General features: G+C 61.7%; 35 protein-coding genes and 1 pseudogene. 25 read left to right on the top strand and 11 right to left on the bottom strand.

The features are described from left to right. Positions 1 to 94 precede the first annotated feature (94 nt). Positions 95 to 760 (top strand): peptide-methionine (S)-S-oxide reductase MsrA, encoded by a 666-nt coding sequence (msrA, locus tag NTD85_RS01960; protein WP_003220990.1) that lies wholly within the window; start codon positions 95 to 97, stop codon positions 758 to 760. Positions 761 to 886: 126 nt separating this feature from the next. Here the strand turns inward: msrA and NTD85_RS01955 are convergent, their stop codons facing one another. Further along, positions 887 to 1,726, bottom strand: a complete 840-nt coding sequence (locus NTD85_RS01955) for a 23S rRNA (adenine(2030)-N(6))-methyltransferase RlmJ (protein WP_003220988.1) — start codon at positions 1,724 to 1,726, stop codon at positions 887 to 889. Positions 1,727 to 2,056: 330 nt separating this feature from the next. Between NTD85_RS01955 and NTD85_RS01950 the strand changes: the two genes are divergently transcribed. Continuing rightward, on the top strand, positions 2,057 to 2,470 hold the full coding sequence (locus tag NTD85_RS01950) for a hypothetical protein (RefSeq protein ID WP_003220987.1): 414 nt from the start codon (positions 2,057 to 2,059) through the stop codon (positions 2,468 to 2,470). A 97-nt stretch (positions 2,471 to 2,567) separates the two neighbouring features. On the opposite strand, the gene NTD85_RS01945 is transcribed toward NTD85_RS01950, so the two are convergent. From NTD85_RS01945 to putP, 4 genes are all read right to left on the bottom strand, one after another. Continuing rightward, the gene (locus NTD85_RS01945) at positions 2,568 to 2,888 is read right to left on the bottom strand and encodes a hypothetical protein (protein ID WP_262141294.1); all 321 of its coding nucleotides are present in this window, start codon (positions 2,886 to 2,888) and stop codon (positions 2,568 to 2,570) included. 326 nt (positions 2,889 to 3,214) lie between these two features. Then, on the bottom strand, positions 3,215 to 3,916 hold the full coding sequence (locus NTD85_RS01940; protein WP_262141293.1) for a DUF4123 domain-containing protein: 702 nt from the start codon (positions 3,914 to 3,916) through the stop codon (positions 3,215 to 3,217). Beyond that, positions 3,906 to 5,921 (bottom strand): type VI secretion system tip protein VgrG, encoded by a 2,016-nt coding sequence (locus NTD85_RS01935; RefSeq protein ID WP_262141292.1) that lies wholly within the window; start codon positions 5,919 to 5,921, stop codon positions 3,906 to 3,908. Before NTD85_RS01935 ends, NTD85_RS01940 begins: the two co-directional genes overlap by 11 nt. Positions 5,922 to 6,274: 353 nt before the next feature. Beyond that, a complete protein-coding gene (putP, locus tag NTD85_RS01930; RefSeq protein ID WP_003220979.1) occupies positions 6,275 to 7,759 on the bottom strand; it encodes a sodium/proline symporter PutP in 1,485 nt (494 codons plus the stop codon). Between the two features lie 457 nt (positions 7,760 to 8,216). Between putP and putA the strand changes: the two genes are divergently transcribed. Both putA and NTD85_RS01920 read left to right on the top strand, forming a co-directional pair. Beyond that, positions 8,217 to 12,170, top strand: coding sequence for a trifunctional transcriptional regulator/proline dehydrogenase/L-glutamate gamma-semialdehyde dehydrogenase (putA, locus tag NTD85_RS01925; protein WP_262141291.1), 3,954 nt, complete (start codon positions 8,217 to 8,219; stop codon positions 12,168 to 12,170). Between the two features lie 260 nt (positions 12,171 to 12,430). Then, complete coding sequence (locus NTD85_RS01920; protein ID WP_262141290.1) at positions 12,431 to 14,233, top strand: acyl-CoA dehydrogenase; 1,803 nt, start codon at positions 12,431 to 12,433, stop codon at positions 14,231 to 14,233. Positions 14,234 to 14,374: 141 nt separating this feature from the next. Here NTD85_RS01920 and NTD85_RS01915 read toward each other — a convergent pair whose 3' ends face one another. The 3 genes from NTD85_RS01915 to NTD85_RS01905 all read right to left on the bottom strand — a co-directional run bounded on the left by NTD85_RS01915 (position 14,375) and on the right by NTD85_RS01905 (position 16,941). Next, positions 14,375 to 16,312 carry a methyl-accepting chemotaxis protein gene (locus tag NTD85_RS01915; protein ID WP_262141289.1) on the bottom strand — a complete coding sequence of 646 codons (1,938 nt, stop codon included), beginning with the start codon at positions 16,310 to 16,312 and terminating at the stop codon, positions 14,375 to 14,377. Positions 16,313 to 16,411: 99 nt separating this feature from the next. After that, positions 16,412 to 16,714 (bottom strand): cell division protein ZapA, encoded by a 303-nt coding sequence (locus NTD85_RS01910; RefSeq protein WP_003220971.1) that lies wholly within the window; start codon positions 16,712 to 16,714, stop codon positions 16,412 to 16,414. Beyond that, the gene (locus NTD85_RS01905) at positions 16,711 to 16,941 is read right to left on the bottom strand and encodes a hypothetical protein (protein WP_003220969.1); all 231 of its coding nucleotides are present in this window, start codon (positions 16,939 to 16,941) and stop codon (positions 16,711 to 16,713) included. Before NTD85_RS01905 ends, NTD85_RS01910 begins: the two co-directional genes overlap by 4 nt. A gap of 248 nt (positions 16,942 to 17,189) precedes the next feature. Here NTD85_RS01905 and NTD85_RS27685 point away from each other — a divergent pair. From NTD85_RS27685 to selO, 5 genes and pseudogenes are all read left to right on the top strand, one after another. After that, positions 17,190 to 17,942 (top strand): annotated as a pseudogene (locus tag NTD85_RS27685) (MCP four helix bundle domain-containing protein); the annotation flags it as partial. 30 nt (positions 17,943 to 17,972) lie between these two features. Then, positions 17,973 to 18,845: a methyl-accepting chemotaxis protein gene (locus NTD85_RS27680; protein ID WP_371917813.1), complete on the top strand. Its 873-nt coding sequence runs from the start codon at positions 17,973 to 17,975 to the stop codon at positions 18,843 to 18,845. 322 nt (positions 18,846 to 19,167) lie between these two features. After that, positions 19,168 to 20,910, top strand: coding sequence for a potassium/proton antiporter (locus tag NTD85_RS01895; RefSeq protein WP_003220963.1), 1,743 nt, complete (start codon positions 19,168 to 19,170; stop codon positions 20,908 to 20,910). A 34-nt stretch (positions 20,911 to 20,944) separates the two neighbouring features. After that, positions 20,945 to 24,298 (top strand): mechanosensitive channel MscK, encoded by a 3,354-nt coding sequence (gene mscK, locus NTD85_RS01890; RefSeq protein WP_103485565.1) that lies wholly within the window; start codon positions 20,945 to 20,947, stop codon positions 24,296 to 24,298. A 48-nt stretch (positions 24,299 to 24,346) separates the two neighbouring features. Beyond that, positions 24,347 to 25,810 (top strand): protein adenylyltransferase SelO, encoded by a 1,464-nt coding sequence (selO, locus tag NTD85_RS01885; protein WP_262141287.1) that lies wholly within the window; start codon positions 24,347 to 24,349, stop codon positions 25,808 to 25,810. Positions 25,811 to 25,816: 6 nt separating this feature from the next. Here the strand turns inward: selO and NTD85_RS01880 are convergent, their stop codons facing one another. Then, positions 25,817 to 26,218, bottom strand: coding sequence for a type II toxin-antitoxin system HigA family antitoxin (locus tag NTD85_RS01880; RefSeq protein WP_201135983.1), 402 nt, complete (start codon positions 26,216 to 26,218; stop codon positions 25,817 to 25,819). Continuing rightward, the gene (locus NTD85_RS01875) at positions 26,215 to 26,511 is read right to left on the bottom strand and encodes a type II toxin-antitoxin system HigB family toxin (RefSeq protein WP_201135984.1); all 297 of its coding nucleotides are present in this window, start codon (positions 26,509 to 26,511) and stop codon (positions 26,215 to 26,217) included. Before NTD85_RS01875 ends, NTD85_RS01880 begins: the two co-directional genes overlap by 4 nt. A gap of 193 nt (positions 26,512 to 26,704) precedes the next feature. On the opposite strand from NTD85_RS01875, the gene trxC reads away from it, so the two are divergent. Then, complete coding sequence (gene trxC / locus NTD85_RS01870; protein ID WP_262141286.1) at positions 26,705 to 27,139, top strand: thioredoxin TrxC; 435 nt, start codon at positions 26,705 to 26,707, stop codon at positions 27,137 to 27,139. A gap of 113 nt (positions 27,140 to 27,252) precedes the next feature. Here the strand turns inward: trxC and NTD85_RS01865 are convergent, their stop codons facing one another. Further along, a complete protein-coding gene (locus tag NTD85_RS01865) occupies positions 27,253 to 28,023 on the bottom strand; it encodes a ParA family protein (protein WP_003220955.1) in 771 nt (256 codons plus the stop codon). Positions 28,024 to 28,374: 351 nt separating this feature from the next. On the opposite strand from NTD85_RS01865, the gene NTD85_RS01860 reads away from it, so the two are divergent. The 15 genes from NTD85_RS01860 to NTD85_RS01790 all read left to right on the top strand — a co-directional run bounded on the left by NTD85_RS01860 (position 28,375) and on the right by NTD85_RS01790 (position 42,414). Beyond that, positions 28,375 to 29,103 carry a beta-ketoacyl synthase chain length factor gene (locus NTD85_RS01860; RefSeq protein WP_103521132.1) on the top strand — a complete coding sequence of 243 codons (729 nt, stop codon included), beginning with the start codon at positions 28,375 to 28,377 and terminating at the stop codon, positions 29,101 to 29,103. Then, positions 29,079 to 29,885 (top strand): lysophospholipid acyltransferase family protein, encoded by an 807-nt coding sequence (locus tag NTD85_RS01855; RefSeq protein ID WP_003220951.1) that lies wholly within the window; start codon positions 29,079 to 29,081, stop codon positions 29,883 to 29,885. Before NTD85_RS01860 ends, NTD85_RS01855 begins: the two co-directional genes overlap by 25 nt. Beyond that, positions 29,869 to 30,144: a phosphopantetheine-binding protein gene (locus tag NTD85_RS01850; RefSeq protein WP_003220949.1), complete on the top strand. Its 276-nt coding sequence runs from the start codon at positions 29,869 to 29,871 to the stop codon at positions 30,142 to 30,144. Before NTD85_RS01855 ends, NTD85_RS01850 begins: the two co-directional genes overlap by 17 nt. Positions 30,145 to 30,153: 9 nt before the next feature. After that, positions 30,154 to 30,408: an acyl carrier protein gene (locus tag NTD85_RS01845; RefSeq protein WP_003220947.1), complete on the top strand. Its 255-nt coding sequence runs from the start codon at positions 30,154 to 30,156 to the stop codon at positions 30,406 to 30,408. After that, positions 30,405 to 30,950, top strand: a complete 546-nt coding sequence (locus NTD85_RS01840; RefSeq protein ID WP_007967286.1) for a membrane protein — start codon at positions 30,405 to 30,407, stop codon at positions 30,948 to 30,950. Before NTD85_RS01845 ends, NTD85_RS01840 begins: the two co-directional genes overlap by 4 nt. Beyond that, positions 30,947 to 32,626 (top strand): acyl-CoA synthetase family protein, encoded by a 1,680-nt coding sequence (locus tag NTD85_RS01835; RefSeq protein WP_262141285.1) that lies wholly within the window; start codon positions 30,947 to 30,949, stop codon positions 32,624 to 32,626. Before NTD85_RS01840 ends, NTD85_RS01835 begins: the two co-directional genes overlap by 4 nt. Before the next feature lie 128 nt (positions 32,627 to 32,754). Then, the gene (locus NTD85_RS01830; RefSeq protein ID WP_226499861.1) at positions 32,755 to 33,489 is read left to right on the top strand and encodes a glycosyltransferase family 2 protein; all 735 of its coding nucleotides are present in this window, start codon (positions 32,755 to 32,757) and stop codon (positions 33,487 to 33,489) included. Further along, positions 33,486 to 34,433, top strand: coding sequence for a glycosyl transferase (locus NTD85_RS01825; protein ID WP_262141284.1), 948 nt, complete (start codon positions 33,486 to 33,488; stop codon positions 34,431 to 34,433). The genes NTD85_RS01830 and NTD85_RS01825 overlap by 4 nt, the downstream gene beginning before the upstream one ends. Beyond that, positions 34,414 to 35,958, top strand: a complete 1,545-nt coding sequence (gene hutH / locus NTD85_RS01820) for a histidine ammonia-lyase (RefSeq protein ID WP_262141283.1) — start codon at positions 34,414 to 34,416, stop codon at positions 35,956 to 35,958. Before NTD85_RS01825 ends, hutH begins: the two co-directional genes overlap by 20 nt. Further along, complete coding sequence (locus tag NTD85_RS01815; RefSeq protein ID WP_027611337.1) at positions 35,951 to 36,376, top strand: acyl-CoA thioesterase; 426 nt, start codon at positions 35,951 to 35,953, stop codon at positions 36,374 to 36,376. Before hutH ends, NTD85_RS01815 begins: the two co-directional genes overlap by 8 nt. After that, positions 36,373 to 36,975, top strand: coding sequence for an outer membrane lipoprotein carrier protein LolA (locus NTD85_RS01810; RefSeq protein ID WP_262141282.1), 603 nt, complete (start codon positions 36,373 to 36,375; stop codon positions 36,973 to 36,975). The genes NTD85_RS01815 and NTD85_RS01810 overlap by 4 nt, the downstream gene beginning before the upstream one ends. Then, positions 36,959 to 39,298 (top strand): MMPL family transporter, encoded by a 2,340-nt coding sequence (locus tag NTD85_RS01805; RefSeq protein ID WP_262141281.1) that lies wholly within the window; start codon positions 36,959 to 36,961, stop codon positions 39,296 to 39,298. Before NTD85_RS01810 ends, NTD85_RS01805 begins: the two co-directional genes overlap by 17 nt. Next, the gene (locus NTD85_RS01800; protein ID WP_262141280.1) at positions 39,295 to 40,458 is read left to right on the top strand and encodes a sodium:proton antiporter; all 1,164 of its coding nucleotides are present in this window, start codon (positions 39,295 to 39,297) and stop codon (positions 40,456 to 40,458) included. The genes NTD85_RS01805 and NTD85_RS01800 overlap by 4 nt, the downstream gene beginning before the upstream one ends. After that, complete coding sequence (locus tag NTD85_RS01795; protein ID WP_201135992.1) at positions 40,445 to 41,692, top strand: NAD(P)/FAD-dependent oxidoreductase; 1,248 nt, start codon at positions 40,445 to 40,447, stop codon at positions 41,690 to 41,692. The genes NTD85_RS01800 and NTD85_RS01795 overlap by 14 nt, the downstream gene beginning before the upstream one ends. Beyond that, positions 41,689 to 42,414 (top strand): class I SAM-dependent methyltransferase, encoded by a 726-nt coding sequence (locus tag NTD85_RS01790; RefSeq protein ID WP_262141279.1) that lies wholly within the window; start codon positions 41,689 to 41,691, stop codon positions 42,412 to 42,414. Before NTD85_RS01795 ends, NTD85_RS01790 begins: the two co-directional genes overlap by 4 nt. Positions 42,415 to 42,501 lie beyond the last annotated feature (87 nt).

Raw genomic sequence — 42,501 nt, 5'->3', positions numbered from 1 at the left:
CCCGCTCCCACATTTGAATAGTGCGAAATCCGGCATCATTCGGCACACTGACGGTCTGACTTTTTACATCCCATCCTGACTGAGAGGAACGATCATGGTTCTGCGCTCGGAAATTCTGGTGAACAAAAACGTGCTACCGACCAAAGAACAAGCGCTGCCCGGCCGCGAAACCGCGATGACCCTGCCTGAAAAGCATTTCGTCTTCGAAGAAACCCCCTTGCTCGGCCCATTCTTTCAGGACGTCGACTTTGCGATCTTCGGTCTGGGTTGCTTCTGGGGGGCGGAGCGCCGCTTCTGGCAGCGCGAAGGCGTGGTCAGCACCGTGGTCGGCTACGCCGGCGGCTACACGCCGAACCCGACCTACGAAGAAGTCTGCTCGGGCCTGACCGGCCACGCCGAAGTGGTACTGGTGGTGTATGACAAGGCCAAAGTCAGCTACGAAGAGCTGCTGGCGATGTTCTGGGAACTGCATAACCCGACGCAGGGCATGCGTCAGGGCAACGACATCGGCACCCAGTACCGCTCGGTGATCTACGCGACCTCGCCCGAGCAACTGGACGCGGCGCTGAAGAGCAAAGCGGTGTATCAGGCTGAACTGTCGAAGGCTGGCCTGGGCGAAATCAGCACCGAGATCGAGCAGGCGCCGACCGTGTACTTTGCTGAGGCGTATCACCAGCAGTATCTGGCGAAGAATCCTGAAGGTTATTGCGGGATTGGCGGCACCGGCGTGTGCATGCCACCGAGCCTGGCGGGTAACTAAACCCTTAAAGCGAAAGATCGCAGCCTTCGGCAGCTCCTACAGGTCCGTGATTGTCCGCACATAAGTGGACGACACTGAATCCTGTAGGAGCTGCCGAAGGCTGCGATCTTTTGCTCTTGCCGTTGATCAGCTCTCGGCGATCAACCAATCCATCTGCCACCCGCCCTGGGTCTGCCCAAGCTTCTTCGACAACCACGGCAGCAGCTCACGCAATTCTTCCTCCAGCCCCCACGGCGGATTGGCAATCGCCATCCCCGATCCGTTCAGGCTGTTCGGCGTATCCAGCGGATGCACCAGCAGTTCCACGCGCAGCAACTTCGGCGCGCCGGTACCGGCCAGATCCTGATAGAAACGGCGCAACGCACGCTGATCCTTCACCGGATACCAGATCGCCGCCACGGTTTGGCGCATCCGGCCAATCGCTTCTTTCAGCGACGCCGCACACTTTTGCATCTCGTCGAGTTGCTCGAACGGCGGATCAATCAACATCACCGCGCGTTTCTCCTGCACCGGCAACATCGCCCGCGCCACATGCCAGCCCTCGCCCAGATGCACCTTGACCCGACGGTCGCCGGCCATGTTCTCTTTGAGCTGCACGCCGTCTTCCGGGTGCTTCTCGTTGAGCATCACCCGATCCTGCGGCCGGGTCAGACGCCGCGCCAGCTCCGGCGAACCCGGGTAGTAGCGCAACTGGCCATCCGGGTTCATCTCGTGCAGCACCTTCATGTAGTCGGCGGTCAGCGCCGGCAGATCCGGCTGATCCCACAAACGCGCGATGCCTTCCAGGTACTCGCCGGTACGGTTGGCTTGATCACCCTGCAGGTCATACAGACCGATGCCGGCGTGCGTATCGAGATAGGCAAACGGCTGCTCCTTGCGCGACATCAGCGCGATGAGGCGGGTCAAGGTCAGGTGTTTGAACACATCGGCGTGATTGCCGGCATGGAAGGCGTGACGATAATTCATGGCTGCTCCTGCGAAGGGCGCAAAGTTTACCTTTTACCGGGCGGCAAGTCAGGGGTTGGCGGCCGAGCGGACAAAAGCCGGCCCTCACCCTAACCCTCTCCCGGAGGGAGAGGGGACTGACGGTGGTGATCTTGCGAGTTACATCGACCTGAATGATCAGCGTGATCTCAGGCTTGGCCAACTGACGTTCACCACCGAAGGCGCAGGTCGGCGTACATCACCCAGACAACTCGGTCAGTCCCCTCTCCCTCTGGGAGAGGGCTAGGGTGAGGGGCTTTGCTTTTATGGCGTTAAACTGGCGAACCATGAACGACAGGAAGTCAAAAACTCATGCAATATCTGATCATCTGCTTATTCAGCCTGCTTAGCCCATACCTCGCCCTTGCCGACGAAACTCACATTGAACAGGCACGCCAGTCACTAAAAAACTACGGACTGAGCCACTGCATTCTGAAGCCATTCAACGAACGCTCCGCGCTGGAAAAAGACATCGCACTGTCCGCCAATGCCTATTCGTTCATGGGCAAAGGCATGCATACCATTTTGCAAAATGAAGACACGCTCCAGGTGCTGCACGATCCCTACAAAGAAACCCGAAACTACGTGTTGGCGGCTTACGAGCAGAAACCTTCAAACAGTAAATACTCGAATGAAAAAGTAGTGTTTTTTGGGTGCATGAAGGTCTACAACTCCGAGGCGTTCGACCGCTTTATCAAAACTCAGGATGCGTATATCGCTGATTGAGCCAAAGTCCAAAGATCGCAGCCTTCGGCAGCTCCTACACAGGATTGGCGTCCCCCCCTGTAGGAGCTGCCGAAGGCTGCGATCTTTTGCTCTTTTTTCAGGCCGGCATCGCGCTCAAGCGTTTGCCGATGACATCCAGCACATCGCAACCGTCACGCAGTGGAATGGCGCAGAGCATGGCGAAGTCGCTGAGGATGATCGAGTCGCACTCGACCGAGCCGCGCATGCACATGTTTTCCAGCACTTGAATCACGGCGCGGATGCGGTGGTTGGCCGCGTCCATTAGGATGTCGAGGGGGACTTGGGTATCGACGAACAGGGTGGGCATGTCGCTGCAGTTGCCGGTCAGGGCCATGAAGCGGTTGTCGGGATGGGGGATGATTTTTTCGTAGGGTGGGTCGGGTTTAAGCATCGTCATATTTTCTACCATGGATGTGAAAATGAACTGCCTCGCTCCTTCCTACGGGATCGGGTGGCAGCTGTGCGCGGGAGTAGGAACCGACCCATGGAATTCGGCCACGCCAAAGCGTGCCCCGCACACAGCCGCCGCTAAAGATATTGCTGGCACAAGTTACATGTCGCAATTAAATCAACAGCGCTGATGCACCATAGGTAACGGGTTCCTACACCCTGTCACCACTCTCGCGGTGACAACGAAAAGACTATCCCTGCTACCCAACGCCCACCAGTTCATGAAATCCGCCGCAACTCGCGGGAAATTTCCGAAGCCTTCGCCCAGAAATTTCACTCTGCTTCGTCTTGCAAATACGCCAATAACGCCGATTGCGACGATTCTTCCGACGCTGAAACCTGAAAAAACTGCCGAACCTTGCAGCGCAACACAGCCTCGGGAAACGCCTCATGCAGCGCCGGATGCTCCTCGCTCAGCCACTGCAGCGCATTGCCGATCCGTACTGCATTCCCTGCTGAAGCCAGTACAGACTCAGGCACCTTCCACCAGGGAAACACCCGCCCTGAAACCTGCGCCCTGCCCCCGATATCCACGGCCTGTCCATTGATCAAGCCGCGCGAGATCACTGGCATCAACTGCGCCGATTGCACTTGATCGGACTGCAGGATCGGCAACAAAAACCGCCCATCCCAGAAGCGAAAAAACACCGCTGCGCCGTCCGGCATCAGCACTTGAGTCAGGCTGCGAAAGTGCTCAACTACCACCTCCAGGCTCGCCGAGGACACCGCCAACCACCCCCAGTCGCGAGACTCGGTAGAGGCCACCCAATCGAGAAACTCACTGTCCGCCGCGACAATTCCCACGAAGGGCATCACCGCGTCCCACTCGGCGTAGATCGTGTCCGCCCAGATCGGGCTCGGTGCAACCAACGGAGGCCTGGCGTCGCTGGCGTTACTCAAGACCGCGAACAGTTGTTCCGAAGATTTCAGCGGTTCACGCGCCAGCCATGAAGGCGTGAGGCACTCAGGCTGCACAGACACCGTCCTTGCAGCGCTCGCACTCTTCGCAGAATGGTGCATCACCTTTAAAGCTCATGATTTGCGCAGCAGTGAGCATGGCCGCTGGTGCGGCTGCGAGTTTTGCCGGCAATCCCGGCACTCCCGGCGCTGCACTCATCGCCGCCATTGGCGCCCCACCCACAACAATTGGCACGCTACTGAAAATCCCGCCGGGGCCGATGCTGATCCACTGTCCGCCCGCCTGAATCGTCGCGCTCGCGCCGCCGTCGATCACCACTTGCTGGCCGGCGCTGAGGTGGACTTGTCCGCTGGCACTGGTGGCCTGATTGCTCACGCGAATATGCCGATCACCGACCACCGTCAGGTGATCATCCTGTTTCACTTCGGTCTGGCGCTGACCGTGGGTAATGCGCTGCTCGTCAGCCTTGAGTTCATGGCTGGCAAGTCCGGTGACGACAATGCTGCGCTGGTTGTCGACCTGAACCTGTTGGTCGTGCAGTACATGCTGAGTCCAGTTGCGCTGGGCGCGCAGATAGATTTCTTCGGCGCCCTTTTTGTCCTCGATGCGCAGCTCGTTGTAACCGCCAGCACCGGGGCTGCTCTGGCTGCGGAAGATGCTGCGGGTCTGGTCGGCGGGCAGGTCCAACGGCAGCGGAGTTGCGGCGTTTGGCAGGCAACCCATCACCAATGGTTTATCGGCATCGGCGTCGATGAAACCGACCAGCACTTCCATGCCGACCCTTGGGATCAGCACGCTGCCGTAATGGTCATGCGCCCAACCCGTGGCGACGCGCAGCCAGCAACTGGAATGCTCGTTGAGCTCGCCGTCACGATCCCAGGCCAGTTGCACCTTGACCCGGCCATATTCATCGCAGTGGATTTCCGTGTCTTGCGGCCCGGTGACCACGGCCGGTTGATAGCCAGGCATGCGCGGTTTTTCCGGCCCCAACGCCGGGCGAAAGAATACCTCCCACGGCGTGGCAAGAAAGGTATTACGGTAACCCTGGAATTCTTCCCCGTCGCTGGTGACCGATTCCTCCAGCACTTGCGGTTGTCGCCCACGGTGCTCGATGGCGGTGAGCAGCCACAGGTCATTCCAGTCCTGGCGCGGATGCTCGCTCAGTTGCAGGAAATGTCCGCAAACCAGTGCGGATGCGTCGCTGATGCCCTCAGCCTGACGGTAGTCGGCGACATGCCTTTCCAGCGTACGTTGCGCCAGTTGCCTGCCGGTTTCTCGATCGTTGAATTGGCCGGGAAAGTGATAGTCCTCGAGCACCGGGCGCTGCTCACTGTCGCTGCGGCTTTGCAGTTGCAGTCGCGGCTTTTCGAAGTTGTAGTCGCGCCGGGTGACCACGCTGGTGCGAGTCTCCACCCGGACGTTGAAGCGCTTGATGGCCGGCGCCGTCGACGCCATGCCGCTGCCCGGCAAATACAGCGTCGGCTCGGCCAGGCGCGGGAACACCGTTTGATCGTCGCCGAACACCAGCACATGTCCATCCGGGCTGTGCTGAAAGTGGTAATGAATACCCACCTCGGCACACAGCCGCTGAATGAACGCCAGATCGCTCTCGGCGTACTGCACACAATATTCACGCACCGGGTAATCGCTGCCGAGGCGGAACTCGAAGGCATCGCGCAGGATTGCGTGATCCTTGAGGATCTGCGCGACGATCTGCGGAACCGTCTGATGCTGAAAAATCCGCTGGTTGATACGGTGACCGAGGTAGGTCAGACGCGGCACCAGGCTCAGGTGATAGCGCGTCAGACGTTTCCCGGAATCGCCCTGCCCGACCCGATAAATCTGACCGTGAATACCACTGCCATCGGCATCGAAGCCAAGAAACGCCTGACAGTGCAGCAGACTTTCGAGATCCAGATCGGGGCGCTCACTGACCAGTTCCAGCTCGAAACGAAAGGGTTGGCTGATGGCTTCCTTGCCCGTGAACTCAAGGACTTTGAGGTCATGCTGGGCGCCTTCGAGGGTCAACGTAAAACGCGGTTGATTGGCAGGCGCGAACATCCGATGTCTCTCTGCAGAATGAGGGCGGGCGATTCTGCATGAGGGGCAAGGGGTGTTGGTTGGGTGACGGGAAAATCAGATTTGCCCTACTTTTACTGGCGAAAAAGCCTTCGCAAATCGGTGTATCCGACTACAGACAACCCTCTCAAAATCACCACCGAACAACTGTGGGAGCGGGCTTGCTCGCGAAAGGGCCGTGCCAGTCGACATTGATTTCATTTGACCCACCGCATTCGCGAGCAAGCCCGCTCCCACAGGGGATCTATGCTGAGTCAGGGATATTGCAGGCAAAAAAAACGGCCCGCTTCCTTTTAGGAAGCGGGCCGTTTTCCTGTGAGCCGCAGCTCAGTGCATCACTTGTTCAGGTGGAAATCCTTTTCCGCTGCCTGGAAGCGCTGCACCATGCCAGCGGTCGGCGCGCCGAGCTTGCTGACGATGTAGATCGCCAGGCTGGCGAAGATGAAGCCCGGGATGATTTCGTACAGCCCCATCACCTCGAAATGCTTCCACACCACCACGGTGATGGCGCCGACCAGAATGCCGGCCAGCGCGCCGTTGCGGGTCATGTCTTTCCAGATCACCGAGATCAGCACCACTGGACCGAACGCGGCACCGAAACCGGCCCAGGCGTAGGACACCAGGCCCAGCACGCGGTTTTCCGGGTTGGCGGCCATGGCGATAGCAATCAGCGCCACCAGCAACACCATCGCGCGGCCGACCCAGACCAGCTCAACCTGGGAGGCAGATTTGCGCAGGAAGGTTTTGTAGAAGTCTTCGGTGAGGGCGCTCGAGCACACCAGCAGCTGGCAGCTCAAGGTGCTCATCACAGCCGCGAGAATCGCCGACAGCAAGACACCGGCCACCCACGGGTTGAAGAGGATTTTCGCCAGTTCGATGAACACCCGCTCGTGGTTCTCGGTCACCGGACCGGCCACTTCCGGATGCGCCGAAAAGTAGGCGATGCCGAAGAAGCCCACGGCGACGGTGCCGCCCAGGCACAGGATCATCCAGGTCATGGAGATGCGACGGGCGTTGGCAATCGACTTCACCGAGTCAGCGGCCATGAAACGCGCAAGGATGTGCGGCTGACCGAAGTAACCCAGACCCCAGCCCATCAGCGAGATGATGCCGATGAAGGTGGTGCCCTTGAGCATGTCGAAGTTGCTCGGGTCCTGAGCTTCGATAGCGAGGAACGTGGTATCGACGCCGCCGGTGGCCAGCAGCACGATGATCGGCGTCAGCAGCAGCGCGAAAATCATCAACGTGGCTTGTACGGTATCGGTCCAGCTCACCGCGAGGAAACCGCCGACGAAGGTGTAGGCAATCGTCGCCGCAGCACCGGCCCACAGCGCCGTCTCGTAGGACATGCCGAAGGTGCTTTCGAACAGACGGGCGCCGGCCACGATGCCGGATGCGCAGTAAATGGTGAAGAACACCAGAATCACGATCGCCGAGATGATGCGCAGCAGACCGCTTTTGTCTTCGAAACGGCTGGAAAAGTAGTCCGGCAGGGTCAGGGCATCGCCGTTGTGCTCGGTCTGCACGCGCAGACGGCCGGCGACAAACAGCCAGTTCAGGTAGGCGCCGACGATCAGGCCGATGGCGATCCAGCTTTCCGACAGACCGGACATGTAGATGGCACCCGGCAGGCCCATCAGCAACCAGCCGCTCATGTCGGAAGCACCGGCGGACAGAGCCGTCACGACGCTGCCCAGGCTGCGGCCGCCAAGAATGTAATCGGAAAGGTTGTTGGTGGAGCGATAGGCCATGAAGCCGATCAGCACCATTGCTGCGATGTAGATCACGAAGGTGATCAGTGTTGGATTGCTTACGCTCATTAAGTTACGCCCTGGCTTTGTTTTTATGTTGCAGCGGTGATTGATCGTCCACAAACGACGACGTTTGGCAGACGAAACGGGATCCCGCGCATTTAGGACTGATGTTTCCCCAGGAAAGCCACCAGCCGATGCACCGGGTATTCCCGGTTGCACCTTGGGCGCGAATGCTATGCAACAAAGCAAAAAAGGTGCAACCAGTTTCTGGCAATTAAGTTGCACCTAGTCGGATATACCGATAAATACACGGTTTTTGCTCCCTTTTAGCGCAGTCCAGGGGCTTCGCTAGAAGCAAAAGCACCAAGCCAGAGCGGCACTTCAGTACCAGAAAATAATTCCTGACGAAGCGTTTATTTTTCCGACAAAAAAAGGGTTGCACCCGGTTGCACCTCACTCAGCGCACGGCTAATCTTGCCGCCAGCTGATGCCACGCAACTGTGGCAACCATGAGGATAAAAATATGGCTACCACCACCCTTGGGGTCAAACTCGATGACCCGACCCGCGAGCGCCTGAAGGCTGCCGCGACCTCGATTGATCGCACCCCGCACTGGCTGATCAAGCAGGCAATTTTCAATTACCTGGAAAAACTCGAGGGTGGTGCAACCCTGACCGAGCTGAACGGTTTGACCACCAAGGACGCCGAAGACGCCGGTGAAGTCCAGAACGATCACGCCCACCAGTGCTTCCTCGAATTCGCTGAAAGCATCCTGCCGCAATCGGTACTGCGCGCTTCGATCACCGCCGCTTACCGTCGCCCAGAGCCGGAAGTGGTGCCGATGCTGATCGAGCAGGCGCGCCTGCCGGCACCGATGGCCGAAGCCACCAACAAACTCGCCGCGTCGATTGCGGAAAAACTGCGTAACCAGAAAAGTGCCGGCGGTCGTGCAGGCATTGTTCAGGGCCTGCTGCAGGAGTTTTCCCTGTCGTCCCAGGAAGGCGTGGCCCTGATGTGCCTGGCCGAAGCGCTGCTGCGCATCCCGGACAAGGGCACTCGCGATGCACTGATCCGCGACAAGATCAGCACCGGCAACTGGCAGCCGCACCTGGGCAACAGCCCGTCGTTGTTCGTCAACGCCGCGACCTGGGGTCTGCTGCTGACCGGCAAACTGGTGTCGACCCACAACGAAGCCGGCCTGACTTCGTCGCTGAGCCGGATCATCGGCAAGAGCGGCGAGCCGATGATCCGCAAGGGCGTCGACATGGCCATGCGCCTGATGGGCGAGCAGTTCGTCACCGGCGAAACCATCGCCGAAGCACTGGCCAACGCGAGCAAGTTCGAAGCCAAGGGCTTCCGTTATTCCTACGACATGCTCGGTGAAGCGGCGCTGACCGAACACGACGCGCAGAAGTACCTGGCGTCGTACGAACAAGCCATCCACTCGATCGGCAAAGCCTCCCACGGTCGTGGGATTTATGAAGGCCCGGGCATTTCCATCAAGCTCTCGGCCCTGCACCCGCGTTACAGCCGTGCGCAGTACGAGCGCGTGATGGATGAGCTGTACCCGCGCCTGCTGTCGCTGACCCTGCTGGCCAAGCAATACGACATCGGCCTGAACATCGACGCCGAAGAAGCCGACCGCCTGGAGCTGTCGCTGGATCTGCTCGAGCGCCTGTGCTTCGAGCCGCAACTGACCGGCTGGAACGGCATCGGTTTCGTGATTCAGGCTTATCAGAAGCGTTGCCCGTACGTGATCGACTACGTGATCGATCTGGCCCGCCGCAGCCGTCATCGCCTGATGATCCGTCTGGTGAAAGGCGCGTACTGGGACAGCGAAATCAAGCGCGCCCAGGTCGAAGGCCTGGAAGGCTATCCGGTCTACACCCGCAAGGTGTACACCGACGTTTCCTACATTGCCTGCGCCCGCAAACTGCTGGCGGTGCCGGAAGTCATCTACCCGCAGTTCGCCACGCACAACGCCCACACCCTGTCGGCGATTTATCACATTGCCGGTCAGAACTATTACCCGGGCCAGTACGAATTCCAGTGCCTGCACGGCATGGGCGAACCGCTTTACGAGCAGGTTGTCGGCAAAGTGTCCGAAGGCAAGCTGAACCGTCCGTGCCGCGTGTACGCACCGGTCGGTACTCACGAAACCCTGTTGGCGTACCTGGTACGACGTCTGCTGGAAAACGGCGCCAACACTTCGTTCGTCAACCGCATCGCCGACCAGTCGATTTCGATTCAGGAACTGGTGGCCGATCCGGTGGCCCAGATCGAGCAGATGGCGACCGTGGAAGGTGGTTTCGGCCTGCCGCACCCACGCATTCCGCTGCCGCGTGACCTGTATGGCTCCGAGCGCGCCAACTCCAGCGGCATCGACATGGCCAACGAACATCGTCTGGCCTCGCTGTCCTGCGCCCTGCTCGCCACCGCGCACAATGACTGGAAAGCCGCGCCGATGCTCGGTTGCGCTTCCAGCAACGAAGCGCCGGCACCGGTGCTGAACCCGGCAGATCACCGCGATGTGGTCGGTCACGTGCAGGAAGCCACCGTCGAAGATGTCAACAACGCGATCCAGTGCGCCCTTAACGCCGCACCGATCTGGCAGGCCACCCCGCCGGCCGAGCGCGCGGCGATTCTGGAGCGTGCCGCTGACTTGATGGAAGGCGAGATCCAGCCACTGATGGGCCTGCTGGCCCGTGAAGCCGGCAAGACCTTCGCCAACGCCATTGCTGAAGTGCGTGAAGCGGTCGACTTCCTGCGTTACTACGCAGTGCAGGCGCGCAACGATTTCAGCAATGACGCCCACCGCCCACTGGGCCCGGTGGTGTGCATCAGCCCGTGGAACTTCCCGCTGGCCATCTTCAGTGGTCAGGTCGCTGCCGCACTGGCCGCCGGTAACCCGGTCCTGGCCAAACCGGCAGAGCAGACTCCGCTGGTCGCCGCGCAAGCCGTGCGCCTGCTGCTGGAAGCCGGGATTCCCGAAGGCGTGCTGCAACTGCTGCCGGGTCGCGGTGAAACCGTCGGTGCCGGTCTGGTCGGTGATGAGCGCGTCAAAGGCGTGATGTTCACCGGCTCCACCGAAGTCGCGCGCCTGCTGCAACGCAATATCGCGGGTCGCCTCGACAGCCAGGGCCGTCCGATTCCGCTGATCGCCGAAACCGGCGGGCAGAACGCGATGATCGTCGATTCTTCGGCGCTGACCGAACAAGTGGTGATCGACGTGGTGTCCTCGGCCTTCGACAGCGCCGGTCAGCGTTGCTCGGCACTGCGCGTACTGTGCTTGCAGGAAGATTCCGCCGACCGCGTCATCGAAATGCTCAAAGGCGCGATGGCGGAAAGCCGTCTCGGCAACCCTGAGCGTCTGTCCGTGGACATTGGCCCGGTGATCGACGCCGAAGCCAAGGCCGGTATCGACAAGCACATCCAGGCCATGCGCGATAAAGGTCGCAGCGTGTACCAGGTGGCTATCGCCGACAGCGAAGAAGTCAAACGCGGCACCTTCGTCATGCCGACCCTGATCGAACTGGAAAGCTTCGACGAGCTGCAACGCGAGATCTTCGGCCCGGTGCTGCACGTGGTGCGCTACAAGCGCAAGGACATCGACCAGTTGATCGGCCAGATCAATGCCTCCGGTTATGGCCTGACCCTCGGCGTGCACACCCGCATCGACGAGACCATCGCCAAGGTGATCGACAACGTCAACGCCGGTAACGTCTACGTCAACCGCAACATCGTCGGTGCCGTGGTCGGCGTGCAGCCATTCGGCGGCGAAGGCCTGTCTGGGACTGGCCCGAAAGCCGGTGGTCCGCTGTACCTGTACCGCTTGCTGTCGACCCGTCCTACTGACGCGATCGAACAATCCTTCGCTCGCGGTGATGCAGCCGTCGCCCCGGACGTGCGTCTGCGTGATGCCATGAGCAAACCGCTGAACGCCTTCAAGGCCTGGGCCGAGAGCAACCAGTACGCCGAACTGAGCACCCTGTGCGTGCAGTACGCCGCGCAATCGCAAAGCGGCATCACCCGCGTGCTGGCCGGCCCGACCGGCGAGAAGAACAGCTACGCGATCCTGCCGCGTGAACACGTGCTGTGCCTGGCGGACGTCGAAGGCGATCTGCTGACCCAACTGGCGGCGGTATTGGCTGTCGGCGGTTCGGCGGTATGGCCGGAATCCGACATCAGCAAGGCCCTGTTCGCACGCCTGCCGAAGGAAGTTCAGGCGCGGATCAAACGGGTTGCCGACTGGCACAAGGATGAAGTGGTGTTTGATGCGGTGCTGCATCACGGCCATTCCGACCAGTTGCGTGGTGTCTGCCAGCAGATTGCCAAACGTGCCGGTGCGATCGTTGGCGTTCAGGGCTTGTCCCAGGGCGAGACCAACATCGCGCTGGAGCGTCTGGTGATCGAGCGGGCGTTGAGCGTCAACACCGCGGCGGCGGGGGGTAATGCGAGCTTGATGACCATCGGTTAAACCCGAGAAGTCAGGCAACCGCGATGGTTGCCTGACAATCAAATCCCAATGTGGGAGCGGGCTTGCTCGCGAAGGCGTTGTGTCAGTCGACATCTCCAGTGACTGATCCACCGCATTCGCGAGCAAGCCCGCTCCCACAGTTGTTTTGGGGTGTTTGTTAAGTCGGTGCTCGGCCCTGACATCACCGTTATCAATCATCGTATTCAGCCTTTATCAGCAAGCCTAGACTCGGCCCAACCCCCATTTTCAGGTAGGCCGCCATGTCCGAGACGCTGCTCAGTTCCCGCAATCTGGCTTTCGAGCTGTACGAAGTCCTCGATGCCGAGGGCCTGACCCGGCGTGAGCGCTTTGCCGAGCACAACCGCGAGACCTTTGACGCGGCCATCGGCACCGCGCGCAGCATTGCCGAGAAATACTTCGCGCCGCACAACCGCAAGGGCGACGAGAACGAGCCGCGCTACGAGAACGGCCAGGCGATTCTGATTCCCGAAGTCAAACCGGCGGTGGACGCGTTCCTCGAGGCGGGTTTCCTCAATGCCGCACGAAGCTTCGAAGCCGGTGGCATGCAACTGCCGACGCTGCTGTCGCAAGCCTGCTTTGCCCACTTTCAATCAGCGAACGCGGCGACCACGTCCTACCCGTTCCTGACCATGGGCGCGGCCAACCTGATCGAAAGTTTTGGCAGCGACGAGCAGAAACAGCGTTTCCTGCAACCGATGATCGACGGCCGCTTCTTCGGCACCATGGCCCTGACCGAACCGCACGCCGGCTCGTCGCTGTCGGATATTCGTACCCGCGCCGAGCCGGCGTCTGACGGTACTTATCGGCTCAAGGGCAACAAGATCTTCATTTCCGGCGGCGATCACCCGCTGTCGGAAAACATCGTGCACATGGTCCTGGCCAAGCTGCCGGACGCGCCGCCGGGGGTGAAGGGGATTTCGCTGTTCATCGTGCCGAAGTTTCTGGTCAACGATGACGGCAGCCTCGGCCAACGCAACGATGTGCTGCTGGCCGGGCTGTTCCACAAGATGGGCTGGCGCGGCACCACTTCCACCGCGCTGAACTTCGGCGATAACGGCGAGTGCGTCGGCTATCTGGTGGGCAAGCCGCATCACGGCTTGAGCTACATGTTCCAAATGATGAACGAGGCGCGGATCGGCGTCGGCATGGGTGCGGTGATGCTCGGCTACGCCGGTTACCTGTACTCGCTGGAGTACGCCCGCGAACGCCCGCAAGGCCGAGTGCCAGACAGCAAGGACCCGAGCACCGCGCCGGTAGCGATCATTCAGCACGCGGACGTCAGACGCATGCTGCTGACGCAAAAATCCTACGTCGAAGGGGCCTTTGACCTCGGTCTGTATGCGGCACGGCTGTTCGATGACACCACAACACTGGAGAACGAAGCCGAGCGAAAACAGGCGCATGAACTGCTGGACTTGCTGACGCCGATCGTCAAATCCTGGCCGTCGGAGTTCTGCCTGAAGGCCAACGAACTGGCGATCCAGATTCTCGGCGGCCATGGCTACACCCGCGAATACCCGGTCGAGCAGTATTACCGCGACAACCGCCTGAACCCGATCCACGAAGGCACCCACGGCATTCAGTCGCTGGACTTGCTCGGGCGCAAACTGGCGCAGAACGGCGGAGCCGGGCTCAAGCAACTGATCCGCCTGATCGCCAACACGGCTGAGCGCGCGACCGCGTACGAATCGTTGACCGCACTGCGTGAGCCACTGGAGCAATTGGTGGCTCGCCTGCAAACAGTCACCATCGGCCTGCTGACCGATCTGGCGCAGGGCAAGGTCAACAGCAGCCTGGCAAATTCGGCGCTGTACCTGAAAGTATTCGGGCACACGGTGATTGGCTGGCGCTGGCTGGAGCAGGCGATTCGCGCGGAGGAAGGCTTGGCCAAGGGCAATGCGGCGGATGTCGACTTCTATAAGGGCAAGTTGCAGGCGGCGCGGTACTTCCTGACATGGGAAGTGCCGGGTTGCCAGCATGAGCTGGCGTTGCTGGAGGTGCGGGATGATACGTGTCTGGCGATGCAGGATGGGTGGTTCTGATCCGGATTTTTTGTCGCTGCTGATGCCGTCTTCGCGGGCAAGCCCGCTCCCACAGGTTTATCTGGTGTACATGAGTTTTGGGTACGACACGGACACTGTGGGAGCGGGCTTGCCCGCGAAGAGGCCCGAACTGACAACACATCAGCTCAACTTGAACCCACCCATCTGCCTTGCCAGATCATCCGCCAGCTTCTGCAACATCTGACAATCCTCGCGACACGCCCGAACCTCACCCGCCGTGGCCCGGGCCAGATCGGAAATCCCCTGCACATTGCGGTTGATCTCCTCGGTCACTGCCGACTGCTCTTCCGTGGCCGTGGCCACTTGATGGTTCATGTCGCTGATACGCTCGACCTGCCCGGTAATCGCGGTCAACGACGCGCCGGTACGCTGGCTCGATTCAACCCCGGTGCCGGTCGCCGCTTGCCCGGTGCGCATCGATGACACCGCGTTTTCTGCGCCTTGTTTGAGGCTGCCGATCATCTGCTGAATCTCGTCGGTGGACGCCTGCGTTCTGCGCGCCAAGGTGCGCACTTCATCCGCCACCACGGCGAACCCACGGCCCATATCACCCGCGCGCGCCGCTTCAATCGCCGCGTTGAGCGCCAGCAAGTTGGTCTGCTCGGACACGCCGCGAATCACCGCCAGCACCGAGTCGATCGACGCCACCTGATGCGCCAGCTCACCCACCGCGCCCGCCGCCACGCCAATCTCATCGGACATGCTTTCGATATGGCGGATCGAGCCACCGACCACTTCCCGCGCCTGCATTGCTTCATCGCGAGCAGTTTGTGAAGCCAGCGCGGCGTTGCCGGCGTTCTGCGCGATTTCCTGCACGGTCAGGCCCATCTCATGCACCGCCGTGGCGACCATGTCGGTCATTTCCTGCTGGCGCCCGGAGCGTTCGGCGGTGTTCTCCACCACTTTCGCCACTTGGCCGACTGCTGTGCGCAGACGCTCGCTGGTGGTCAGCACTTCGCCGATCATCCCGCGCTGGCTGTCGAGGAAGCGGTTGAAGCCTCGGGCCAGATCACCCAGTTCATCGGCGCGGCTGGAATCTAACCGATGGGTCAAATCTCCACCGCCGCTACCGATTGCTACCAGCGCGGCTGTTACCTGACGAATCGGTCGCACCAGCCCTTGGGCCAGCCACACCACCAGCGCCAGGCACACCAGTGCCACCGCCAGACCGATGCCGCCGCTCATCCACATCGCTTTGCGGGCTTCGGCGTAGATCTGCGCCTGCGGCACTTCGGCCACCAGCGTCCAGCCCAGATCGCGCAGCGGCAGGCTGAAGGCGAGGAAGTCTTCGCCATCGCGCTGGAAGGAACTGTTAGCGGCGACTTTTTGACCCATGACCGCTTGCGCCGCCGACGCACCGATCTGCTCCGTGAGGGTGCGCTTGCCACTGAATTGCGCCTCGGGATGGACCTGGATCAAACCGTCGGAACGCACGAGATAGACCTTGCCGCGCTCGCCAAAGCTGAAGTTGTGGATCAGCTCCGACAGCTCTTTCATGCTCAGACCCAGCCCCGCGACGCCGACCACTTTGCCGGCCTGCTCGACCTTCAAGTCGATGAACAGCGCCAATTCTCCGGTGGCGCCATCGTTGTCGATGTTCAGAGTGCGCGGCTGGTTGCTGTCGAGGAAGGCATAGAACCAGGCATCGGCCGGTTTGGCCCGGCTGAGGGTGCGATCCAGGCCCTTTTCAGTGATGTAGTGATTGGATTCGGTGCCAATGATCAACGCGGTGAAAGCTTTATGTTCGGCGCGGATGCCTTCCAGATACTGCGCGAAGGCCGCCGTTTTGCTGCTGTCTTCACCCGAGGCCAGCCAGTCGCGCACCATGCTGTTGCTGGCGATGTCTTTGGCGGCGGTCAGGGGCTGGACGAGGATGCGTTCGATGTCATTGCGCGTCGCTTCGATGCTCGACGGCAGCGCTTGTTCGACCAGATAGCTCTGGGCGAGGCGGTTGACCACCAGGGTATAAATGCCAACCACGATCAGGATGCTGACCAGCAGGGCGGTGCCCATGCTGAGAATCAGCTGCCATTGAATACTGCGTCGCCACAACTGCATGGAGCACCCCCAAAGAATAAGTGGCCGAAACAATGCAACAGCCGTGCCGATTGTATACAACCCAATCGACAATCTATTCTTTGGTTGTGCGCAACCCCATCAGCCCTGATTGATGGTCTTGGCGATGGTTTCGACCGTGGCGCTGACTTGCTCTTGGTAACGGTCGAGTTCTTCCTGGTGCTGCTTCTTCATTTCGATCTGCTGCGAGCACAGGTTCATCGCGGCCAGCACCAGCAAGCGGTCACCGATCAGCGTCGGGTATTTGCGTTTGGTGTCGGCCAGTGCAGCCTTGAGCATCAGTGCGGCATCCAGCAGGGTCTGTTCTTCCCCGGCCGGTGCCTTGATCGAATAGTCCTCCCCGAGAATGGAGATGACTTTTACCCCTGCGGTGCCGTGGTTCATGCGCTGACAGGACCTGCGTTGACGCGATCAACCAGGGCCTGGATGCGCGCTGCGGTGGCGCCGTGCTTCTCTTCCTGTTCCATCAGGCTCAGTTGCAGGCTTTCGTTTTCATCCTTGGCCTGGGCCAGTTCCGTGGACAGGGTCTGGTTGGTTTGCGTGAGGGTCTGGTTCTGTTGCACCAGGTCGCTGACGAGCTGTTCCAATTGGCTGAGGGATGCTTCCAACATTTTGATCTTCCAAGCGTTTTTCAAAGGGCGCGTACGATAAAGAAAAGTCACTGCGGATGCCAGGGTTATACCGGCGCAAGGCCTTGATTTTCCTGGTGGCCGACCGTTCTCGCGAGTTTAAAAGACTGTGATCTGCCGATCTGGTTCCTGCACTTCGTCGCTCAGGCCCATATGCGACAAATACGCACAGTGCCTCAAGACTTTAGTCGTATGACCGATAAGTCATCCATACAGCAGTCTCAGCCCGCATGGATGCGGCCCTTTTTGGTATCCGCGCCATGTCCCTTCGCAACATGAATATCGCCCCCCGGGCGTTCACCGGTTTCGCCCTGATCGGCGGCCTGATGCTGATTCTTGGTGTATTCGCCTTGAACCAGATGAGCAAAATCCGCGGCGCCGCCGAGGACATCACCAACAGCAGTGTGCCGAGCATCAAGAACCTCGACGAGTTCACCCAGCTGACCTTGCGCCTGCGGGTGCTCTCGTATCGCTTGCTGGTCAACCGCGAGCCGGACGTGCAACAGAAGACCATGGAACTGCTGGACACCCGCAACCAGCAGATCCGCGCAGCCCAATCGGCCTATGAACCGTTGATCAGCGGCCCGCAGGAACGCGCGGCCTACGATCAATATGTGCAGTTGCTGGGCCAGTACCGCCAGATCGAAGACCGGATGAAGAGCCTGTCGCGCAACAATCAGGTGGACGAGTTGCGCAACCTGCTCAACACCGAGTTGCTGAACAACTCCGAAGCGATGAACACCGTGCTCAACCGCCTGATGCAGATCAACGGCGAGCAGATCAGCCAGACCAATCAAGAGGCGGTCGACCAGTATTCCTCGGCGTTCAATCTGGTGGTCACCCTGCTGGTCGTGGCGACCGGCCTGACCTTCCTGTTCGCCTGGCTGCTGACCGTCAGCATCACCAAGCCGATTTCCAAAGCGCTGGACGCGGCGGAAACCATCGCCGAAGGCAACCTGACCCAGCCGATCCACGTCGACGGCACCGACGAAGCCGGGCGTCTGCTGGCGGCCATGGCCAAGATGCAATCGAAGTTGCGCGACACCTTGCAGCGCATCTCCGGCTCGGCGACCCAACTGGCGTCTGCGGCGGAAGAACTGAACAGTGTCACCGACGAAAGCGCCCGTGGCCTGACCCAGCAGAACAACGAAATCGAACAGGCCGCCACCGCTGTCAACGAAATGACCAGCGCCGTGGAAGAAGTCGCGCGCAATGCGGTGAGCACTTCGGAAGCCTCGAAGAACGCCACCACTTCGGCCGGCGATGGCCGTGACCTGGTACAGGAAACCGTCAGCGCCATCGAACGCATGAGCGCCGATGTGCAGAGCACCGCGACCCTGATCGGCGATCTGGCGAATGAATCCCGCGACATCGGTAAGGTGCTGGATGTGATTCGTGGTCTGGCGGATCAGACCAACCTGCTGGCCCTGAACGCGGCGATTGAAGCGGCGCGTGCCGGTGAAGCCGGGCGTGGTTTTGCCGTTGTGGCCGACGAGGTTCGTGCCCTGGCGCATCGCACCCAGCAGTCGACCAGCGAAATCGAACGCATGATCGGCAGCATCCAGAGCGGCACCGAACACGCCGTGGACTCGATGCGCAACAGCACCGAGCGCGCCGAGTCGACGCTGAATATTGCCCGTGGTGCCGGGATGTCGCTGGACACCATCAACACCGCGATCGTCGAGATCAACGAGCGCAACCTGGTGATCGCCAGCGCCGCCGAAGAGCAGGCGCAAGTGGCCCGCGAAGTCGATCGCAACCTGGTGAACATCCGCGACCTCTCGGTGCAATCGGCCACCGGCGCGAATCAGACCAGTGCGGCGAGCAACGAGCTGTCGCGCCTGGCGCTGGATCTGAACAACATGGTCGGGCGTTTCAGCCTGTAAATTTTCAGATCAAGGTCAAAAGCCCCTCACCCCAGCCCTCTCCCAGAGGGAGAGGGGGAAAGGGAGCACATTGGGGGCTTTGCAGATTTTGAGTTCGGCTCGATATTGCAGGTCGGTGTAACTTGAACAAACCCCGCGGTCGGTCCCCTCTCCCTCCGGGAGAGGGCTAGGGTGAGGGTAGCGATCCCCAGCCGAACCCATACCTCAAATCCCATAGCGTAAAAAGCTTTTTGACAGCATCACATTTCAACAGGTTAGAATCGCTGGCACGCAGACTGCATGGTCAGTTTGTGCCCGTCTTTACGCTTCTGGAGTACTGCCTTTGAATGCGACGACCATCAACAGCCTGTTCTTGATCGGCGCGTTGCTGGTAGGTGCGAGCATTCTTGTCAGCTCACTTTCCTCCCGTCTCGGCATCCCCATTCTGGTGATCATCCTCGCGGTCGGCATGACCGCCGGGGTCGATGGCGGCGGGATCATTTTCGATAACTACCCGACGGCCTATCTGGTCGGCAACCTCGCACTGGCGGTGATCCTGCTCGACGGTGGCTTGCGTACCCGGGTTTCGAGTTTCCGTGTGGCCTTGTGGCCGGCGCTGTCGCTGGCGACGGTCGGGGTGTTGATCACCACCGGGCTGACCGGCATGGCCGCCGCGTGGCTGTTCGACCTGAACCTGATTCAGGGCCTGCTGATCGGCGCCATCGTCGGCTCTACGGACGCCGCCGCGGTGTTCTCGCTGCTCGGCGGCAAGGGCCTCAACGAACGGGTGACCGCCAGCCTGGAAATCGAATCCGGCAGCAACGACCCGATGGCGGTGTTCCTCACCGTGACCCTGATCGACATGCTCGCCAGCGGCCAGACCGGCCTGCACTGGAGCCTGCTCGGGCATCTGGTGCGCGAGTTCGGCATCGGTGGCGTGATCGGGCTGGGCGGCGGCTGGCTGATGCTGCAACTGGTCAACCGGATCAACCTCGCCACCGGCCTGTACCCGATTCTGGTGATCGCCGGCGGTCTGGTGGTGTTCGCCCTGACCAACGCCCTGCACGGCAGCGGTTTCCTCGCGGTGTACCTGTGCGGTCTGGTGATCGGCAACCGCCCGGTGCGCAGCCGTCACGGCATCCTGCACATGCTCGACGGCATGGCATGGCTGGCGCAGATCGGCATGTTCCTCGTGCTGGGGCTGTTGGTCACCCCGCATGACTTGCTGCCCATCGCCCTGCCCGCGCTGGGTCTGGCGCTGTGGATGATTCTGTTCGCCCGGCCGCTGTCAGTGCTGGTCGGCCTGCTGCCGTTCAAGGCGTTCCATGGCCGCGAGAAAGCGTTTATTTCCTGGGTCGGTCTGCGCGGCGCGGTACCGATCATTCTCGCGGTGTTCCCGTTGATGGCCGGGCTGCCGAATGCGCAGCTGTACTTCAACCTCGCGTTCTTCATCGTGCTGGTGTCGCTGCTGGTGCAGGGCACGAGCCTGCCGTGGGTGGCCAAACTGCTCAAGGTGACGGTGCCGCCGGAGCCTGCGCCGATCTCCCGTTCAGCGCTGGAAGTGCACATCACCAGCGAGTGGGAGCTGTTCGTTTACAAGCTCGGCGCCGAAAAATGGTGCATCGGTTCGCCCCTGCGCGAGCTGAAAATGCCCGAAGGTACGCGCATCGCCGCGCTGTTTCGTGGCCAGCAACTGCTCCATCCGTCGGGTAGTACGGTGCTGGAAGTCGATGATTTGCTGTGTGTGATCGGCCATGAACACAACCTTCCGGCCCTCGGCAAACTGTTCAGCCAGGCGCCGCAACGTGGTCTGGATCTGCGCTTCTTCGGTGACTTCGTACTAGAAGGAGACGCCCAGCTTAAAGCGGTTGCAGCGCTTTACGGGTTGCCGGCCGAGGGCATCGATCCGGACATGACGCTGGGTGCGTTCATTGCCCAGAAGGTCGGTGGTGCACCGATCGTTGGCGACCAGGTGGAGTGGAACAACACCCACTGGACGGTTGCGGTCATGGACGGGAACAAGATCGGCAAAGTGGGCGTCAGATTCCCCGAAGGAAGTCGCCCGGGTCCCGGTCTCTTCCTCTAAACTGCGTCCACTATCACTTGCTTGACCGGTCTCTATGCCTACCCTGCGCTCTTTCTTTTTCGCGGCCCTGCTGGGCCTGAGTCTTTCCGTCGGCCCGCTGTATGCCGCCGAACCACCGTCCAGCGAAGCCGTGCAGGCCAGCCTGGACAAACTGGCCGACAGCAAACTGCCGGATGCCGATAAAAAGACCCTGCAGACGGTCCTGCAAAATACCCTCAATCAGCTCAACAACCGGCGTGACTACGACCAGAAGCTGATCGACCTCAAGCAACAACTGGCCTCCGCCCCGCGGCAGACCATCGAGAACACCCGCGAACTGGCACGCCTCAAGGCCACGGCGGTGGTGCCGATGGCGCAGCGCTTCCCCAGGGAGTCGATCCCGCAGCTGGAGCAGATCCTCACGGATCGCTCGACCCAGCAAAGCGATCTGCAAAAAGCGCTGGCTGATGCCAACAGCCTGATCATCACCGCCCAGACCCGTCCCGAGCGCGCCCAGGCGGAAATCTCCGCCAGCCAGACGCGCATCCAGCAGATCAACACCATCCTCAAGTCCGGCAAGGACAGCGGCAAGACCGTCAGCGCCGAACAACGCGACCAGTTGAACGCCGAACTGGCCGCGCTGAACGCGCTGATCCCGCTGCGCCGTCAGGAACTGGCGGGCAACAGCCAGTTGCAGGATCTGGGCAACAGCCAGCACGATCTGCTCTCGGAGAAATCCGACCGTCTCGACCGCGAGATCCAGGAACTGCAGACCCTGATCAACCAGAAACGTCTGGCGCAGTCGCAGGAAACCGTTACCCAGCAATCGATCGAGGCGCAGAAGGCCGGCGGCAGCAGCCTGCTCGCCAGCGAAAGCGCGGCCAACCTCAAGCTTTCGGACTACTTGCTCAAAAGCACTGACCGCCTCAACGAAGTCACCCAGCAGAACCTGCAGACCAAACAGCAACTCGACAGCCTGACCCAGAGCGACTCGGCCCTCGACGAGCAGATCAACGTGCTCAAGGGCAGCCTGTTGCTGTCGAAGATTCTCTATAAGCAGAAACAGGCGTTGCCACGACTCAAGGTCGACCGCGATCTGGCGGACCAGATCGCCGACATTCGCCTGTATCAGTTCGAAGTCAGCCAGCAGCGCGAACTGCTGAGCAACCCGGCGACCTACGTCGACAATCTGCTCTCCACCCAGCCGCCGGAGCAAGTCACCCCGCAGCTGCGCAGAAGCCTGCTGGATCTGGCCAATACCCGCGCCGATCTGCTAGAGCGCCTGAACCGCGAACTGAGCGCGGTGCTCAACGAATCGATCACCCTGCAGCTCAATCAGAAACAACTGCTGAGCACCGCGCAAAGCCTGCGCGCGACCCTTGACGAGCAGATGTTCTGGATTCCCAGCAACAAGCCGCTGGACGCCGAATGGCTGCGCGGCGTGCCGGAGCGTCTGCAACGTCAGGTAGACACCCTGCCGTGGGCCTCAAGCCTGAGCGAACTGACCGACGGTCTGACCCAGCGTCCACTGCTGTTCCTGCCGCTGGCCCTTCTGATCGGCGCGCTGCTGTGGCGGCGCAAACATCTGTATGCGCGGCTGAACAAGGTTCACCAGGACATCGGTCACTTCAAGCGCGACAGCCAGTGGCACACGCCGCAGGCGATCCTGATCAACATTCTGCTGGCGATGCCGGTAGCCCTGGGTCTGGGCCTGTGCGGTCTGGCCCTGCAAATCGACGCCCGCGGACAAAACGCCAACATGGGCGCGGCGCTGCTGCAAATGGGCCAGGCGTGGCTGGTGTTCTACACCGCCTACCGGATTCTCGCGCCGGGCGGCGTGGCCGAGTTGCACTTTCGCTGGGAAAAACCGCAGGTCGAATTCCTTCAAGGCTGGGTACGTCGCCTGGGTCTGGTGGTCATGGCACTGGTGGCCGTCGTGGCCGTCGCCGAGCTGCAACCGGCGGCGCTGGCAGACGACGTACTGGGCATGCCGGTGGTGCTGACTTGCTATGCGCTGATGGCATGGCTGCTCAGCCGCCTGTTGATCAGCAGTCCGGCCCATGAAAACGCTTCGCTGTTCCGCAAGGCCGTGGGCATCATGTTCACCCTGCTGCCGATCGCGCTGTTCGTCGCAGTGTGCTTCGGCTACTACTACACCGCGCTGAAACTCAGCGACCGGTTGATCAACACGCTGTACCTGCTGATGTTCTGGCTGGTGATCGAAGCCACCTTCGTCCGTGGTCTGGCGGTTGCCGCACGCCGTCTGGCTTACCAGCGCGCCCTGGCCAAACGCCAGGCCGCGAAAGAGGCCGGCGACGGCGAAGCGGTGATCGAAGAGCCGACCCTGGACATCGAAAAGGTCAACGAACAGTCGCTGCGTCTGATCCGTCTGGCGCTGCTCGGCGGCTTCATCGCCGCGCTGTACTGGGTCTGGGCCGACCTGATCTCGGTGTTCTCGTACCTCGACAACATCACCCTCTACGAATACACCAGCGGCACCGGGGCGAACATGAGCATGGTGCCGATCAGCATCGGCGACATGCTCGGTGCGCTGATCATCATCGGCATTACCTTCGCGCTGGCGCGCAACTTGCCGGGTCTGCTCGAAGTATTAGTGCTGTCGAAACTCAATCTGGCGCAGGGCAGCGCCTATGCGACCACGACGCTGCTGTCTTACGTGATCGCCGGCGTCGGTTTTGTCTCCACGCTGTCGACCCTCGGCGTCAGTTGGGACAAGTTGCAATGGCTGGTGGCGGCGCTGTCGGTCGGCCTCGGTTTCGGTATGCAGGAGATCTTCGCGAACTTCATCTCCGGCATCATGATCCTGTTCGAACGCCCGGTGCGGATCGGCGACACCATTACCATCGGCAACCTGTCCGGCACGGTGAGCAAGATCCGCATCCGCGCCACGACCATCACCGACTTCGACCGCAAGGACATCATTGTCCCGAACAAGACGTTCATCACCGGGCAACTGATCAACTGGTCGCTGACCGACACCATCACCCGCGTCACCCTGAAACTCGGCGTGGACTACGGCTCCGACCTGGATCTGGTCAAGGAACTACTGCTCAAGGCCGCCCGGGAAAACCCGCGCGTCCTCAAGGAACCCGAGCCGCACGTGTACTTCCTCAACTTCGGCGAAAGCACCCTCGACCACGAATTGCGCATGCACGTGCGCGACCTCGGTGACCGCAACCCGGTGATCGACGAAGTGAACCGCTTCATCAACCGCGAGTTCAAGAAGCAGCACATCAACATCTCGTTCCGCCAGATGGAGGTGTATCTGAAAAACCTTCACGGCCAGGAATACAAGTTGGTGCCGGTCGAGGACGACAGCAAAACCATCGTGCCGATCAGCGGCGAGCAAAAGCCGCTGCAAGAGCCGCCGCCGGCCAAACTCGACTAACCGGTCTAATCCCAGCAGAATGCTCGGACATTCTGCTGGAGCCGGCCCTTGAAAGCCCTCGACGAACTGACCTTCGACAATCGCTTCGCTCGCCTGGGCGACGCGTTCTCCGCCCACGTGCTGCCCGAACCGATCGACAACCCGCGTCTGGTCGTCGCCAGTCCGGCGGCCCTGGCCTTGCTCGATCTTGAGCCGACGACCGCTGACACTCAGGAATTCGCCGAACTGTTCGGCGGCCATAAGTTATGGGCGGATGCCGAGCCACGGGCAATGGTCTATTCCGGGCACCAGTTCGGTGGCTACACGCCGCAACTGGGCGATGGTCGCGGCTTACTGCTGGGCGAGGTTTACAACAACGCTGGCGAGCACTGGGACCTGCATTTGAAGGGCGCCGGGCAGACGCCGTTTTCGCGCATGGGCGATGGCCGCGCGGTATTGCGTTCGTCGATCCGTGAATTCCTCGCCTCCGAAGCGCTGCACGCGCTGAACATCCCGTCTTCGCGTGCCGCCTGCGTGATCGGCTCCGACACTCCGGTGTGGCGCGAAAAGCAGGAGCGCGCGGCGATGGTGCTGCGTCTCGCGCCGAGCCATGTGCGCTTCGGCCACTTCGAATACTTCTACTACACCAAGCGTCCCGAGCAGCAGAAACAGCTCGGTGAGCACGTACTGGCGATGCACTATCCCGAATGCCTGGAGCAGCCGGAGCCGTATCTGGCGATGTTCCGCGAGATCGTCGAGCGCAATGCCGAACTGATCGCCAAGTGGCAGGCCTACGGCTTCTGTCACGGCGTGATGAACACCGACAACATGTCGATCCTCGGCATCACCTTCGACTTCGGCCCGTTCGCCTTCCTCGACGATTTCGACGCCAACTTCATCTGCAACCACTCCGATGATCAGGGCCGCTACTCGTTCAGCAATCAGGTGCCGATCGGCCAGTGGAACCTCAGCGCCCTGGCCCAGGCCCTGACGCCGTTCATCAGCGTCGAAGCCCTGCGCGAAACCCTCGGTTTGTACCTGCCGTTGTTCCAGGCGCACTACCTCGACCTGATGCGTCGTCGCCTCGGTTTCACCAGCGCCGAAGACGACGACCAGAAACTGCTCGAAGACCTGCTGCAACTGATGCAAAACAGCGGCGTCGACTACACGTTGTTTTTCCGCCGCCTCGGCGACCAGTCCGCAGAGCAAGCCGTCGCCCGCCTGCGCGATGACTTCGTCGACATCAAAGGCTTCGATGCCTGGGGCGAGCGCTACGTGGCACGGGTTGCCCGCGATGGCGACAGCAATCAGGAACAACGCCGCACACGGATGCACGCAGTCAATCCGCTGTACATCCTGCGCAACTACCTGGCACAAAAAGCCATCGACGCCGCCGAACAAGGCGACTACTCCGAGGTGCGCCGGCTGCATGCGGTGCTGAGCAAACCGTTTGACGAACAGCCAGGGATGGAGGGTTATGCCGAGCGGCCGCCGGAGTGGGGCAAGCATCTGGAGATCAGTTGTTCGTCTTGAGACAGACTAGATGAATACGTCTACAGGCACCTTGAAGTAGTCGGCCAACCAGCGAACCTGCCGCAGGTTCAATTTGCGCTTGCCGTTCAGAATTTCTGAAACAACGGATTGAGTACCCACACCCGGCAGATCGCTTTGAGTCAGACCATGTTCGCGCATCATGTAGCCGAGGACCTCTTCTCCGCTCGCATCGGCCATCGGATGGTGTGTGCGATCCCACTCGGCAATCCAGTCACTGATGATGTCCAGCAGACTCGCGAGTGGGTGCGAGCCATCATCACCGGTTATCTCAAGGATCTCGTCGACGGCCTGAACCAAGGCATCGTAATCCTCTTCATTTTTCGGTTTTCGCAGCAACGGAGAGACAAACTCCCAGTGCTCGGCAACTGTCTTGATCAAACTACTCATACCTTTCCCTCCTTCCATTTGCCCCGATCGTATTCGCGGTGGTCGAGCACATGCTTGATGTAGAGCCTTTGTGATCGATAACTGACAAAGGCGATCAGCCTCAGTTTGTTGCCACCAATGTCGAAAACGTGGAGATCACCCACCTTGTCGGTGGCAGGAAATATCGACTTCATTGCCGCGAAGTCCTTTGAATAACTCCTGCTTGCCAGACGAAACCATTGCGCTAGCGCGCTTGCTGCCTGTGGCCACTGCTCCTTGGCCTCTCGAATGGGTTTTTCACTGAACACATGCATGCAACATCCTTATCGCATTCTGCTATGGGGAGTTAATCACAAAATAAAATTATCGCAACTTGCGATACATCCAGGCAGACCAACGGTCTGCCTCGGTACGACTCAGCCTAGATCCAACATTGAAATCCGCATGATTGAAAATATGAGCAAACGTCTCCAACTAGGGTTTATCGCCCTTCACTGGACCTCGCTCATGACCCACCCACTGCTCATCCCCTGCCCCGCCTGCAACGGCCTCAACCGCATCCCCGCCGAACGCCTGGGCGATCAGCCGAAGTGCGGGCGCTGCAAATCCGCGGTGCTGCTGAGCAAGCCGTTCGAACTCAAGCAAGGCGACTACGCCAGCCAGATCAAAGGTGATCTGCCGTTGTTGGTGGATGTGTGGGCGGACTGGTGTGGGCCGTGCAAGTCGTTTGCACCGGTGTTCGAGCAGGCGGCGGCGCAGTTGGCGGGCAAGTGCCGGTTGGCCAAGCTCGACAGCGAGGCCAATCAACAGTTGTCGGCGCAGTTGGGGATTCGTTCGATTCCGAGCCTGATTCTGTTCAAGAACGGTCGGGAAGTGGCACGCCAAAGTGGGGCATTTCCGTTGCCACAGTTGATGGCGTGGCTGCGTAGCCAGGGCATCTGACCCTCCAGAGAACCCAATGTGGGAGCGAGCCTGCTCGCGAATGCGCCCGTTCAGTCAACAGAGATGTTGAATGTGCTGGCCTCTTCGCGAGCAGGCTCGCTCCCACAGGAAAATCAGTGATCTTCGAGCAGGTTGTGCAGTTCAACGAACTGTTGCGTCAGTTTGTGCCGTGGGTCGAGGTGGATCAGCGGGGTGCTGGCCTGGTGCGACTCGCGCATGCGCACCGAGCTGTTCAGATACACCGGCAGTACCGGCAAACCCTCGGCAATCAATTCATCAAGAATCTGCTGCGGCAGGCTGGCCCGGGCCTGGAACTGATTGACCACGATGCCTTCGACTTCCAGCCCTTCGTTATGGTCTTCCTTCAACTCTTCGATCTCCGCCAGCAGGCCGTACAGCGCCTGACGCGAGAAGCTGTCGCAATCGAAGGGAATCAGCACACGATCAGCGGCAATCAGTGCCGATACCGCGTAAAAGTTCAGCGCGGGAGGGGTGTCGAGATAAATCCGGTCGTATTCGCCATCCAGTTCATCCAGCAACTTACGCAGCTTGTTGATCTTGTGCTTGGCCTCAAGCTTGGGCTGCAGATCGGCCAGTTCAGCGGTGGCGGTGATGATGTGCAGGTTGTCGAACGGGGTTTCGTAGATGTCGGCCTGGTTTTTCTTCGAGAACGGCCCGGAAGACAGGGTCTGCTTGAAGAAGTCGGCAATGCCCATCGGTATGTCATTCCCGGTGAGCCCCGTCAGATACTGAGTGGAGTTGGCCTGGGCATCGAGGTCGACCAATAGCGTGCGATAGCCCTCGCTGGCACTCACCGCCGCCAGATTGCAGGCAATGCTGGATTTGCCCACGCCACCTTTCTGATTGAACACCACGCGCCGCATGACAAAACCTCCGTGTATCAAAGAATGACCGAGTGTAGTTGCCTGTGCGTGCGCTTCGCTACCTTCAACGACGCGGACTACAGAGTCAGGCGCAAAAATCAGCGGGAACAGAGGGCAAAAACCTCCCCTGTGCGCTGATATGCCCGACAGACAAATCCCCCACGATCTGGATAATGGCCAAGTGACAGTTTTTCCGCGAACCACTCAGTACATTTCGTTGAGCAAAACGTAACCAACATTTGCTACACACTCGTCGCACCGGGATAATGCGCGCCACCCGGCGCCAAGCGCCACGTCAGGTCAGCCGCGGCTTTGGCGACTCAAAGCGTCATAAAAGCCCGCAGGGGCGGGATGAACTCCGTGATCAACTTCAACATCGCCCAATGGCGCGCGTGGGCCCCGGGGCTCGACAGCGTGGACGCGTGGCAGGCCTGGAGCCGACAACCGGTCGTGCTCCCGGGCAGCGATGTCGCGCCCGATGTGTCGTTTCTGCCGGCGATGCAGCGCCGTCGGCTCAGCCGCCTGGCGCGCATGGCGTTCAGTGTCGGCTGGCCGCTGGCCGACGGACGGGAGAACCTGCCGCTGGTGTTTGTTTCGCGCCACGGCGAAACCCCGCGTACCTTCGAGATCCTCAGTGATCTGGCCAAGGACGAGCCGTTGTCGCCGACCCAGTTCAGCCTGTCGGTGCACAACGCAATCATCGGTCTGTGGTCGATCATGCGCGGCGAAACCAGCGAAATGACCGCCCTCGCGGCGGCGGGCGACGGCCTGGAACATGGCATCCTCGAAGCCGCTGCCCTGCTCGACGAAGGCGCTCCGGCGGTGCTGCTGATCATCACCGAAGAGCAGCCGCCCCAGGCCTATTCGCAGTGGATCGACGACGTCCCGTTCCCTTATGCGCTGGGCCTGCTGCTCACTCCCGGTACCGACTGGCGGCTGACCCTGAACAGCGGCCCGGAGGCACTGTCCAAAACGCAATGGCCACACGCGCTCAATCTGTTGCGCACCCTGCTCGGCCAGCAATCCCATTGCCAACATGCCTGGAAAAATCGTGTATGGACCTGGCAACGCAACCCGTGACCGAGAAAAACCGCGACGCCTATTACTGGCGCTTGCTGGCCACCGCCGCCAGTTTCGCTCTGTTCGGGCTGGGCGGGCTGTGCCTGCGCCTGCTGGTGTTCCCGTTGCTCGGCTATTTGCCGGGAGACGCGCTCAAGCATCGCCAGCGCGCGCGACAGACCGTCAGTCGGCTGTTCTGGTTTTTCGTGCGGTTCATGGCCCGCACCGGCGTCCTGACCTACGACATTCAAGGGGCGGAACGCCTCGGCCGGCCGGGGCAGATGATCATCGCCAACCACCCGTCGCTGATCGACGTGGTGTTCCTGATCGGCCTGGTGCGTCAGGCCAATTGCGTGGTGAAGAAAAGCCTGTGGGAAAACCCCTTCACCCGCGGCCCGCTGCGCAGCACCGAATACATCAGCAATGACGGCAGCATGGACATGCTCGATGCCGCGGCCGAATCCCTGCAAAACGGCCAGACCCTGATCATTTTCCCCGAGGGCACGCGCACTCAGCCGGGGCAGGCGCCGGCCTTTCATCGGGGGGCGGCGGCGATTGCCCTGCGCGGTGCGAAAATCCTTACGCCAGTGGTCATCAAGGTCAATCCGACCACCCTGACCAAGGCCGAACCCTGGTATCGCATCCCTCACCGCCGCGTGCACTTCAGTTTTCGTATCGGGGCCGATATAGATCCACAGACTTTCGCCACGCAAGGCCCTGCACCGCAGGCCTCGCGCAAGCTCAATGATTATTTGCACTCTTACTACATTAAGGAGCTCGCCGAAGATGAGCGATCTGAATAACCCTGGCCTGGTGCGCGACATCAAACTGCTGATCATCGATGCCCTGGGCCTCGAAGACATCAGCGTCGACGACATCGGCGACGAACAGACGCTGTTCGGCGAAGGCTTGGGCCTGGATTCCGTCGACGCACTGGAACTGGGTCTGGCGATCCAGAAAAAGTACGGCATCAAGATCGACGCCGACGCCAAAGACACCCGTAACCACTTCACCAACGTGGCGAGCCTTGCGGCATTCGTCACGGCAAAAAAGGCAGCTTGAGACCGGACCATGCAAACTCGTGACGACATTTTCAACACCCTGCGCGATGCCTTGGTCGAGCTGTTCGAACTGGATCCGGCGCGGATCAGCCTGGAGTCCAACCTGTATCAGGATCTGGAAATCGACAGCATCGACGCGGTCGACCTGATCGATCACATCAAACGCCAGACCGGCAAGAAAATCGCCGCCGAAGAATTCAAATCGGTGCGCACTGTCGGTGACGTGGTCGAGGCGGTCTACCGTCTGGTTCAACCGGCCGCATGAGCCGATTGATCGGCCTCGGCCTGCTGTTGGCGGGGCTGCTGTACCCCTTTGCGGTGTATTTCGGCATGGAGCACTTCGCCCCGTGGCAGTTCGGACTGCTGTTGGGCGGGCTGTGGCTGGCGCGCGCGCTGACCGGCGAACGCAAGCCCGGCAGCCGCTGGATGGCCTGTGTGGCGATCGTGTTCTGCCTGCTGCTGGCGCTGTTCGACAGTCCGCTGTTACTGCGCTGGTATCCGGTGTTGATCAGCGGCTTCATGCTGGTGCTGTTCAGCCTGAGCCTGAAATACGGGCCGCCGATGGTCGAGCGTCTGGCGCGACTGCGCGAGCCGCACCTGCCGCCCGAGGCGATCCGCTACACCCGCCAGGTCACCGTGGCCTGGAGCGTGTTTTTCTTCTGCAACGGTTTGTGCGCCGCGCTCCTGACCCTGTGGGCGCCGCTGCATTGGTGGATGTTGTACACCGGCCTGATCTCCTACGGATTGATCGGCCTGATGTTTGCCATTGAATGGCTGATACGACAACGGGTAAGAGGCCGTAAATGAACTGGATAAAACTTGAGCAACTGTTGCTCAAGGCCCTGCCGGAGCGCGCGATCAGCGCCGCCCCGGCGCTCGACCACACGCAACTGCGCGAGCAGGCGCTGAGCGTTGCCGCCGGCCTGCAGGCACGCGGCGTGCAGCGCATGGCGGTGCATCTGGAAGATGCCGCCGACCTCGCCATCGCCCTGCTCGGAGCCTGGCGCGCCGGCGTCAGCGTCCTGCTGCCCTCCGATCTGCAAGCGCAGACCCGCCAGCGCTGGTCGAGTGAAGTCGATCTGTGGCTGAGCGATCATCCCGATGACGCTCACTTGAACGATCTGCTGCAGCCTGCCTTGACCGGCGCCGAACTCGATCTCGAGCAGTGCCGCCTGAGCCTGTGCACTTCCGGCTCCAGCGGTGAACCCAAGCGCATCGACAAGACCCTGCGCCAACTGGCCAACGAGGTCGAGGCACTGGAGCAACTGTGGGGCGCGGATCTCGGTGAAGCCTGGGTCATCGGCAGCGTCGCCACCCAGCACATCTACGGTTTGTTGTTCCGGGTGCTGTGGCCGCTGTGCGCCGGACGTCCGTTCGGGCGCAAGCAACTGGCATTCTCGGAAGACCTGCAGCGCGCCAGCCGCGAACACCCGGCCTTCGCCTGGGTCGCCAGCCCGGCGCTGCTCAAGCGCATGGGCGACAACCTCGACTGGCCGGCCCTGAGTGCCGTGCGCCGGGTGTTTTCCTCCGGCGGTGCGTTACCGGCAGACGCAGCACAGAGTCTGCAGCAACGCCTGCACCAGTGGCCGACGGAAATCCTCGGCAGCTCGGAAACCGGTGGCATCGCCTGGCGTCAGGGCGCCAGCCTGTGGCAGCCCTTCGCTGGGGTTGAACTGAGTCAGGACAGCGACGGCGCCCTGCTGATCGCTTCCCCCTATTTGCCCGCCGGGCATGTCGAACACACCGCCGACGCCGCGCGCATCGCTGCCGACGGGCGTTTCGAACTGCTCGGGCGGCTGGACCGCATCGTCAAACTCGAAGAGAAACGCATCTCCCTGCCGATGCTGGAACAGGCGCTGATCGCCCACGACTGGGTCGCCGAAGCACGTCTGGGCGTGGTTCAGGAAAACCGTGCGGTGCTGGGTGCCTTGCTGGTGCTCAGCGACGCGGGCCTGTTTGCCTTGCGTGAACAGGGCCGTCGCAGCCTGACCGAAGCCCTGCGCAAACACCTGAGCCAGCATTGCGAAGCCTTGGCTTTGCCCCGGCGCTGGCGTCTGGTGCGGCAACTGCCGCTGAACAGCCAGGGCAAGCTGCCGCAGGCCGACATCGAAGCGCTGCTGCTGGCGCCACGGCCGAAAGCCCCGGAAGTGCTGGAACAGCTCGAAACCGACGGCGAGTGGAGCCTGCAATTGAGTGTTCCGCCAGACCTGGCCTACTTCAGCGGTCACTTCCCCAAGGCCCCGGTGCTGCCCGGCGTAGTCCAGGTCGAATGGGCACTGAACCTCGGTCAGCAACTGCTGAACCTGCCCGGCAAATTTGCCGGCATGGAAGTGCTGAAATTCCAGCAACTGGTGCGCCCGGGCGATGAAATCCAGCTGCACCTGCGTTTCGATCCCGAACGCGGCAAGCTGTATTTCGCCTACCGCAATGACACCGCGACCTGCTCCAGCGGGCGAATCCTGCTAGGAGCTGCCGATGCATAACCTGTGGCGAGGGAGCTTGCTCCCGCTGGGCTGCGAAGCGGCCCCAAACTCGGTTCACGCAAAACTGCGAGCGAGTGCTGCGCACTCGAGCGGGAGCAAGCTCCCTCGCCACAGTGGGGATGTGGTCAATGCATAACCCTTGCGCCGTGATTCCGGTCTACAACCATGAAACCGCGATCGGCACCGTGGTCGATGCCCTGCTCGCCCAGGGCCTGCCGTGCATTCTGGTGGATGACGCCAGCACCCCGTCCTGCGCGCGCGTGCTGGATGCGCTGGCCGAACGCGACCACGTGCATCTGGTGCGCCTGACCCTCAATCAGGGCAAGGGCGGCGCGGTGATGACCGGCCTGCGCGAAGCGGCGCGGCTGGGCTTCACTCATGCCTTGCAGGTTGATGCCGATGGCCAGCACGACCTGCACGACGTCGCCCGTTTCGTCGAGGAATCCCGCGCCCACCCGGACGCGATGATCTGCGGTTACCCGCTGTTTGACGAGAGCGTGCCCAAGGGCCGTTTGTACGCGCGTTATCTGACCCACGTGATGGTCTGGATCAACACGCTGTCGCTGCAGATTCGCGATTCGATGTGCGGCTTTCGCGTCTATCCGCTGGCCCCGACGCTGGCGCTGATCGACTCGGCGCGAGTCGGCAAGCGCATGGATTTCGACTCCGACATCCTCGTGCGCCTGTCGTGGCGCAACCAGCCGATGCGCTGGCTGCAGACCAGCGTGCACTACCCGCTGGATGGCGTCTCACACTTCCGCCTGTTCCACGACAACGCGCTGATTTCCAGCATGCACACCCGGTTGTTCTTCGGCATGCTGCTGCGCCTGCCGGTCATCCTCTGGCGCCGGTGGCGAGCATGAGCATCGAGACCGACAAGAAGCACTGGGCCGACCGCGAAGAGCGCGGCAGCTTCCTGCTGATGAAATTCACCGCGTTCGCCGCCAAAGTGCTTGGCCGGCGCCTGCTCAGTCCGCTGCTGTACGGCATCGTCCTGTACTTCTTCCTGTTCGGCCGCACAGCGCGCAACAGTGCCTGGCAATACCAGCAACGGCTGGCTGACTGGAGCAACCGCGCCGAATTGCGCCCGAGTTATTGGCGGGTGTTCCGCCAGTTCATGGCGTTCGCCGATTCGCTGCTCGACAAGCTCGACGTGTGGAACGGCAAGATCCGTATCGAGCAGATCGAAATCATCGACCCGGCACTGCTGCGCAATCAGTTGCGCGGCAGTCGCGGGCAACTGCTGGTCGGTGCGCATCTGGGTAACCTCGAAGTGTGCCGGGCGCTGGCGGAAATCGGCGAAAAGGTCACCATGAACGTGCTGGTGCACACCAAGCACGCCGAGCAGTTCAACCGCTTGCTGGGCGAGGCCGGAGCGACCAATCTGCGCCTGATTCAGGTCAGCGAACTGGACCCGGTGATCATGCTGCAACTGCACGAACGCCTGGAGCGCGGCGAATGGCTGGCGATTGCCGGCGACCGCGTGCCGTTGCACGGTGGGCGCAGCGTCAGCGTGGACTTTCTCGGCCACCCGGCAGCGTTTCCGCAAGGCCCGTGGCTGCTGGCCGGCTTGCTCAAATGCCCGGTCAATCTGTTGATGTGCCTGAAACAGCCGGACGGCCACTATCGCCTGACTCTTGAACCGTTCGCCGACAGCGTGACGTGGACGCGCCGCGAGCGCGAGCAGGTCATTCATCAGTGGGCCACCCGCTACGCGCAGCGCCTGAGTCACTATTGCCTCGAAGCCCCGCACCAATGGTTCAACTTTTACCCTTTCTGGAAGACCGATGACGACGCCAACCCATGAGCCGGTAACCTTCGGCGAACGCCCTTTGCGCATCGAAGACGTGCTGGCCCTGGCCAACCGTCAGGCGCCCGTGCAGTTGCAGAGCGACGCCGCCTACCGCGAGCGCATCGCCAAAGGCGCGCGGTTTCTCGATTCGCTGCTGGACAAGGAAGGCGTGATCTACGGCGTGACCACCGGTTACGGTGATTCCTGCGTGGTCGCGGTGCCGCTGCATCACGTCGAAGCACTGCCGCGTCATCTCTACACCTTCCACGGCTGCGGCCTCGGCAAACTGCTCGACCCGCAAGCCACCCGCGCGGTGCTGGCGGCGCGCTTGCAGTCGCTGTGCCACGGCGTGTCCGGGGTGCGCATCGAACTGCTGGAGCGCCTGCAAGCCTTCCTTGAACACGACATCCTGCCGCTGATCCCCGAAGAAGGTTCGGTCGGGGCCAGCGGCGATCTGACGCCGCTGTCCTACGTCGCCGCCACCCTGTCCGGCGAGCGCGAAGTGTTGTTCCGTGGCGAACGCCGCCAGGCTGCCGACGTGCATCGCGAACTGGGCTGGACGCCATTGGTGCTGCGTCCGAAAGAAGCGCTGGCCTTGATGAACGGCACCGCGGTGATGACCGGCCTCGCCTGCCTCGCCTTCGCCCGCGCCGACTATCTGCTGCAACTGGCCACGCGCATCACCGCGCTCAACGTGGTCGCGCTGCAAGGCAATCCGGAACACTTCGACGAGCGTCTGTTCGCCGCCAAGCCGCATCCGGGGCAGATGCAGGTTGCCGCGTGGCTGCGCAAGGATCTGGCAATCGACGCGCCGACCGCACCGCTGCATCGCCTGCAGGATCGCTACTCGCTGCGCTGCGCCCCGCACGTGCTCGGGGTGCTGGCCGACAGCCTGAACTGGCTGCGTGCGTTCATCGAGACCGAACTCAACAGCGCCAACGACAACCCGATCATCGACGCCGACGCCGAGCGCGTGCTGCACGGCGGGCACTTCTACGGTGGGCACATCGCGTTCGCCATGGACAGCCTGAAAAATCTGGTGGCCAACGTCGCCGACCTGCTCGACCGGCAGCTCGCATTGCTGGTCGACGAGCGCTACAACCACGGTTTGCCGAGCAATCTGTCCGGCGCCCCGGCGGATCGCGCCATGATCAATCACGGCTTCAAGGCCGTGCAGATCGGCACCAGTGCCTGGACTGCCGAAGCCCTGAAAAACACCATGCCGGCCAGCGTGTTCTCACGCTCCACCGAGTGCCATAACCAGGACAAGGTGAGCATGGGCACCATCGCCGCCCGCGACGCGATCCGCGTACTGGAACTGACCGAGCAGGTCGCCGCCGCCACGTTGCTCGCGGCCAATCAGGGCGTATGGCTGCGCGGGCGCGATGAAGACGCGCGTGCGCTGCCACCTTCGCTGGCCGCCATGCACGAAGAGCTGGCCAAGGACTTCCCGCCAGTCATCGAAGACCGCGCGCTGGAAGGCGAACTGCGCCTGTGCCTGCAACGCATCGCCGAGCAACACTGGAGGCTGCATGCGTAGCGCCGGAGTGCTGCACGCCGACACGGAAATTCTCGTGCCGTTCTTTGACGTCGACACCATGCACGTGGTCTGGCACGGGCATTACGTGAAGTACCTGGAAGTGGCGCGCTGCGCGCTGCTCGACCAGATCGGCCACAACTACACGCAGATGTCCGAGTCCGGCTACGCGTGGCCGATCATCGACCTGCAACTGCGTTATGTACGTGGCGCGGTGTTCGGTCAGCGCTTGAACGTACGCGCCAGTCTGGTGGAGTGGGAGAACCGCTTGAAGATCAACTATCTGATCACCGACCTGCAGACCGGCGAGCGCCTGACCCGTGCCAGCTCGGTGCAGGTGGCGGTCGAGATCAGCAGCCGCGAGATGCAACTGGCGTCACCCAAAGTGTTCACCGATGCGGTGGAAAGGATGCTGCGATGAACCTGTTCTGCAAATGCCTTGGCGCGATGGCGCTGCTCGCCGTGTCGACGCTGGCCAACGCCTTCGACCTGCAACAGCTCAGCGAGCAACTGGCGAAACCGGAAGTGATCCACGGCCAGTTCATTCAGGAAAAACACCTGCGCGCCCTGCCTCAGCCGTTGGTCAGCAAGGGCAACTTCGTCCTGGCGAAAAATCACGGCCTGCTCTGGCTGCTCAAGACCCCGTTGCAACAGGATTACCGCATCACCGCCAACGGCATCGCGCGACGCGATGGCAACGCTTGGCAACTGCTGCCGAATAAGAGCGCCGGGGCCGAGCAGAACCGCTTGTTCCTCGCCGTGCTGCAAGGTGACAGCAGCGGCCTGCAACGGGATTTCGAGCTGGCCCTGAGCGGCGATGCACAGCAGTGGAAACTCACTCTGACCCCGCGTTCCCTGCTGCTCAAGCAAGTGTTCAAGCAGATCAATATCGACGGTGGCGAACTGGTGCAGACCATCGAACTGCTGGAAACCCAGGGCGACAGCACTGTGCTGCGGATGAAAGACAGCAGCGCCGGTCAACCGTTGAGCGACACGGAGCAACATGACTTTGCCGAGTGAACGCAGGCTGCCGTGGCTGTTCCTGATCCTGCTGTTGGCGGTCGTCGCGCTGGCCGGGTGGCAGTGGCGCGACGGTGCGCCGCTGTCGGCCAACCTCATGGAACTGGTGCCCGGGACCAACCCTGATGCCCTCGAACTGCGCGCCGAACAACGCATGCAGGAACCGCTCAATCGGGAAATGCTGGTGCTGGTCGGCCACGCCGATCGCCAGCAAGCGCTGGCCATGGCGCAGACCCTCGGCGAACAATGGCAGGCCAGCGGTCTGTTCGAAAAGGTCCAGTGGAACCTGCAGGCGGATCTGCCAGCGCTGCGCACGCAATTGCTGCAAGGGCGACTGGCGATGCTCTCGGCGGATGACCGGCAACTGCTGACCGAGCATCCCGATGCGTTCATTCAGCAACGGGTGCAGGCACTGTTCGACCCGTTCAACGGTTTCACCCTGGTGCCGAGCCAGGACGACTGGCTGGGCCTGACCGCACGCATCCAGAACAGCCAGCCGAAGCACGGCGCGGTGCAACTGGACATCGGCAGCGGCGCACTGGTCGCCGATGCCGATGGCAAGAGCTGGGTGCTGCTGCGCGCGCGCACCACCGGCAATGCCTTCGACATGAACCTGCCGCTGAAAGTCGCCGATCTGCTGCAGCACAGTCGCGAGCAGGCGGCGAAAGCCGACGTGCAACTGTTGGCCGCCAGTGGTCTGCTGTACGCCGCCAACGGTCAGCAACAAGCCACCCGCGAAATGACCTGGGTCGGCGGCGGCGCCACCCTCGGTATTCTGCTGTTGCTGCTGTTGGTGTTTCGCCGCTGGCGGGTGTTGCTGGCGTTCGTGCCGGTGCTGGTGGGGATGCTGTTCGGCGCGGTGGCTTGCGTGGCGCTGTTCGGCCACATGCATGTGATGACGCTGGTGCTTGGTTCCAGCCTGATCGGCGTGGCCGTGGATTACCCGCTGCACTATCTGTCGAAAAGCTGGAGCCTCAAGCCGTGGCGCAGCTGGCCGGCCCTGCGCCTGACACTCTCCGGGCTGACGCTGAGCCTGATCACCAGCGCCATCGGTTATCTGGCGCTGGCCTGGACGCCCTTCCCGGCGCTGACGCAAATCGCGGTGTTCTCCGCCGCCGGATTACTCGGTGCGTATCTGTCGGCAGTGTGCCTGCTGCCGGCCCTGCTGAAAAATGTTGAACTGGTTCCGGCGCAATGGCCGCTGCGTCTGGCCGAGCGTCTGGTGCAACTGCGCGAAACTCTGCTCGAACACGTGCGCACCCCGGTGCTGCTGGCGCTGTTGGTCGCGTTCTGCGTTGGCGGTCTGGTGCAGCTGCAAAGCAAGAACGACATCCGCCAGTGGGTCGGTGCGCCACAACGCCTGACCGATGAAGCGCAGACCATCGCACGCATCACCGGCTATCAGCCGACCAGCCAGTTCTTCCTCGTGCGCGCCGCCAATCAGCAGCAACTGCTGGAGCGTCAGGCCGCACTGAGCGAGCGCCTGCAGCAACTGGTCAACCTCGACAAACTGCAAGGCTATCTGGCCCTCGATCAACTGCTCAGTCCGCCGAGCCAGCAACAGCAGGTTCGCGAAGCACTGAGCAAACTGCCGCAATACTGGCAGCCACTGCTCGACCTCGGCGTACCGCTCGCGGCGTTGCAAACCGAACTGCAGCAGTTGCAGAGTCTGCCGTCCGAGGACATCGACGCGGCACTCGCCGGGCCGCTGGGCGAGCCTTACCGCACGCTGTGGCTCGGCCCGACCGCTGACGGCGTGGCGGCGATGACCAGCCTGCAAGGCCTGAACAATCCGTCACTGCTGCGGGTGCAGGCCCTGGACTTGCCGGGCGTGATGCTGGTGGATCGTCTCGGCGAATTGAACAACGTGTTCGCCGCGACCCAGATCAGCGCCGCCGAACTGAAACTCGCCTCCTGTGTGTTGATCGTGCTGGTGCTGATCGTGCCGTTCGGTTTCGGTGGCGCCTTGCGCATCGTCGCCCTGCCGCTGCTGGCAGCGCTGTGCAGCCTTGCCAGCCTCGGTTGGCTCGGTCAGCCGCTGACCCTGTTCAGTCTGTTCGGCCTGCTGCTGGTGACGGCGATCAGCGTCGATTACGCGATCCTCATGCGTGAGCAGGTCGGCGGTGCGGCTGTCAGCTTGCTGGGCACCTTGCTGGCGGCGCTGACGACCTGGTTGTCGTTCGGTCTGCTGGCGGTGTCGAGCACGCCGGCGGTGAGCAATTTCGGCCTGGCGGTGAGCCTGGGGCTGGCGTTCAGTTTCATTCTGGCGCCGTGGGCCGGACGTCACGTCCACAGCGCCAGCGTCGCGGAGCCGGCAGCGTGATGGTCGTCGGTTTCTGGCTGCTGGCCCTGGCGCTGTTCGCTGTGGCGACCCGTGTCGGTCGGCATTTCGGCCTGATCCCGATCGTCAGCCAGTTGCTGCTGGCCAGCTTCGGATTGCCGCTGCTGATGTACTTTTGGATTGAGCCGGGCTGGCAACTCAGCGGTGCCGAACTGATTGCGCCGGGTTGGCTGAAAGACCTCTACAGCCTGAGTTTCGCGCTGTTGCTCGGGCACATTCTCAGTGATGTGATCGACCTGCGTCTGGACCGCCAGAGCGTGAAAATCGCCGTGCCGAGTTTTGTCGTGCCGTTCGCCTGCGGTCTGGCCGCCGCCTGCTGGCTGCTGCCGGCGCAACCGTGGCTGAACTCGCTGGCGATCGGTCTGGTGTTCGCGATTACCGCGATCCCGGTGCTGTACCTGTACCTGCGCCACATCGATTACCCGCCCGCCGCCACCCGGCGTCTGGTGCAGACCGCAATCCTCATCGATCTGACCTGCTGGACGCTGTTCGGCCTCGCTCAGGGCAGTCTGCATCTGAGCAGCCTGTTGCTGCCGCTGGGTCTGGCCTGCGTGCCGCTGCTGTTGCATCTTTTGCGCGTGCGTCGACCGCTGACCTACAGCCTCGGCTTCTTTGCGCTGCTGGTGCTGGCCGAGCACTACAAACTCAACGCGCTGATTTTCGGCATCGGTTATCTGCTGTGCATGGCCTTGCTGAAGGTGCCGTTGGTGCTGCCATTGCCAGCGCGGTGGATGAGCCGTTTGCAGACGTGGATCGCGATCCCGCTGATCCTCACCTTCGGCATCGTGCAGATCGACGTGCACAGCGCCCTCGCCAGCCTCGACGCGGTGCAATGGGCGGCGCTGCTGCTGTTGCCGATTGCCAGTAAACTGCTCGGCAACTGGCTCGGCCTGGGCTGGGCCGGTGCGTCGTTCGAAGGCGCCAGCCGCTGGCGCGAAAGCGTGCTGCTGAACATTCGCGGGCTGAGTGAAATCGTCTTTCTCAACCTGCTGCTGCAACAACAGCTCATCAGCCCGGCGCTGTACTTCGCGCTGATGCTGATGGGCCTGATCGCGACGCTGTTGCCGGCCCTGATCGGCCTGCACCGCGCGCCCCTGAAAACCACCGCCACTGCGCCCGGGAGCTCACGTGCCAATCGTTGAAATGGAATCCCGTCAGGTCGTGATTATCGGTGCCGGACCGTCCGGCGCCATCGCCGCCGCGCTGCTCAAGCGCAAGGGCCACGATGTGCTGGTGATCGAGCGTCAGCATTTCCCGAGGTTTTCCATCGGTGAAAGTCTGCTCAGCCATTGCCTGGATTTCGTCGAAGAGGCCGGCATGCTCGACGCCGTCAACGCCGCCGGGTTCCAGCGCAAGACCGGTGCCGCCTTCGCCTGGGGCGAGCGCTACAGTGCCTTCGATTTCAGCGACACCTTCACCGCAGGCAAGCCAACCACATTCCAGGTGCAACGTGCCGACTTCGACAAGCTGCTGGCCGATCAGGCTGAATTGCAGGGTGCCGAAATCCGCTATGGCGATGCCATCGTCCGCGTCGATTTCGACCGGGCCAGACCGCAGCTCGACGTGCTGCGCGAGAACGGCAGCGAGTACCGCGTCGAAGCGGATTTTGTGTTGGACGCCAGCGGTTACGGGCGCGTGCTGTCGCGTTTGCTCGATCTGGAAGCACCCTCGAATTTCCCGGTGCGCCAGGCGGTATTCACCCACGTTGAAGATCACATCGACAACCCGGCCTTCGACCGCGAGAAAATCCTCGTCACCACCCACCCCGAGCACCGTGACATCTGGTTCTGGACGATCCCGTTCAGCAACGGGCGCTGCTCGGTGGGTGTGGTGGCTGCCGCCGAACATTTCCAGGGGCGCGACAGCGATCTGGATGCCTGCCTGCGCGGCTTCATCGCCGAAACCCCAAGCCTCGCCGGCGTACTGAACAACGCGGTGTGGGACACCCCGGCGCGCACCCTCGGTGGTTATGCGGCGAATGTGAAAACCCTGCACGGCCCGGGCTTCGCCCTGCTTGGCAACGCCGCAGAATTTCTCGACCCGGTGTTCTCTTCCGGCGTGACCATCGCCATGCGTTCGGCGAGCATGGCCGCGGCGGTCTTGCACCGGCAGTTGCAGGGCGAAACCGTCGACTGGCAGCGCGAGTTCGCCGAGCCGCTCAAGCGCGGGGTCGACACCTTCCGCTGCTACGTCGAGGGCTGGTACGCCGGCACCTTTCAGGACGTGATCTTTTACCAAGACAGTCAGGCGGAGATTCGCCGAATGATCTGCTCGATCCTCGCCGGTTACGCCTGGGATGAACGCAACCCGTTCGTCAGCGAAGCGCGCCGCCGGTTGAAGATGATTTCCGAACTCTGTGCAAAGGACGCCCCATGAATTACTTGAGCGACAGCTACGTCGAGGAAACCCGCTTCGGTTTCTGGTTCCTGCGCAGTCACACCTGGCAGCACCATGTGCTGCGCGTGGCGATCAACGATTTGCGCGGATTGTTCAGCGAGTCGCTGCCGGCCCATCCGGTGCTGCTGGATGCCGGCTGCGGTCAGGGCAAATCGTTCCGCCATCTGCACCAGACCTTCGCCCCACAGCGTCTGATCGGCGTCGACGCCGATCCGCACAGCCTGCAACTGAGCGCCGAAGAAGCGGCGCGGCAGGGCTTCGACGTGGAGCTTATCGGTAGCGATTGCGCGACGCTCAACATCGCCGATGCCAGTGTCGACCTGCTGTTCTGCCACCAGACCTTTCATCATCTGGTCGAACAGGAAAAAGCCCTCGCCGAGTTCTACCGCGTACTGAAGCCGGGCGGTTATCTGCTGTTCGCCGAGTCCACCGAGGCTTACATTGATACTTGGGTGATTCGCTGGCTGTTCCGCCATCCGATGCATGTGCAGAAGAGCGCGGCACAGTACCTGGAGATGATTCGCCAACAGGGTTTCGAGTTTGGCGAGCGCAATGTCTCGTACCCGTATCTGTGGTGGAGCCGTTCGAAGGACTTTGGCTTGCTGGAGCGATTCGGATTGCGCCGGCCGAAGCCGGTTGGCGAGCGCGAGGAAACCTTGGTGAATGTCGTCGCCCGAAAACCACTGGCAGAGGCTTCCTGATGCAACACTTAACCTGTGGGAGCGGGGGTGGGGGGGGCGGGGGGGGGGGGGTGGGGGTTTATTTGGGGTGTGTCGCACCCCTAGCGT

It is taken from the genome of Pseudomonas sp. 13B_3.2_Bac1 (assembly GCF_025466205.1).
Taxonomy (GTDB): domain Bacteria; phylum Pseudomonadota; class Gammaproteobacteria; order Pseudomonadales; family Pseudomonadaceae; genus Aquipseudomonas; species Aquipseudomonas fluorescens_H.
The sequence above is the reverse complement of the archived record's forward strand: the minus strand, read 5'-3'. Positions and strand labels throughout refer to the sequence as shown.

What these genes read in the sequence shown, in the direction of transcription:
- NTD85_RS01830 (WP_226499861.1), top strand. Translation starts at nt 32,755, where the DNA reads ATGCATAACCCTTGCGCCGTGATTCCGGTCTACAACCATGAAACCGCG.
- NTD85_RS01905 (WP_003220969.1), bottom strand. Translation starts at nt 16,941, where the DNA reads ATGTTGGAAGCATCCCTCAGCCAATTGGAACAGCTCGTCAGCGACCTG.
- NTD85_RS01865 (WP_003220955.1), bottom strand. Translation starts at nt 28,023, where the DNA reads ATGCGGCGCGTGGTGTTCAATCAGAAAGGTGGCGTGGGCAAATCCAGC.
- NTD85_RS01945 (WP_262141294.1), bottom strand. Translation starts at nt 2,888, where the DNA reads ATGACGATGCTTAAACCCGACCCACCCTACGAAAAAATCATCCCCCAT.
- NTD85_RS01860 (WP_103521132.1), top strand. Translation starts at nt 28,375, where the DNA reads ATGAACTCCGTGATCAACTTCAACATCGCCCAATGGCGCGCGTGGGCC.
- NTD85_RS01825 (WP_262141284.1), top strand. Translation starts at nt 33,486, where the DNA reads ATGAGCATCGAGACCGACAAGAAGCACTGGGCCGACCGCGAAGAGCGC.
- NTD85_RS01935 (WP_262141292.1), bottom strand. Translation starts at nt 5,921, where the DNA reads ATGTTCGCGCCTGCCAATCAACCGCGTTTTACGTTGACCCTCGAAGGC.
- putP (WP_003220979.1), bottom strand. Translation starts at nt 7,759, where the DNA reads ATGAGCGTAAGCAATCCAACACTGATCACCTTCGTGATCTACATCGCA.
- NTD85_RS27680 (WP_371917813.1), top strand. Translation starts at nt 17,973, where the DNA reads ATGGCCAAGATGCAATCGAAGTTGCGCGACACCTTGCAGCGCATCTCC.
- trxC (WP_262141286.1), top strand. Translation starts at nt 26,705, where the DNA reads ATGACCCACCCACTGCTCATCCCCTGCCCCGCCTGCAACGGCCTCAAC.
- NTD85_RS01950 (WP_003220987.1), top strand. Translation starts at nt 2,057, where the DNA reads ATGCAATATCTGATCATCTGCTTATTCAGCCTGCTTAGCCCATACCTC.
- NTD85_RS01790 (WP_262141279.1), top strand. Translation starts at nt 41,689, where the DNA reads ATGAATTACTTGAGCGACAGCTACGTCGAGGAAACCCGCTTCGGTTTC.
- NTD85_RS01835 (WP_262141285.1), top strand. Translation starts at nt 30,947, where the DNA reads ATGAACTGGATAAAACTTGAGCAACTGTTGCTCAAGGCCCTGCCGGAG.
- NTD85_RS01910 (WP_003220971.1), bottom strand. Translation starts at nt 16,714, where the DNA reads ATGAACCACGGCACCGCAGGGGTAAAAGTCATCTCCATTCTCGGGGAG.
- NTD85_RS01880 (WP_201135983.1), bottom strand. Translation starts at nt 26,218, where the DNA reads ATGAGTAGTTTGATCAAGACAGTTGCCGAGCACTGGGAGTTTGTCTCT.
- NTD85_RS01840 (WP_007967286.1), top strand. Translation starts at nt 30,405, where the DNA reads ATGAGCCGATTGATCGGCCTCGGCCTGCTGTTGGCGGGGCTGCTGTAC.
- NTD85_RS01850 (WP_003220949.1), top strand. Translation starts at nt 29,869, where the DNA reads ATGAGCGATCTGAATAACCCTGGCCTGGTGCGCGACATCAAACTGCTG.
- NTD85_RS01915 (WP_262141289.1), bottom strand. Translation starts at nt 16,312, where the DNA reads ATGCAGTTGTGGCGACGCAGTATTCAATGGCAGCTGATTCTCAGCATG.
- NTD85_RS01955 (WP_003220988.1), bottom strand. Translation starts at nt 1,726, where the DNA reads ATGAATTATCGTCACGCCTTCCATGCCGGCAATCACGCCGATGTGTTC.
- NTD85_RS01855 (WP_003220951.1), top strand. Translation starts at nt 29,079, where the DNA reads ATGGACCTGGCAACGCAACCCGTGACCGAGAAAAACCGCGACGCCTAT.
- hutH (WP_262141283.1), top strand. Translation starts at nt 34,414, where the DNA reads ATGACGACGCCAACCCATGAGCCGGTAACCTTCGGCGAACGCCCTTTG.
- putA (WP_262141291.1), top strand. Translation starts at nt 8,217, where the DNA reads ATGGCTACCACCACCCTTGGGGTCAAACTCGATGACCCGACCCGCGAG.
- NTD85_RS01810 (WP_262141282.1), top strand. Translation starts at nt 36,373, where the DNA reads ATGAACCTGTTCTGCAAATGCCTTGGCGCGATGGCGCTGCTCGCCGTG.
- NTD85_RS01875 (WP_201135984.1), bottom strand. Translation starts at nt 26,511, where the DNA reads ATGCATGTGTTCAGTGAAAAACCCATTCGAGAGGCCAAGGAGCAGTGG.
- msrA (WP_003220990.1), top strand. Translation starts at nt 95, where the DNA reads ATGGTTCTGCGCTCGGAAATTCTGGTGAACAAAAACGTGCTACCGACC.
- NTD85_RS01815 (WP_027611337.1), top strand. Translation starts at nt 35,951, where the DNA reads ATGCGTAGCGCCGGAGTGCTGCACGCCGACACGGAAATTCTCGTGCCG.
- NTD85_RS01845 (WP_003220947.1), top strand. Translation starts at nt 30,154, where the DNA reads ATGCAAACTCGTGACGACATTTTCAACACCCTGCGCGATGCCTTGGTC.
- NTD85_RS01805 (WP_262141281.1), top strand. Translation starts at nt 36,959, where the DNA reads ATGACTTTGCCGAGTGAACGCAGGCTGCCGTGGCTGTTCCTGATCCTG.
- mscK (WP_103485565.1), top strand. Translation starts at nt 20,945, where the DNA reads ATGCCTACCCTGCGCTCTTTCTTTTTCGCGGCCCTGCTGGGCCTGAGT.
- NTD85_RS01920 (WP_262141290.1), top strand. Translation starts at nt 12,431, where the DNA reads ATGTCCGAGACGCTGCTCAGTTCCCGCAATCTGGCTTTCGAGCTGTAC.